Consider the following 57671-nt stretch of genomic DNA (forward strand, 5'->3'; position numbering starts at 1 on the left):
GGTGGACGGTGAAACACCTGGAGGCCGGCACCCTGAGGTGGACCTCGCCGAGCGGGCGCGCATTCGTGACCGAGCCGGCCACGTTCATCCGTGCGGTGGAACCCCAACCACCGCCGAAACCAGCCTCAGCATCTCTGCCGATGCCGGGTCCCGAACCCGCGCCTTTCTGAGTCCCTCGTGGGCGCCAGGCCACACTGGCGCCGAGACGCTGTCTGCGGTTGTCGATAATCGTGAGGAAATCGTCATCACCCGCGCCGGGCACGAGCCGGTTGTGATCGTCTCCCTCGATGAATACGAGTCGCTCAAGGAGACGGCCTATCTGCTGCGAAATCCGGCCAACGCTCGACGTCTTCTCGGATCAATCGAACGGTTGGAGTCCGGACGGGGCACCGTGAACGATCTGATCGAGTGAAATTCGTCTGGGACGAGGATGCCGGGAAAGACTATGAATGGTGGCAGTCCCAGGACCGCAAGATCCTCAAACGGATCAACACCCTCCTTCGTGACGTCGCACGAAACGGAAACGAGGGCATCGGAAAGCCCGAACCGTTGAAACACGGATTCCACGGCCACTGGTTCCGCCGTATTACCGATGAGCACCGTCTCATCTACAAGGTCGAAGGCGACGAAGTCCGCATCGCGGGATGCCGATACCACTACGGAAACTAGGGTCACGAAACAGAGGTCGGCGGTGACTCAGTCCTGCGACTTCTTCTGCTCGGTCGAGGCGAGGTCCGCGTCGGTCACCGGCGCGATCGAGTCGCTCCGGTTCCGGGGCAGGCGGGCCACGTAGGCGCGTTTCAGTTCGGCCCAGCGCACCAGGGAGACCTGGTTGGCCGGTGTCGGTTCGGTATTCTCAGCCACGGGAACCCTTAGTCTCGGTCGCCGTCAGTGCTGCTGCGAGGAGCAGGGCGGCGAGAAGCGAACTCACGCTTCAGGGCTGCCCATCGCAGGAGCGAAACGTAGTGGATTGTCGTACTTGTCGGATCGGCCATCGGGTCTCTCAGTCTCAAGCGTGGTTTGAACGGCACGCCGCTGAGCCTGGTTCAATGATATGAAATGGCGATCGAGATTGACACGGTTGCATCGGGATTTGTCACGGTTGAGCATCGAGATGAGTTACCGACCCACCACCATCAGTGGACGGGATCGCACCCCCTATGATAGCGCCGCCGACTCGCATCCGAGCATCTGCCAGACGCCCGGGCTAGAGTCGTGCGAATGCAACCGCCCCACACCAGCCCCGAATCCGCCGACGTCACCCGCAGCAGCACGGTCACCGGCTTCGTCCGAGTGCGGGGCGCCCGGGAGAACAATCTCCAGGACGTCGACGTCGATGTGCCCCGGGACGCGATCGTCGCCTTCACCGGGGTCTCCGGCTCCGGCAAGTCCTCGCTCGCCTTCGGCACCATTTTCGCGGAGGCGCAGCGCCGGTTCCTGGAATCCGTCGCCCCATACGCCCGCCGCCTGATCCAGCAGGGGCACACCCCGGACGTCGACGAGATCACCGGACTGCCGCCCGCCGTCGCGCTGCAGCAGCGGCGTGGAACCCCGAGCTCCCGGTCGAGCGTCGGCACCGTCACCACGCTCTCGAACTCGCTGCGCATGCTCTATTCCCGGGCCGGCACCTACCCGACGGATGCCGTGCGCCTCGAGTCCGATTCCTTCTCCCCCAACACCGTGGCTGGGGCCTGCCCCCGGTGCCACGGTCTGGGTACGGCGCACACCGCGACCGAGGCACTCCTCGTGCCGGACGTCACCCTGAGCATCCGTGACGGCGCCATCGCCGCCTGGCCGGGCGCCTGGCAGGGCAAGAACCTGCGGGACATCCTCACCGTTCTGGGCTACGACGTGGACACGGTCTGGCGAGACCTGCCGCGCGCGGCGCGCGACTGGATCCTCTTCACCGAGGAACAGCCCGTGGTGGAGGTCGTGCCGCAGCGGGACCGGGTTGCCAAGCCCTACCAGGGCCGGTTCTGGAGCGCCCGCAGCTACATCATGCACACTCTGGCCGATTCGAAGAGCCAGAGCCAGCGCGAGCGCGCGCTGCGCTTCGTCGAATCCGGCCCATGCCCGACCTGCGGCGGCAGCGGTCTCACCCCCGCCGCACTGCTGGTCACCGTCGCCGGGCACTCGATCGCGGCGCTCAACCGGCTGCCGCTGACCGAGCTGGCCGACCTCATCCGCCCGACCGCCGAGTTGCGCGGAGCCGATGCGGCCCGCCCCACGGCCGCGTCCGGCGAGGCCACCGAGGTCGGGGTCACCCTCACCCGCGACCTGCTCGGGCGCATCGAGGTTCTGCTCGAACTGGGACTGGGCTACCTGAGCCTCGGGCGCGCGACCCCCACCCTCTCCCCCGGCGAAATGCAGCGCCTGCGCATCGCGACCCAGCTGCGCTCGGGCCTCTTCGGCGTGATCTACGTTCTCGACGAACCCTCGGCCGGGCTGCATCCCGCCGACGCCGAACCGCTGCTGCTCGTGCTCGAGCAGCTCAAGGCATCGGGTAACTCGGTCTTCGTCGTCGAGCACAACATGGACATCGTGCGCCGCGCCGACTGGGTCGTCGACGTCGGCCCGGTGGCCGGCGCGGACGGCGGCCGGGTGCTCTACAGCGGGCCGATCGCGGGGCTGGCCGAGGTGCCGGCGTCGGTCACCCGGCGGTTCCTGTTCCCGGCCGACGCTGCCGACGCGGCCGCCGACGCGGAAGTTGACACGGCAACCGACGCTGCCGAGGCGGCCGCACCCGCCGACGGACCCGAACCGCTGCGGGTGCCCGAGAACTGGCTGGGACTGCACGGGGTCACCCGGCACAATCTGCAGGGCCTCGACGCCGACTTCCCGCTGGGGGTGCTGACCGCCGTGACCGGGGTCTCCGGGTCCGGCAAGTCCACCCTGGTCAGCCAGGTGCTGGCGGATGCCGTTCGCCACGCCCTCCATCCCGGGGCCGACGAGCCCGGCACGGCCGGGTCGGGCACGGAGGACGAGGACGACGACACCGACACCGACACCGATTCCAGCCCCCGCGCCACCGTCGACCGCATCACGGGTCTTGGCGCCGTCCACCGCCTGGTGCGCGTCGACCAGAAGCCCATCGGCCGCACCCCGCGGTCCAACCTGGCCACCTACACCGGACTCTTCGACGCGGTGCGGGCGGCCTTCGCGGCCACCGAGGATGCGCGAAGCCTCGGCTTCGGCGCCGGCCGGTTCTCGTTCAATGTGGCCGGCGGCCGCTGCGAGACCTGCGCCGGCGAGGGCTCCGTGAGCGTCGGGCTGCTCTTCCTGCCCGGCAGCTACGCACCCTGCCCGGCCTGCCACGGCTCGCGCTACAACCCGGAGACCCTGGCCGTCACCTACCAGGGGAAGACCATCGCCGAGGTGCTCGGGCAGAGCGTCGACGAGGCCGCGGCCTTCCTCAGCGGGATCCCCGCGGCAGCGCGCAGCCTGGCCACCCTGCGGGAGGTCGGCCTCGGCTACCTGCGCCTCGGCCAGCCCGCAACCGAGCTCTCGGGCGGCGAGGCGCAACGCATCAAGCTCGCCACTGAGCTGCAGCGGGCCCGCCGCGGGCACACGCTCTACCTGCTCGACGAGCCCACCACGGGCCTGCACCCGGCGGATGTCCGCCTGCTCCTGACCCAGCTGGGCCGCCTGGTCGACGCCGGTAACACGGTGATCGTCGTCGAGCACAACCTCGACGTGGTGGCCGCCGCGGACTGGGTCATCGATCTTGGCCCGGCCGGCGGCGACGCGGGCGGCCGGATCGTGGCGACCGGGACCCCGGCCACGGTCGCCGCGCATCCGCACAGTCGCACGGCCCCCTACCTGGCTCGCCGCCTGGCCGCCCGGTAGCCCTTCCCGTTCTCGTGGAGTGCCTCGCGGCGCAGGTTATGCAGGGCGGCGCAGGCTGGAACCTGCGCCGCCGTGCATAACCTGCGCCGCCGTGCCGCTCGATGCCCCGGGCCGGCCCCGGGCCCGGGCCAGCCCGGCCGACCCGGCGGGTGCCATAGATTGGGAGTGACATTGCAGCGCAAAGGAGCTCTCATGACCGGTTGGCGGATCCGCGACTTTCACTCGGACGACCTGGACGGCATCCTGCGTCTCTGGGAAGAGATCACAGCCGCCCGCACGGAGCCCGTCTACGGATTGTCCGAGGTGCTGGCGTCCTGCCAGAAGGACGACGCCGTCGTGGCCATGATGGGCGACGAGGTCGTGGGCGCCGCCGTCGGCCGGGCCGCCCACGCGCAGGGCTGGGTCGTCTTCCTCGCCACCGCACAGCGGGAGCAGGGCCGAGGCATCGGCACCGCCCTGCTGGCCGCCCTGGAGAAGAAGATGTCCCGGCACGGGCTGACCAAACTGTCCGCGCTGATGCCGGAAACGGCCACCCGGGTCGACGCGTTCGTGAAGCGCGGCTTCGAGGTCAAGAAGAACCTGCGCTACTTCGAGCGCCACATTCCCGTGCAGCGGGAGGAGCTGCGATCACTCACCGAGCTGGGCGGACGCATCCTGGCCCGCGACCTCTGGGAAGGCGTCGGCGGCATGCGCACCGAGAAGGAACTGCTCGAACGCCGACTGGTGATGCCGCTGGCGAAACCCGACATGGCCGAGCAGTACGGCGTGGTGCCGCCGAAGGCCGTCGTGCTCTTCGGCCCTCCCGGCACGGGCAAGACCACCTTCGCGAAGGCGATCGCCTCCCGGCTGGAGTGGCCCTTCGTCGAGGTCTTCCCCTCCCGGCTCGCCGCCGACCCCAAGGGCCTCGCCGGAGCGCTGCGCGAGACGTTCCTGAAGATCTCCGAACTGGAACACGCGGTCGTCTTCATCGACGAGGTCGAGGAGATCGCCGCCCAGCGCGGCGGCGAACCGCCCTCGGCCCTGCAGGGCGTGACCAACGAGCTGCTGAAGATCATCCCGGCCTTCCGTGAACAGCCCGGCCGCCTGCTGGTCTGCGCCACGAACTTCATCCGCGCCCTCGACTCCGCCTTCCTCCGGCACGGCCGCTTCGATTACGTGATCCCGATCGGGCTTCCGGATGCCGCGGCGCGCCAGGCCATCTGGGAGCGCTACGTTCCCCCGGCCACGGCCGGCACGGTCGACCTTGACCTGCTGGTCGAGGCGAGCGACGGCTTCTCCCCCGCGGACATCGAATACGCGGCCCGGCGCGCCTCGCAGGAGGCCCTCGAACGAGCGCTCTTCGAAGGCGCGGACGAGTCGACTCCCGGCGGCCCCGGCACGGACGACTACCTGCTGGCGATCCAGTCCACCCGCACCACCGTGTCGCCCCAGGTGGCCAGCGAGTTCCTCGAGGACATCGAGCTGCTGGCGCGGCTCTAGCTCGAAGACCCGGCCGGCTCAGGCGCCGGCGGATTCCTCGGTGAACTCGGCCAGGGTGGCCTCGATCGTGGCGTACGACCACCGGTAGGCGGCATCCTCGTCGCGCTCGACTAGGGCCTCGGCCAGCTGGTTGTGCCGGTGGGCCGAGGGCGGCGTGTACTCGGTGATGGTGAACCGCTTCTCTTCCTGCCGGGTCCGGAGGACCGCCGCCACCGTGCCGGCGAAGTGTGCCATCACGCTGTTGCCCGACCCGATCAGGATCAGCGAGTGGAACCGGACGTCGGCCTCGAGAAACCGCGGTCCCTCGCCGGCCAGGTTGGACTCCATCATCGCCGCCGCCGCGGCCTGCACGGCGTCCAGCTGTTCCTGCGTCATCAGGCGGGCGCTGAGGCGGGCCGCGACCGGTTCGATTCCGAGCCGAAGTTCGAGCAGCTCGCGCATCTGGGTGTAGTACTCGGCGCCGCGACCCCGGCCGCGCCATCCGATGATCTGGGGGTTCATCAGGTCCCAGAATTCCCGCGGGAGCACCTGCGTTCCGACCCGCTGCCGGGGCTCGACCATCCCGAGCGACTGGAGCACCCGCAGCGCCTCCCGCAGCACCGAGCGGGAGACGGCGAAGTCGTCGATGATCTGGTCGAGGTTCAGGATGTCGCCGGGCGCATAGGCGGCGTCGACGATCTGCTGGCCCAGGGCGTTCAGCACCCGAGCATGCAGGCCCCGTTCACGCCAGGATGCTGCGCCCGCCCCACGGTTCATCTCAACTTCTCTCTCCGGGACCCGTGCGAGCGGCCCGCCGCCGGATGTCCCCCCGCGATCGTAGCGGCGTTGGTCACGACGACGTAATTCCTGTGCCACACTCAATTATCTGATTAATCAGATATTTGGACGATGGGGTCGCAGAGAAGCCGCCTCGGAATGGATATTCACATGAATTTCGCCCTTGCGGTCCCGGTGGTTCCGATCGAACCGGCCGGCAGCAACCTGCAGCTCATCATCGCGGCCCTCGTGGGCGTCGCCGTGATCATCGTGCTGATCACCTGGCTCAAAGTGCACCCGTTCCTCGCCCTCTCGATCGGCGCCGTGGGCGTGGGCGTCGGAGCCGGGCTCGCTCCGGCCGCCGCCGTGACCAGCTTCAGCACCGGCTTCGGCGCCACCATGGCGGGCGTCGGCATCCTGGTCGGTTTCGGCGCCATGTTCGGCAAGCTGCTCGCCGACTCCGGCGGAGCCGACCGCATCGTCGACTCCCTGGTGACCCGCTCGAGTGCGCGCACCCTGCCGTGGACCATGGCCCTGATCGGCGGCCTGATCGGCCTGCCGATGTTCTTCGAGGTCGGTCTCGTGCTGCTCATCCCGGTGATCATCCTGGTCGCCCGCCGCAGCGGACTCTCCCTGATCCGGATCGCCATCCCCGCCCTCGCCGGCCTGTCGGTCATGCACGGCCTCGTGCCGCCGCACCCCGGGCCCCTCGTGGCCGTGACCACGCTGGGCGCGAACCTCGGACTCACCCTCGCCATCGGCGTGCTGATCGCCATCCCGACCGTCATCATCGCCGGCCCGGTCTTCAGCAAGTTCGCCAGCAAGTGGGTCTCCGTGCCCGTGCCGCAGCTGTTCCTGACCAACGAGGAACAGGGCCTGGGCGAGAACGCCAAGCGCCCGAGCTTCCTGATCACCATCTCGGGCATCCTCCTCCCCGTCGTGCTGATGCTCGCCCGCTCGATCGCCGACGCGGTCAACCCGGGCTCCACCTCGCCGCTGAACGCCACCCTCGACTTCCTCGGCACCCCGATGATCGCGCTCGGCATCGCCGTCATCTACGCGATGATCGTCTTCGGTCGCGGCGGCGGCATGGACCGCTCCGCGGTCGCCAAGTCGCTCTCCGATTCCCTGCCCCCCATCGCCGGCATCCTGCTGATCGTGGGCGCCGGCGGCGGGTTCAAGCAGGTTCTGATCGACACCGGGATCGGTACCGTCATCGCCGACGCCGTGGCCGGCAGCAGCATCTCGGTGCTCCTCCTGGCCTGGTTCGTCGCCGCGCTGATCCGCGTGGCCACCGGTTCGGCGACGGTCGCCACCGTCACCGCCGCCGGCATTCTCGCCCCCGTCGCGGCCAGCCTGGGCGGCACGGATGTCTCCCTGATGGTTCTGGCCATCGGCGCGGGTTCGCTGTTCCTCTCCCACGTCAACGACGCGGGGTTCTGGCTCGTCAAGGAATACCTCGGCACCACCGTCGGGCAGAACCTGAAGACCTGGACCGTGATGGAATGCCTCATCTCCGTCACCGGCCTCGCCGGCGTCCTGCTCCTGAACATCGTGATCTAACGTGTTCGCGAGAGCGCAACCGGTGCTCGTGATCATGGGCATCTCCGGGTCGGGCAAGTCCACCGTGGCCGGGCTCCTCGCCGGCCAGCTCGGCTGGGACCTCGAGGAAGGCGACGACCTGCATCCGCAGGAGAACATCGACAAGATGTCCGCCGGCCACGCCCTGAACGACGAGGACCGCGCGCCCTGGCTCGACACGGTCTCCTCCTGGATCATCGAGCACACCATGGCCGACGTGCCGGGCATCATCACCTGCTCCGCGCTCAAGCGCCGCTACCGCGACGTGCTGCGTGAGCACAACGTGGTCTTCGTGCACCTGGCCGGGTCGACGGAACTGATCGGGCGGCGCCTCGCCACCCGTCACGACCACTACATGCCGGCCTCGCTGCTCGACTCGCAGGTCGCCACGCTCGAGGCGCCCGACGCCGACGAGCGCGCCATCACGATCGACGCCGGCCGCGCCCCGGCCGAGGAGGCCGCGGAGATCGTGCGGCGACTCGGGCTCACCCCCCGGGCCGGGTCCTCGACCCTCGGCGCGGCGGAGCCGGGCAAGTCCTCGGTGCCGCGCGCTGCGGCGCCGGCCCAGGGGTAGCACCCGCAACAACGACGGTCCCCGCGGTCACGGCCGCGGGGACCGTCGCGTGCTCCCGCCGGCGGAGCCTGGTTTCTGACCTTCCGCTCCGAGTGCCCTATCAGCGAGCTATGACCGGCCTGATCGGCACCCCCGGTATGCCAGCATCGACCTCGCGGGGATCGACCCCATGGAGGCGTACTGATGACAACCACCGTTCACGGCACACAGATGCCACTCTCGACAGATCACCGGCACCCGGCCGCCGGGCCGGCACTCCCGGCACACTCCCAGCAGCTGCCGATCCGGAGGATCGTGGTGGGGCTCTCCCTCACCGTGCTCGCGGCCATCCACGTTCTGGACCTGCCCGGCAAATTCGCCGAAACGCCCTATCTCGCCGTGGCCTACATCGGTCTCGTCGTGACCGCGCTCGTCATCGCCGAAAGGCTGTTCGTGGTGGGTTCCCGCCGCGACTTCGCGGCCGCCGCATCACTCTCGGTGCTCGTGATCGCCGGATTCGTCGTCAATCGCACCGTCGGAATGCCCGGGGCGATGGATGACATCGGCAACTGGCTGGAGCCTCTCGGACTCCTCTCCCTCCTGGTCGAAGCCTTCGTCGTGTGGCAGGCCGCAGCGGCCCTGCTCACCCGCACCCGGCACTGAGCCGCGCCGGACGGGCACCGACGGCACCGGGCCGCGGCCTCGAGCGCGTACGCTGAGATTCACCCGCCTGACGTGACCGCGTGAGGCAAAGCGCCCGACGGATGCCGGAACGGAGGCAGGAATGACCCGCACTCTCGACGCGCGCACGACCCGCCCCCGGGCGAGTGCCGTCCGGCCCGTGATCCTGGCGGCGCTCACCCTGGCCGCCATGCTGCTCTGCCTGCTCGCGGTGCACTCCGCCGGCCACGGAGCCGGGCACGACATGCCGGCCGTCGCCTCGTCGTCGTCGATGACGGCCGTGCACAGCGCGGCTGCCCACGTCGCGGCCGCCCAGAGCGCAGTCGCCGACGTCGCTGCCGACGTGGCTGCCGCACCCGTCGGGGCGTCCGGCGGCGCCATGCTCGCGATGACCTGCTCCATCCTGCTCGCACTCGCCGCCGTTGTCGTGCTGGCCCGTCGCCCGTCTCTCTTCCAGCGCCTGCTCGAGGCGGGCGGCTTCGTCGTCGGCTCGTTCCGGGCCATCCCCCTGCACCTGCACCGTCCCAGCCTCACCCTGCTCTCCATCAGCCGCGTGTAGACCGAGACCCCGCCCGCGCACCTTCCCGGCTGCGCGGCTTCGCCGTCCCCTCGGCGTCCGGTTTCTCACTCTTCATCGATGAATGGACGAACAATGCTCAGAACTTCCCGCACCATCCGCTCTTCTCTGCTCGCCACCGTCGCGGTCGCCGCCGCCCTCACCCTGAGCGCCTGCGGCGGTGCGACGACCGCCACCGGGCCCGGCGCCGGCAGCACCCCGGCTGCCTCCTCCGCCGCCTTCAACCCGGCGGACGTCGCATTCGCCCGGATGATGATCCCGCACCACGAACAGGCCGTCACGATGAGCGACGACCTGCTGGCCAAGCACGGCGCCGACCCGCGCGTCGTCGACCTGGCCACGCAGATCAAGGCCGCCCAGGAGCCCGAGATCGACCAGCTGACCGCCTGGCTGACCGCCTGGGGCGCCGACGCCGGCGGCATGTCCGACATGGACCACGGCACCGACGGCATGATGAGCGATGCCGACATGATGACGCTCGGCAACGCCTCCGGCGCCGACGCCGACCGGGTCTTCCTCGAGCTGATGATCGGTCACCACGAGGGTGCGATCGCCATGGCCCAGACCGAGGTGGACGACGGCGAGAACGCCGACGCCCAGGCCCTCGCGAAGGCGATCGTCGCGTCGCAGACCGATGAGGTCGCCGCGATGACCGACCTCCTCGCCGCGCTGTAAGGGCCGGGCACCATGACCGAACGCACCGGCGGCATCCGCCCCCGCGCCATTCGCCACCGCGCCATCCGCCCCCAAGCCATCCGCCAGACGGGCACCGCCGTGGTCACGGCCGGCCTCGCGGTCCTGCTGGCCGGCTGCGCCCCCGGCACGGATGCCCCGGCAACCGCCACCGCTCCCTCCACTGCCGCCGCCGCTTTCGAGCACATCCACGGCCTCGGCGCCGACCCGGCCACCGGGCAGACCTACGCCGGGACGCACGAGGGGGTCTGGGTCATTCCCACCGGGGCCCTCCCGGACAGTTACCTGGCGGGGGCCCCGCGCTCCGGCGCCACCGCGCTGACCCGCACCGAGGGTCCCGTCTTCGACGCCATGGGCTTCACGGTGGCGCCCTCCGGGCTGCTGCTGGCCTCGGGGCATCCGGACCCGGGGCAGAAGTCCGCCCTCACCGGGCCGAACCTCGGGCTGGTATCCAGTGCGGATGCGGCGGCGAACTGGGCATCCGTCTCGCTGGCCGGACAGACCGACTTCCATGACCTCGACGCGGTGCCCCTGGCCAGTGGGGCCCTGCGGATCTTCGGCTATGACGCCGCCGACGGGACCGTCGCGGTCAGCGACGACGACGGCGCCACCTGGGCGGCCGGAGCCACGCTGGCGCTGCGGGACCTGGCCGCCGACCCCGCGAACCCCGACCGGGTGTTCGCGACCACGGCCGACGGCCTGGCCGTGAGCGACGACGCGGGGCGCACGTTCGCCCCGATGACGGATGCGCCGACCCTCGTGCTGATCGACGTGGTCGACGCCGCGGCGGGCGGCGGGCTCGTGGGCGTCGACCCGGACGGCCGGCTCTGGCACCAGGCGGCCGCGGCCGGACCCTGGGCTCGTGACGGGCAGGCCGACGGCACGCCGGAAGCGCTGAGCTTCGTCGGCGGTTCCTCGCCGTGGATCCTCGCCGCGGACCAGCGCGGCGTTGTCGCCAGCGACGACTACGGACGCACATGGACCGTTCTCGTGCCGAGCCGGGCTTAGGCGCGACCGGTGGAGAACATTACCCCCGGGGGCATACTCAGAGTGACGAATCCAGGACTGCGGACGAGAGGACAACGACCATGATGTGGGGTTATGACGGAGGAATGGGGTGGGCCTGGTTCTTCGGTCTGCTCGTCATCATCGGGATCGCGCTGCTGATCGTCCTGGCCGTGCGGCTGTCGGCCGGGCCGGCCGCAGGGCCAAGCGCCGGGCCGCCGGCCGGACCGGCGCGGGAGAACGGGACGCCCGGGCGCAGCCGCGCCCGCCAGATCCTGGACGAGCGTTTCGCGAAGGGCGAGCTGACGGTGGAGCAGTACCGCGAGCAGATCCGGGCGCTGGGCGAAGGCGGCGAATGAAACCGATCAGCCGCCGGACCGCCCTCACTCTGGGTGGCCTGGGGGTGGCCGGCACGGTCATCGGCGGGGCGGGTCTGCTCTGGACCGGGCAGGGCGACTCCGGGCAGGGCGGCCCCGGCCGGCCCGCCGGCCCGGCCGCGGGCGACGCACTTCGCGAGCCCGCCGAGCTCCGCAGCCGGGCGGGACTGCTCGAGCTGCGACTGGATGCCGCCGCCGGACGGACGCAGATCGGCGGCAGGACCGCCACCACCCTCGGCTACAACGGCGGCCTTCCGGGGCCCACCCTGCGCCTGCGCGCCGGCGACCGCCTGCGGGTGAGCCTGCGCAACGGCCTGACCGACCCGACGAACCTGCACGTGCACGGCCTGCACGTCTCCCCCGAGGGGAACGCCGACAACCCGTTCGTCATGATCGACCCGGGCGCCTCCTTCGACTACGACTACCTGCTGCCGCAGGACCACCCGCCCGGCCTCTACTGGTACCACCCGCACCACCACGGCCTCGTCGCCGACCAGGTGTTCGGCGGCCTCTACGGCGCCATCGTGGTCGAGGACCCTGACCCGGTCGACGTCGCCCGCGAGCGGCTGCTGATCATCTCCGACCTCACCCTCGACGGGTCGGGACGGGTCGCCTCGGCCGGCCGGGCCGAACGGATGGCCGGCCGCGAGGGCGAGCTCGTGCTGGTCAACGGCCAGCTGAACCCGACCCTGGGCATCCGCCCGGGCGAACGGGAGCGCTGGCGGATCGTCAACGCCTGCGTCTCCCGCTACCTGCGCCTGCGGCTCGACGGGCAGGCCGTGCAACTGCTCGGCCTCGACTCCGGCCGATTCGAGACGCCCCAGGACGTGGCGGAGGTGCTGCTCGCGCCCGGCAACCGCGCCGACCTGCTGGTCACCGCCGCGGAGGGGACGGCCGTGCTGCGGGCGCTGCCCTACGACCGCGGCAGCATGGGCGGGATGATGGGCGGCACCGCCCGGTCGACGGCGGAGGTCTCCCTGGCCACGGTGACCGTGTCCGGCGAGGCCGCGGCCGCGGCATCCGTCGTTCCCCGGCGTCCGGCGGCCCGCGATCTGCGCGCCGAGCCCGTGACGGCCCGCCGGGAGCTGATCCTCTCGATGGGGATGGGCGGCGGGATGGGCGGCGGGATGAACTTCACCATCAACGGCGAATCCTTCGACGCCGGACGGGTCGACACCACGGTGCAGGGCGGCAGCGTCGAGGAATGGCTCCTCACCAACACCAGCCCGATGGACCACCCGTTCCACCTGCACGTCTGGCCGATGCAGCTCCTCGAGACCAACGGGCGGGCCGCGGACTCCCCCCCGTGGCAGGACGTCGTCAACCTGCCGGCCCGAGGGTCGGCGCGGGTGCGGATCGCGTTCGACGACTTCACCGGCCGCACCGTGTACCACTGCCACATCCTCGACCACGAGGACCTGGGAATGATGGGCGTCGTCGAGGCCCGGGGCCCTCTGCTCGGCGGATAGTCAGGCTGCTCTTCTAGACTGAGCCGGAAAGAAACGAAGGATATGAAGCACTCTGGGTTGTTCCGGCGCACGACGCCGAACCCGAGCACGACCGACAGCCAGGCCGCCCGAGCGGATGATTTCTCCTACCTCGACCCCGGCTCGACCTACCTCGACTCTGCCTGCCAGAGCCTGCGTCCGCAGCCCGTGCTCGATGCGATGACCGAGTACTACACGGCCTACAACGCCTGCGGCGGGCGCGTGAAATACGCCTGGGGCACGCGCGTCGACAACGAGGTGCAGGACGCGCGCCGCGCGGTGCTCGACCTGCTCGGGCTGTCCGCACGCCAGCGAGCGGTCTCCTTCACCCTCAACACGACCTTCGGCCTGAACCTGCTGCTGCAGCAGCTGCCGCAGGACCGGTTCGCCTCCATGGTGACCAGCCACATCGAGCACAACTCGGTGTTCCTGCCCACGATGACGGCCGCCACCCGGCTGGGGGTGCCGCGCCTCGTTCTCGACCGCACCCCCGACGGCGCCCTGGTCTACCAGCCGGCCCAGCTCGAGCGGGCGGTCGTCGTCGTCAACGTCGCCTCCAACATCGACGGGCGCCTGCTGACCAACCTCACCGACCTCGTGCGCGACACCCATGCCCGGGGCGGTATCGTCATCCTCGACGCGGCGCAGGCGATGGCGCACAGCCGCGCCCTGCTCGCCAAGACCGAGGCGGACGCGCTCTGCTTCTCGGCGCACAAGATGTACGGCGCGAGCCTCGGCGTGATCGTGGCCACGCACGAACTGATCGAATCCCTCGACCTCACCTTCGTGGGCGGCGGCATGGTGGCGGATGTCCGGGAAGACTCCTACGACCTGCTGCCGGGCGACCCCGGCGCCCTGCTCGAACCCGGGCTGCAGGCCTGGGGCGAGATCATCGCCCTTCGCCGCGCGATCGGCTGGCTCGGCACCGTTCGCCCGGGCGGGCAGACGCCGGCCGCGCACGTCGCGGCGCTGTCACAGCAGATGTTCGAGGGACTCGCCGAGATCCCCGGACTGACCCTGCTCAACACGGAGCCCAGCCCCGTGATCAGCCTCTACGCACCGAGGCAGGATTCGCACCGGCTCGCCGTGTTCCTGTCCCAGTCGGGCGTCATGGCGCGCAGCGGTTACTTCTGCGCCCATCACTACCTGAAGGAACAGCTCGGCCTGCCGCCGCTGCTGCGCTTCTCGCTCGGACTGCACTCCACCCCGGCCGACATCGACAAGGCCGTCCAGGCCCTCGCGCGCCTGATGAAAGGCCTCTCGTAAGTGTTCTGTGTTGCCGCATTCATCGTTCTCGTCCTCATGGCCGCCGTCTCGGCCAGGTACCGCCGCTACCTCGGCAAGGCGTGGAACTGCACCCTCCGCCGCGTCACCTTCCGCCCCTGCGACACCACCTTCAAGCAGGACATCAAGGACCACCTGCTCGCCCCGCTGGCCGTGCGCCGTCCCGGCCTGGTCGGACCGGCGAGCGTCACGCTCGAGGTGCTCGCGGTCCTGGTGGTCCTGACCACGATCTGGAGTGGGTACACCGTCGTCAAGAGCGGCGTCAACCTCTACGTCTACGGCACCTGCAACAAGCAGGATTCCGCCTCCTGCAGCCTGGGCGCGGAGGCCTGCGCCATCCCCGACCAGACCCCGACCTTCGGTGAGTCCCTGGCCGAGGGCGACGTGATCGGGGCGTTCGGCAACGACTTCGCCAGCCTCGGCAAGACGTTCTCGGCCATTCCCGCCCGCATGCAGAACTGGGACGCGAAAGACTACCTGCCCGCCAACGCCAGTTACCTGAACCCGTTCGACGAGAAGAAGGAAACGGCGCTCGAGGTCATCGACCCCGGCTGCACCTACTGCCTGCAGCTCTTCCAGAACATCGAGAAGGCCGGCTTCGACCAGAAGCAGAACCTCACCTACATCGCCTACCCGATCGCATCCGAGGACGGCTACAAGTTCAAGAACTCGCTGCTCGTCACGCAGTACCTTGAGGCCCTGCGCCTGAACCCGCTCGACGGCGCGAAGACACCGGTCGACTGGGAGATCCTCAGCCGGATCTACACGGAGAAGAACGAGGCGGGCGTGTCCTGGCAGAGCGTGATCAACGGCGCAGACCCCGCCGTGGCCACCGCACTGCTCCAGGACTGGTCAGCCGAGTTCGGCCTGAGCCCGGCGCAGGTCGCCGAGGTGGCATCCGTCGCCGCCTCCGACGAGGTGGCCGGCATCATCGCCGCGAACACGGAGCTGGTCGAAGAGAGCATCCACACCGTGAAGATTCCGTCGATCATCTTCGACGGGCGCCGCCACGACGGACTCGTCTCGCTGGACGACCTGGACTAGACGCGGGGCGGGCGGCCGAAGCGGCCGAAGCGGCCGAAGCGGCCGGACCGGGTGGCTGCTACGGCTTCCAGACCATCAGCACGACGATGAGCACGAGGAGCAGCGACGCGATGCCGGAGCCCATGGCCACGCGGGAGTAGCCGGCGATCTTGGTGCCGGTGGCGGGCATGGCGTTCGTACTCAGTGCCTCTGTACTCAGTGCCTCGGCGGCGGAGCGCATCGCCGGGACCACCAGGAACAGGTTGATCGCGAGGGCGATCACGTACAGCACGATCGACAGCCAGACCCAGGTGGAGCCGAAGGAGAAGCCCTCGTCCGCGTCCGCCATGCCCAACGCGCCGAAGCCGAAGAACGCCACCAGCACGGACAGCAGGCTGAACAGGTAGACCGATTTCGCCAGCGCGGCGACCTGTCCGGCTTCCCCGGCGCGCATGGAGCGCATCGCCGTCATGGGCAGGATGGCCATCGGGCCGACGATGAAGACGGCGGAGACAATGTGCAGGGTGTTGAACAGAAGTTCCATGGCTTCAGAGTAGGCCCGGGGCGGCGGCGGCGGTGAACCGACACGTCTGAGGCGTTGACGGCGGCCCGCACCCCTCAGAGCCGTCGTTGGGCGGCCGTCACCTCGGGGTGGTCCTCGGGGAGGGCGTGCCGGGCTCCGGCGTGCAGCAGGGCGACGTTCTTCTTCTCCCAGTCGAGCACGGCCTGCCGTTGCGGGTCGAGCGCCCGGCCCTCGGCGCAGGCGGACGCGCTTCGGCCGCAGGCACAGACCGTCGGCTTCGCCGGGTCGGCGTGGTGCAGCTGTCCGACCCGCCAGAGCACGGCCATCGCCCAGTCGATCTGGCGCTGCGCCAGCACGGTCTTGCGCTCGGCGCGCCGCACCAGGTCGCTCTCGAGGAGGGCGCGCACCCCGTCGCTCTTCGTCCGGTCGAACTGGCCGGCCACGACGCCGCGCAGCTCCGCCACCTGGGCGGCGAGGCCGTCGATCACCGCCTGCTGCTCAGCGTCCACCACCGCCGACTTCTCCGCGAACTTGCGGTGGTTCTCCTGCTGGTCCGCATACTGGCCGACCCAGAGCTTGATGTGTTCGGCGTCGCGGCGTTCAGCCTTCTCCGGCCCGAGGTGGTGCAGGCACGACGCACACACCACCTGGTCGGTCGGCGAGGTGAACGTGAACGGCTGCAGAGACTGGCAGCAGAAACACTGGGCCCGGATGGCCACATGCAACGGATACGGATGGGTCACGGAACTCCCTGCTTAGCCCTGTGCCGAGCGTACTGCTAATGCTGCCGTGGCCGCCCGCCGGCTGCGCCCTTCGCGCAGCAGCCCGCGGCGCAGGCATCGGGCCACGGCCCGAGGGCGGTCAGCGCGGCGCGCGGCGAGGCCGGCCCAGGTGCCAGGCGCTCCAGCAGCAGGTCGACGAGTCCCGAGACGAAGGCCGGGTGAACGCCCGGAGTCGGCACCCGCAGGAATTCGATTCCCACTCGGTGTGCGGTCGCGGCCGCCTCGGTGTCGAGGTCCCACACCACCTCCATGTGATCGGAGATGAAGCCCAGCGGCACGACGACCACGGCCCGGGTTCCGGCCGCGGCAAGGCGCTCGATCGCGTCATTGACGTCGGGTTCGAGCCAGGGCATGTCTGGCGGGCCCGACCGGGACTGGAAGGCCAGCGACCAGGCGGGTGCGGGCGGCCATTGAGCATCGGGGTCAGCGACGGGCAGTGCAGCCATGACCACCGCCGCGACCGCCAGATGCTGGGCCTCGTAGGCGCCGCCGGGGCCGAGATCGCGATCCGGGAGGCCGCTGCGCACGGCATCCGCGATCGGAATGGAGTGGGTCGTGAAAAGAACGTGGGTGTCGGCGACGCAGATGCCCCGCCGGGTGAACCGGGCCAGGGCCTCCCGCACGCCCTCGATGAAGGGAGCGACGAAGCCGGGGTGGTCGAAGTAGGGGCGCACGGCGTCGAGCTGCACGCCGCCGATACCGGTGGGCAACGCCTCGGCGAGGTCCTCGCGATACTGGCGGCAGCTCGAGTAGGAGCTGTACGCGCTGGTGGTGAGGGCGAGCAGCCGGGTGTGCCCGTCGAGAACGGCGGCGGCGACCTCGCCGGGCAGGTACGGCTCCCAGTTGCGATTGCCCCAGTACACCGGGAGGTTGACGCCGCGTGCGGCGAGTTCGGCCTCGAGCGCCGCCCGGAGGGCACGGTTCTGGGCGTTCACCGGGCTCACGCCGCCGACGGCGCGGTAGTGCGTCGCCACGGTCTCGAGGCGGGCCTCCGAGATGCCCCGGCCCCGGGTGACATTTCGGAGGAAAGGGATGACGTCGTCCTGGCCCTCCGGGCCGCCGAATCCGACGAGCAGGATGGCGTCGTACCGGTACGGGAGCGGTTCGGCGCTCATCCCGCCGCTAGGCGCCGGCACCGACGGCCGCCGGGGCCGCCGCGCCAGGTTGGAAAGGACACGCGGGGTCTTCGCCGAGAGGGTCGCCGCTGTCCGCGAACGCGCGGGCCCGGGATCCTCCGCACAGGTCGGCGTACTCGCACCGGCCGCAGCGCCCGCTGAACTCGGTGGCCCGGATCTGCTTGAGCAGCGCGTTGTCCCGGTAGATCTCGGCCAGGGGTGTCGTGCACACGTTTCCGAGGCCGAGGGGCAGGAAACCGGCGGGGTAGACCTCGCCGTCGTAGGCGACGAATACGATGCCCTTGCCGTCGCGGGTCGACGCGGTCTGGGCGCGCGGCAGGCCGGCGGGCGGTCCCATCAGGGTTTCGAGCCTGGCGGACAGCGCGCGGTACCGCTCGCTTGCCGGCGCCGGGTCGCCGGCGCGGCGCCGGGCGACGACGCGACGGAAGAAGGGAGCCTCGACCGTGCGCACGATGAAGCCGTGCTGGGAGGCATCGAAGAGGAAATGGCAGATGTCCTCGTGCTCGGCCGGGGTGACGGCTTCGGTCGAGACGCCTCGGCCGACCTGCACCAGGAAGAAGACCTCCCAGATGGCCGCGCCCGCCTTCTTGATCAGGGCCGCGACATCCGCGAGCTCGCCCACGTTGGCGCGCATGACGGTCGTGTTCACCTGAACGGTGAGTCCGGCCGCTGCGAGGGCACGGATGGCGCGCACGGTGTCGTCGAAGTGGCCCGGAATCCCGCGCACACCCTCATGGGTCGCCGCGACGGCGCCGTCGAGGCTGATCGACACCGCCTTGACCCCGCTCGCCACGATCCGGTCGATCATCAGGGGGGTGAGGGTGGGGGTGACGGACGGGGAGAGCGCCGTGGGCAGTCCCAACCCGGTGGCGTAGTCGACGAGCTCGAACAGGTCGGGCCGCATCAGGCAATCGCCGCCGGTGAGCACCAGAATCGGATACGGTCGGCCGAAGCCCGCCACCTGGTCGATCAGGTCCCGGCCCTGCGCGGTGGTGAGTTCGCCCGGAAGGGCCTGCATGTCGGCGCTGGCCCGGCAGTGCTTGCAGGCGAGCGCGCAGGCGCGGGTCGTCTCCCAGAAGACCAGCATCGGGCGCTTCGCGTAGTCCGGCCCCTTGCCACGACGCGCGGCCGGCACGGCCGGCAGCACGGCGGTCTCCCCGAGCGGGATGCTCAGCCCGCTCATGCGGACGCCTCGCTCCGGGCACGCGCATCGGACAGGACCTGCGCGATGCTGTCGGCGGTGCGCTCTGCGTCCGCCACGCAGCTGGCCAGCCCGACCCCGCGGTAGGCGGAGCCGGTCAGGCGGATCCCGGGCAGCCGGCCGAGTGCCTCCTCGGCGGCCGCGAGCCGAGCCTGGTGGCCGACGACGTACTGCGGCATTCCCTGCGGCCACCGTTCGATGTGCTGTTCGGTCGGGCGCCCGGTCAGGCCCATCGCCTCCACCAGCTCGGCGTGCACCTGGCTGACCAGGGTATCGTCATCGAAGCCCACCCAACGCTGGTCACGGCGCCGGCCCACCATGCAGCGGATGAGGACGGTGTTCTCATCGGCAAGGTGCGGCCACTTGACACTGGACCAGGTGCAGCCGACGATGAGGCGACCCTCTTCTGGCGGCACCAGGAAACCGGTGCCGTCGAGGTCGTGAGCCACCGCGGAGTGCGGGTAGGCCAGACAGATCGTGGCCACGTCGACGTAGGGAATGCCGCCGAGTGCGGCCGCCAGATCCGGCGCCTCGGCGGCGATCATGCCGGCGGCCACGAATGCGGGGATGGCGAGCACGACCGCATCGGCCGGGAAGACGGTCCCATCCTCCAACGCGACCAGGTAGCCGGTGCCGTTCTCGTCCCGTGTCACGGATACCGCGGCACTGCCCAGACGCACGTCATCGCCCGCCACGCGGTCGGCCAGCGCGTCGATCAGGCGGGCCAGCCCGCCGACCAGGGTTACGAGGGCAGCGCCGCCGGTTCCGGCCGGCTTCGGCGCGTTCCGCCGGCGGCGGCGCAGGCCGAGATAGAGACTGCGGTTGGCCCGGCCCAGTGCCTCGATATCCGGTGCGGTGCTGCGAGCACTGAGCTCGTCGGCCCGGCCGGCGTGGACGCCGCCCAGGAGCGGGTCCACGAGCCGGTCGAAAACCTGCCCGCCCATCCGGGGCCGCACCAATTCGGCGATTGTGGGGTCCTCCGGCAGCGCCGCCCGGGTCGGGAGCACGACGTCAAGGGCCGCGCGCGCCAGGCCGAGGGGCGAGAGCAGTCGCGATTTCATCAGCGGCAGCAGCCGGTCGGGGATACCGAACAGGGTGCCGGCCGGGAGGCGGCGCAGCGCGCCGCGCGACCAGATCCGGGCGCCGGACCCGGCCGGGGCCACGACAAGATCACTGAGACCGAGGTCCTCGATCAGTGCCGCCGCCACGGGCGCCCGCACCATCAGGGCGTCGGGTCCGACGTCGACCAGGTGCCCGCCGAATTGCTCGGTCGCGATCTTGCCGCCGAGCCTGGGCCCGGCCTCGACCAGACTGAGTTGCACGTCCGCGCCGAGCCGGCGATGCAGGTAGTGCGCTGTCGCCAATCCGCTGATTCCGCCGCCGACAATGACGATCCGTGGTTGAGAGAGCACTTGTATATTCCTCCAGCTGCCGGTACGTCCAGCGCAGCCGGCAACCGATGGCAATCCTTGTTGCCTCGATCCTACGACCGTCGTGCGGCCCCGTTCCAACCGGGGCACCGGCCGTGGGCGTCGAGTATCAGGCGAATCGCCGCCCGGACCGGGGCCTGATCAGATGACGGATTGCCTGGACGGCCGCCTAATATTCTCGTTTTGGCATACGCTTTTCGGTGGGTAGGGAGACCGCGGCGCGGGCTCGCTCCACCGCCTCGACGGAGCGGGCGACGTCCTCCGCATCCGTCGACCAGTTGCTCACCGATACCCGCAGCACGTCTCTGTCGTGCCAGCGGGAGCCCGACATCCAGGTGACTCCCTCGGCGAGCAGCGCCTCGGTCACCCGGCGGGTGCTCTCGTCGTCACCGAAACTCACGCACACCTGGGTGAACACCACGTCGTTCAGCACCTCGGCGCCCGGGATGCGCCCCAACCCGTCGGCGATGGCCCCGGCCTGGTCGGCCAGGCGCTCCACCAGCGCCACGGTACCGGACCGGCCCAGCGATTTCAGGGCCGCCCAGACCGGCACGCCGCGGGCCCGACGCGAGAGCTCGGGCACCTTCTCGTGCGGATCGCCCGGGCCGCGCTCATCCGCGACCAGATAACTCGTGTGCACCCCGAACGTGGTCCTCAGATCGGCGGGGCGGGCCACGATGGCCATGCCGCAGTCGTAGGGCACGTTGAGGGTCTTGTGCGCGTCGGTGGCCCAGGAATCGGCGGTGTCGAGTCCGGCCAGCTGCTCCCGATAGCGCGGGCTGGCCGCGGCCCAGAGGCCGAACGCGCCGTCCACGTGCACCCAGGCTCCGTGCTGCCGGGCGAGGGCGGCGAGTTCGCCGACCGGGTCGAAGGCGCCGGAGTGCAGGTTGCCGGCCTGCAGGCAGACGATCACGGGCCCCGTGACCCCGGTGAGCGCGGCGGCCAGGGCGTCAGGACGCATCCGGCCCTGGTCGTCGGCCGGCACCACGATGGGCGCGCTGAGGCCCAGGTAGCGCAGGGCTTGGTCGATCACCGCGTGCCGTTCCTCGCCCACGAAGACCTTCACGCGCGGCGATCCGGGCAGCCCGTTGACGGCGACATCCCAGCCGGCCCGGCCGAGCACGTGGTCCCGCCCAGCGGCCAGACCCGTGAAGTTGGCCATCGTGGCGCCCGTGGTGAAGCCCACGTCGGCCCCGGCGGGGAGCCCGAGCAGGTCGAGGATCCAGCCGCCCGCGGCCTCCTCGGCGGCCGCAGTGGCCGGCGTCGCGAACCGCATGCCCGCGTACTGGTCCCAGGCGCTGACGAGCCAGTCCGCGGCCAGGGCGGCCGGCAGCGTGCCGCCGATCACCCAGCCGAAGAACCGGCCGGACGGCATCGCCATCAGCCCGGGTTCGGCCAGGGCGGCCAGCTCGTCGACGACCTGGGCCGGGTCGGTCGGCTGATCCGGCAGGGGCGCAGCGAAGCCGGCGACGAGCGCGTCGGCATCCAGCCGGGGGCCGACGGGCCGGGTGGGAACGGAGGCGAGCCAATCCATCGCGTGCACCCGAGCCCGCTCCAGCGCTGCGCGGTAGTCCTCCGGGCGAGCAGTCATGGCGCGATTTTATCGCCGCGCACCGAGCGCGGAAAGGGTGCTGGTCTCCGGCCGCAGGTCGAGGCGGCGCAGCAGCTGCGCGTTCACGGCGACCACCACCGTCGACGCGGACATCAGCAGCGCCCCGACCTCCATCGGCAGCACGAAACCCACCGGGGCCAGCACCCCGGCGGCCAACGGCACGGCCAGCAGGTTGTAGCCGGCCGCCCACCACAGGTTCTGGCGCATCTTGCGGTAGCTCGCGCGGGACAACTCGATCACCGAGAGCACCGACCGGGGGTCGTCGCTGGCGAGGATCACGCCGGCCGAGGCGATGGCGACATCCGTGCCGGCTCCGATCGCGATGCCGACATCGGCCTGGGCCAGCGCCGGCGCGTCGTTGACGCCGTCCCCGACCATCGCGACCGTGCGGCCCTCCCCCTGCAGTTCGGCCACCTTCGCGGCCTTGTTCTCGGGCCGTACCCCCGCGAACACGCGGTCGATGCCCAGTTCGGTTGCGACCGACCGGGCCACCGGTTCGGCGTCGCCGGTGATCATCACCACCTCGATCCCCTCCGCGTGCAACGCGTCCACGGCCTGCCGGGATTCCGCCCGCACCTCGTCGGCGAGCCCGATCGCGCCGACCACGTCACCGTCCCGGAGCACGTGCAGGACGATGGCGCCCTCCCCGGCCCATGCTTCCGTCTCCGGCAGCGGAGCCCGGTGGTGCCGCCGCAGCAGTCCGGGGCCGCCGACGCTCACCTGCCGCCCGTCGACGAACCCGGTCACCCCGACGGCCGCGGACGCCTGGAACCCGGTGGCCCGCGGCACTTCGAGCGCACGGGACCGGGCCGCGGCCACGATGGCGCGGGCAAGCGGATGCTCGCTGTCGGCTTCCACGGCGGCGGCGAGCGCGAGCGCATCCGTCGGCGACGCGTCGGCGGGGGCAGCGAGGCGAGTGAGAGTCGGCTCGCCCCGGGTCAGCGTGCCGGTCTTGTCGAACAGGACGGCGTCGACCAGGCGCATGCTCTCCAGGGCCAGCCGGTCCTTGACCAGCACGCCGCCCCTCGCGGCCCGCTCGGTCGCGATCGACACCACCAGCGGAATCGCAAGCCCGAGCGCGTGCGGGCAGGCGATCACCAGCACCGTCAGGCTGCGCACGATCGCGGTCTCGGGGGTGCCCACCAGGGTCCAGACGGCCGCGGTCAGCAGGCCGGTGCCCAGCGCGAACCAGAACAGCCACCCGGCGGCCCGGTCGGCGATCCGCTGCGCGCGCGAGGACGAGCCCTGGGCCTCCGCGACCAGGCGCCGGATGCCGGCCAGCGCCGTGTCCTCGCCCACCGCGGTGACCCGCACCCGCAGGGCCGAGTCGGTGGCGACGGTGCCGGCGACGACCTGCCCGCCCGGCCCGCGGCGAACGGGCCGCGACTCGCCCGTGATCATCGACTCGTCGACGTCGGCCGTGCCCTCCGTGACCTCGCCGTCGGCGGGCACGCGCCCGCCCGGCCGCACGATCACGAGGTCGCCCACGGAAAGCTCGGTCGGGGAGACCACGACCACTTCGTCGCCGACCACCCGCTCCGCCTGGTCGGGCAGCAGGGCGGCCAGGGACTCGAGGGCGGTGGAGGTCTGCGCGAGCGAACGCATCTCGATCCAGTGGCCGAGCAGCATGATCGTGATCAGCAGCGCCAGTTCCCACCAGAAGTCGAGTTCGGGGGCCAGGATACCGAGGCTCGCCCCCCACGATGCGGCGAACGCCACCGTGATCGCGAGCGCGATCAGCAGCATCATGCCCGGCGTGCGCGCCCGCAGCTCCGAGACGGCTCCGGTGAGGAACGGCCGGCCGCCCCAGACGTACATCACCGTGCCCAGCACCGGTGAGATCCATTCGATCCCCTGCAGGCCGGGCAGGCGGTAGCCCACGAGCATGGCGAACATGGGGCTGAACCAGACGACCGGAACGGTGAAGACCAGCATCACCCGGAACAGGCGGCGGAACCGGGCCACGTGGTCGCCGTGCCCCGCGTGCCCCGCGTGCCCGGCGTGCCCGGAGTGCCCGGAGTGCCCGGGCGGGCCGGGGGCGGCATGGTCCATCTCAGCGTGGTCGTGCTCCATGCCGCCACGTTATGCCCCTTGGGGATGTCCTGCCAGAGCGCTGCCGCGGCCCGTCCTCAGCGTCCGGTGTTCGCCTCCGGACGCAGCCGGATCAGCCGCTGCGGCCCATCCTCGTCCAGTTCGGCCACGTCGCCGCGCGAGGAGAGGAAGTCGGTGAAGGAACGGAAGCCTAGCGGCTTCTCGTTGAATGAGGGGTCCATCCGGCGCATTTGGTTCTTCACCGATCCGGTGTTCAGCCACTCGTCGGCGTCGCCTTTCGCGTGACCGATCTGCAGGGCCCGCACGAGGAGCTTCGTCGCGATGGTCTGCGGGTCGGTGTCATCGGCCGGTTCGGGCTCGTCGTATTGCGAATCGTCGGTGTGCGAGAACATCGGGATCGTCGTCAACTGGCGCACCGGGATCGGGGTCGTCTGGGGCCCGGCCACCTCGGGTTCCGGCGCCGCCCTGCCCGACGGGGGCTTCTCCGCCGTCACCGGCGCGGTCACAGCGGCGGCCGCCGCGGTGGCGGTCACCTTCGCGATTCCCGGCAGGGAGTCATAGTCCTCGAATTCGTCACAGGCGGCCGCGAGCGAGGTGCTCGTCGACCCGGCGACTCCGATGCCGACGACGAAGCGGCCGAGCCTCTTCGACTTCTGGGCGAGGGCGATGTAATCGGAGTCCCCCGCGACGATGATGATGTGGGTGAGGTCGGGCAGCCGGAACAGGTCTTCGACCACGTCGACGGCGAGACGGATGTCCGCACCGTTCTTCGTTCCCCGCGTGGTCGTCGTGAACAGCTGGGTGAGGTCGACGGCTCGGGACATGAGCTGGCGTTGGTAGCTCGCGTTGACGGGCACCGACCAGTCGGCGTACGCCCGGTTGACGACCAGGGTTCCGAATGACGCGGCGAAGTCGATGATCGCGTTGAAGTCGACCGTCGCGGCGTTCAGCCGCGTGGTGACCAGGGGGTCGGAGGCAGCGCTCGATCTGTCGAAATTGCGGATGCCATCGCGCTGGAAGGCATTGCGGCCGTGCAGTTGCTGGTATCGAGAGATGACGATGTTGTCAAAGTCGATGTAGAGGCCGACGCGTGAATCGCTCGGTTCAGTCATGTGATGGGTTCCTTAGCTACCGGCGCACGAATCGGTCCGGGCCCGGCACTTCAGTCTGCTGCGACCGACGCGAGAACAGCAACTCTCCGTCCTGTGACTTCGCCGACGGATGCTCAGAAAGCGCGCACCGTGAGGTGGTTGTGCACCTCCGACACGTGCGGCGACCGCCAGGCGGCCTTGCCGGCCTGTTTCTTCTCCGCCCAGGACCGCACCGAGCCGGTGAGCGTCACCTCGCTGCCCTGGATGCCGACCGCGATGTTGTCGGCGTCGAGCTGGGCGCTGCGCAGGATGGCCTTGTGGATCAGTTCCTCCGTGTCGGTAGCCGACGGGCGCCTCGTCAGGCCGATCCGGCTGTCGACGAGGTGCACCCCCGAGATGCGCTCCACGGCTGCGCGGGCGGCTTCTCGTTGGTAGTTCCAGTCGACCGTGCCGGACAGCGTCACGATGTGGTCCCGCGCCTCGGCCTTCACCGCGTCCCGGGGGATGCCGGCCGTCCAGGAGAGCGCGTTCTGCACGGCACGGGCGATCTCGGTGTCGGTGTGCTCGGCGACCGCCGAGGAGCGCACCGTGAGGTCGTCGGCGACGGCGGTCACGCCGCGCACGCGCAGCGCCGCCTCGGTCGCGGCGATCCGCTCCGCGTGGTTGCTGACCTCTCCGGCCAGGGTCACGACCCCGTCGTTGACGGAGACGCCGATATGGGCCGGGTCGAGACCCGGCATCCAGTTCAGTTCGTCGCTGACCTCGGCCTGCACCTCGAGGTCGTTCGGTTCGTCCTCTGTTGTCGTCATGCGCCCAGCATGGGCCTGCGCGGCCCGGCCGTCTAGGGCCGGGGTGCCGAATCCGGCGAACGGGGCCGGCGGGTGGAGAATGCGACTATGACCAACGTCGATCCAGTCCCGGTTTTCTTCCTCTCGGACAGCACGGGCATCACAGCGGAAACGCTGGGGAACACCCTGCTGACCCAGTTCCCGGAGATCGACTTCGACCGCACCACCATCCCCTTCATCATGGACGTGGCCCAGGCACAGTCCGTGGTCGCCACCATCGACGGCGTGGCCGCGCACGGCGGCCACAAGCCGATCGTGTTCTCCACGGTCGTGACCAGCTCCATCCGTCATACCCTGGCCGAGTGCACCGGCACCCTGGTGGATCTGCTCGGCACCTATCTGGGCCAGCTGGAGCAGGCCCTGGCCACCCGGGCCAGCAACGAGCCGGGGCGGGCGCACGGACTCGGCAACGCCGCCCGCTACCAGTCACGTATGACCGCGGTGGAATATGCCATGGAACATGACGACGGCCAGAGCCTCCGCGCCCTGGAGAAGGCCCAGATCATCCTGGTGGCGCCCTCGCGGTGCGGCAAGACGCCCACCACGATGTACCTGGCCCTGCAGCACGGGATCTTCGCCGCGAACTTCCCTCTGGTCGACGAGGACTTCGAGCGCGAGGGTCTGCCCAAGCCCCTGCGCCCCTTCGTGGACAAGTGCTTCGGCCTCACCACCAACCCGTTGCGGCTCAGCCAGGTGCGCACACAGCGGCGGGAGGGGTCACCCTACGCGTCCCTGCGCCAGTGCGGGTTCGAACTGCGCAGCGCGGAGCGACTGTATGCCTCCCACGGCATTCCGTTCCTCAACTCGGCGAGCATGTCGGTGGAGGAGATGTCCGCCACAATCCTGCAGCAGATGAAACTCAAGCGCTGAGGCACCTGACACTATGGAAGCAGGGACTCGCCCACGACGACGAGCCACCTCACCTCGCGGCCGCACCCCTGGCCGCACACCTGCAAGGGAGCAGAAACATGACGACGGACATCCTCTGGTTTTCAGAAATCGGACTCACCGACCTGGATCGCGTGGGAGGCAAGAACGCCTCCCTGGGTGAGATGGTGCAGAACCTGACGTCCGCCGGGGTCAAGGTGCCAGACGGCTTCGCCACCACGGCCGACTCGTACCGCCGGTTCCTGGCCGATTCCGGCCTCGACCGGAGGATCATCGAGCGCCTGCGGGGCCTCGACATCGACGACGTCACCGAGCTGGCCGCCGCCGGCCAGGAGATTCGCACCCTGATGCGCGACACCCCCTTCCTGCCCGAGTTCGAGGCTCAGATCCGGGCCGCCTACGCGACCCTGGTCGGCAAGCACGAGGGCTCGGAGGAGCTGTCCTGGGCGGTTCGCTCCAGCGCCACGGCCGAAGACCTCCCCGATGCGTCCTTCGCCGGCCAGCAGGAGACGTTCCTGAATGTGCGCGGGATCGAGAACATCCTGCCGGCGATCAAGGATGTCTTCGCCTCGCTCTACAACGACCGTGCCATCGCCTACCGGGTGCACCACAACTTCGAGCACGCCGAGGTGGCCCTCTCCGCCGGGATCCAGCGCATGGTGCGCGCGGACATCGGATCCTCCGGTGTCATGTTCACCATGGACACCGAATCCGGGTTCCGGGACGCGGTCTTCATCACCTCCTCCTACGGACTCGGCGAGGCCGTCGTGCAGGGCGCCGTGAACCCGGACGAGTTCTACGTCTACAAGCCGGCCCTGCTGGCCGGACGGCCCTCCATCCTCAAGCGCACCCTCGGCGAGAAGGCGCTGCAGATGACGTTCACGCAGAACCGTGAAATCGGCCGCACCATCGACTTCGTGCCGGTGGAGGCCCGCCAGCGCAACCTGTTCAGCATCACCGACGCCGACGTGGAGGAGCTCGCCCGCCACGCGCTGGCGATCGAGGCGCACTACGGGCGACCGATGGACATCGAGTGGGGCAAAGACGGCCTCGACGGCGGCATCTACATCCTCCAGGCGCGCCCGGAGACGGTGCAGTCGCGGGCGTCCGCGGTCTCGATGAGCCGGTTCAAGATGCATGAGACCGGCAAGGTGCTCGTCGAGGGCCGCGCCATCGGCCAGCGGATCGGCGCCGGGCCGGTGCGCATCCTCTCGTCCATCGACCAGATGGCGAGTTTCACGACCGGGGATGTGCTCGTCGCGGACATGACCGACCCGGACTGGGAACCGATCATGAAGCGCGCCAGCGCCATCGTGACCAACCGCGGTGGCCGCACCTGCCACGCGGCGATCATCGCCCGCGAACTCGGCATCCCCGCGGTCGTCGGCACCGGTACGGCCACCGACGTCCTGTCCGACGGCCTCGAGGTGACGGTGTCCTGCGCCGAGGGCGAGAGCGGCCTGATCTACGAGGGCATCCTCGACTTCGGCATCGAGGAGACCGCGCTCACCCTGCTGCCGCCGGCGCCGGTCAAGGTGATGATGAACGTCGGCACGCCCGAGCAGGCGTTCACGTTCGCCCAGCTGCCCAACCACGGCGTCGGCCTGGCCCGGCTCGAGTTCATCATCAACCGCCAGATCGGGATCCACCCAAAGGCGCTGCTGAACCTCGCGGACCAGCCGGCCGACGTCGCCGCAGAGATCAACACCCGCATCGCCGCCTACGGCAGCCCGCGGGAGTTCTACATCAAGCGGCTGGCCGAGGGTGTCGCCACCATCGCGGCCGCGTTCGCGCCGGAAACCGTGATCGTGCGGATGAGCGACTTCAAGTCGAACGAGTACGCCAACCTGATCGGCGGCCCGGCCTACGAACCGCACGAGGAGAACCCGATGCTGGGCTTCCGCGGGGCGTCACGCTACCTGGAGCCGTCCTTCCGGGACTGCTTCGACCTCGAGTGCGAGGCGCTCTCGTTCGTGCGCAACGAGATGGGACTCACCAACGTCAAGCTGATGATCCCCTTCGTGCGCACCCTGGACGAGGCGCGCGGAGTGATCGACCTGCTGGCCGAGAACGGGTTCCGCCGGGGTGAGAACGGCCTCGAGATCATCATGATGTGCGAGCTGCCGGCCAATGCGCTGCTGGCCGACGAGTTCCTCGACCACTTCGACGGGTTCTCCATCGGCTCCAACGACATGACGCAGCTGACCCTCGGCCTGGACCGGGACTCCGCGATCGTGGCCGGCGGTTTCGACGAGCGTGACCCCGCCGTCAAGAAGCTGCTGAGCATGGCGATCGCGGCCTGCAAGGCCCGCGGCAAGTACGTAGGAATCTGCGGCCAGGGTCCGAGCGACCACCCCGACTTCGCCGAGTGGCTGGTCGAGGAGGGCATCGACTCCGTGTCCCTGAACCCGGACACCGTGGTCGACACCTGGCTGCGCCTGGCCGCCGCCGCGGCGGTCGAGGTCCCGGCGGTCTGACGCGAGGCGGGCCGACGCGGGGCGGTCCGGCTCGGCGCGGGCGTCAGAGGGGGCGGATCAGGTCAGGGCCGCCGTTCGGCACGCCCGCCTGGAGCTCGACCCGGTTCACCGATGTGGACACCGGGTAGCAGTCCAATTGGCCCGCGATGGCGGCCGAGTCGCTCTCGAGCATCCCCAGCAGCTCCTTCGCGCCGAGGCCGTCGCCCAGCCACGCGTCGTAGGAGCCTGCCCACAGGGCCGCCGGCATCCGGGCGAGGCTCGAGGCCCGGCGCGACGCGCGCGTCGCGGGTGATGATCGACATCGACAGCCGCCACCGGCGCGGATCCTTCTCGGCCAGGGACGGATCCGGCCAGGCGCACACGATTCCCGCCATCGCCAGCGGATGCTGCGGCTCCCGGATGAAGTACGGCTGCTTGCCCGATTCCTGTTGCTCCCACTCGTAGTAGCCGGTGGCGAAGACGATGCAGCGTGACTTCAGGAACGGATTCTTGAACAGGCCGAGCCGGTCGACAGACTCGATCCGCGCGTTGAAGACCGGCTTCCCGCCGCCGAAGGTCGGCGATCCGGGCGCGACCATGCCCCAGCGCACGTCCGCGACCTCTCGATCACCGTGACGTTCACGCATCACCGGCACCTCGTTCGTCGGCGCGATGTTGTAGTGCGGCTGTCGCTCTGCGAGCGTGGCCGGCTGCGCGCCGGGCTGCTTCGGGTCGAGCTGCTGCTCCGCAACCAGGAAGTCCAGCAGCTGGTACACCGTGCCATCCATCGCGAATCGACCGCACACCGCCGACCTCCGTCCTTTCGTCCCCTCCAGTAAACCCCTCCGCGCGAGCCTCTGCCGGAGTCCACGGGTCAGAAGCGACCGGGCCTCATCCGGTGCACCAGTCCGGCATGAAGCCGGACACGCTGCGCGTGCTGGTGCCGGTGGCCAGGTCGACGAATGTGGTGCTCATGCCGGAGAACGCGGGCACCTGCCGGTAGGCGTCGGCCCGTCCGCTGCCCGCAATCGTTTCGACCGCGAGGTACTGGCCGTTCGGGGAGGCGCAGACGTCGCGCACACGGGAGGACTCCGACGCGGGCGTGAAGACCACGTTCGAACCGTCATCGTCGGTGACGGCGATCAGGGAGATGAGGTCGTTGATTCCCGTGCTCTCCTGCAGGTACAGCCGCGCGTACCGCCCCTGCTCGTTCAGCAGGATGAGTTTGCCGGGGTACGCGGCCTCGTCGAGCGGGCTGGGCGCCAGCTCGAAGGGCGTCACCTCGCCGTCGGCGAGGTCGAGGGTCGAGCCCCGCTCGGGATCGGCCAGGATCAGCGCCCGGGAGCCGGGAACGAAGCCGCGCATCTCGGCGTGCACGCCCAGGGGCTCCAGCGCGCCGTCACCGAGCACGTCGACCAGGAACAGGCTGTGGCCGGAGTCGTGCACGACCAGCGAGGCGGTGTCCGGCACGAACGCCAGGTCCATCGCCTCCACCGCCGGCCCGTCGGCGCCGGCGACCTCCTCCGGGAGTCCGGACTCCGCGGTCAGGTCGTAGATGAAGGGCGTCTTCTGATGACGGCGCCCTTCTGCGGCCGGGCCGCTGGTGAAGGTGTAGGCGATGAGGTGCCTGGAGGGCGACGCCTGCAGGTTCTCGACCGTGCCAGCCGAGGGCAGGGGCAGCCGCACCGTCTCCCCGATCGTCTCGCCGCCCGCGAACGAGACCACCTCGATCGCGGCCGCGGCCGCGTCGTCCAGGGTGACGGCGGCGAGATGGGAGTCCAGCGCGACATACTGCTGGATGCGCGGGGCGCTGAACACGACCTCACCGTCGCCGCGGCCGCGCAGGGTGGTGCGCCGAACGGTGTCCGGCAGCTTCGCCCCGTCCTCCCCCACCCGGTCGTCGCGCTGCAGGGCGTAGAGGCCGGGATCGGGGGTCGTGAACCGGTAGTCCAGCGTGGCAGCGGCGTTCCGGGCCGACCCCGCGACATCCGTGACCGTGACGGTGTACTCGGTGTTGTAGCGAAGGATGCCGGTGAACCGCACCGTGAGTTCGGCGCCCGACACCGAGGTCGAGACCGCCGTCTTCGGGGTCACGGACACCTGGCCGGCCTCGATCTCGGCGAGCGGCTGGTTCGCCGTGAGGCTCAGCCGGGATCCGGCGTGCACGATGGACCGGTCGAGGTCGATCTCGGCGGAGGCGAGCCGGGGCGCCTGGGCGAAGTTCACCGCCGCACCGGCTGCCGCGAGGCCCGCCACCAGCACCACCAGCACCACGACGACGAGACCGAACGAGCGGGTGAAGCGCCGGTTCGCGCGCCGGTCGGAGCGGATCATTTGAGTAATCGTAGCGGGCCGATCGACGCCATCCTCGCCGGATAAGCCGGGCACTCAGGCCGGGGGCTTAGGATCGATGATGTATTCAGGCGCATGCTGCCCGCCAGCCGGCCGCATCGTCGTCAATTGCGTTCCCCCGCCATTGGCGCCCATGATGACGATCCACCCCGATCGAGATCGTGACCTACTGACCGATTCGATCACCCCCCCCCNCCCCCCCCCCCCCCCCCCCCCCCACTTTGGCACCTACCCAGCAAGGCTCCCCATGACATCCACGCAATATTCTCTGTCGTGCGCCGAAACGCGCGACCGCCTCCTGACCCTGCGCGGCGTTCTGTTCGACCTCGACGGAGTGCTCACGCCCACCGCCGACGTTCACATGGCCGCGTGGTCGCGACTGTTCACCCCGTTCCTCGAGGAGCAGGGCGTGAGCCCCGCCTACAGCGACGCCGACTACTTCCGCTACATCGACGGCAAGCCCCGCTATGACGGCGTGCGCTCCCTGCTTTCCTCCCGCGGGATCACCCTGCCCGACGGGGATCCGACGGATGCCCCCGAACTGAACACCGTCTGCGGCCTCGGCAACCGCAAGAACGAGGCGTTCAGCGAGACGCTCGCCGAAGACGGAGTCACCCCGTACCCCGGATCGATCGAGTTCCTCGACTACGTCGTGTCCGCCGGCCTCGCCGTGGCCGTCGTCACCAGCTCCCGGAACGGGGAGAAGACCCTCGCCGCCGCCGGCATCCGGGGCCGCTTCGAGATCCTCGTCGACGGTCTGCTGTCCGCCGAACGCGGCCTCGCCGGCAAGCCGGCCCCGGACACCTACGAACTGGGCGCCAAGCTGCTCGGGCTCACCGCCGCCGAGTGCGTCGTGGTCGAGGATGCGCACTCCGGCATCCAGGCCGGCCGGGCCGGCAACTTCGGCCTGGTGCTCGGCGTCGACCGCGGCGTCGGGGCGCAGACCCTCCTGGAGGCCGGCGCCGACGTCGTCGTACCCGACCTCCACGACCTCCTGCCCGACGCTTCCCCCGTGCACTCGAACACGTCCCACCCCACGGAGGCCGGCGAATGAACCTGAACCCCGATCCCCTGGACCGCAACCGGTTCCCCGTCGACGAATGGGCCCTGGTGGAGAAGAATTTCTCCGGGTCCGACATGGGCCGCACCGAGACCCTCTTCGCCGTCGGCAACGGCTACCTCGGCCTGCGCGGCAACGTGGATGAGGGCCGCGACGCCCACGCCCACGGCACCTTCATCAACGGGTTCCACGAAACCTGGCCCATCCGCCACGCGGAGGAGGCGTTCGGCTTCGCCCGCGTCGGCCAGACCATCGTGAACGCACCGGATGCCAAGATCATCCGCATCTACGTCGACGACGAGCCGCTCGTGCTCACCAACGCCGACCTGCTCAGCTACGAGCGCCGCCTGGACTTCGCCGACGGCGTGCTCTCCCGCGAGCTGGAGTGGCGCACGCCCTCCGGCAAGCGCGTGTCGATCCGGTCCCGGCGCCTGGTCTCGTTCACGGAGCGCCACCTCGCGATCCTCGAATACGAGGTCACGATGCTCGACGCCGACGCATCCGTCGTCATCTCCAGCCAGATCCTGAACCGTCAGGACGGTGCCAGCGAGTACGACGCGTCGAAGCTGATCTCCGACAAGAAGTTCGACCCGCGCAAGGCGGAGTCCTTCACCGACCGGGTGCTCATGCCCCGGTTCAAGCGCGCGTCCGACGGCCGCTACGTCCTCGGCTTCCGCTGCACGAACTCGGGCATGACGATCGCCTGCGCCGCCGACCACGTGATCGAGACCGTGAACGAGTACGACGTGGACTCCCACATCGACGACGACCTCGCCAAGCACGTCTACCGGGTCAAGGCCAAGCAGGGCAAGACCATCCGCATCACCAAGACGCTCAGCTACCACACCTCCACCGGCGTGCCCACGCACGAGCTCGCCGACCGGTGCGACCGCACCCTCGACCGGGCCCGCGAAGAGGGCACCGCCGTGTTCCTCACCCAGCAGCGCGAGTGGCTCGCCGATTTCTGGGCGCGCACGGATGTCGTCGTGCACGGTCAGCCCGCGCTGCAGCAGGCCACCCGCTGGAACCTGTTCCAGCTGGCCCAGGCATCGATGCGCGCAGACGGCCAGGGCGTGTCCGCCAAGGGCGTCTCCGGCTCCGGCTACGGCGGGCACTACTTCTGGGACACCGAGGTCTATGTCGTGCCGTTCCTGACGTACACGTCGCCGAACGCCGCCCGCAGCGCGCTCCGGTTCCGCCACTCGATGCTTGACCACGCCCGGGCCCGCGCCACGGAGCTGAACCAGCTCGGCGCCTTGTTCCCGTGGCGCACGATCAACGGCCTCGAGTCCTCCGCGTACTACGCGGCCGGCACCGCGCAGTACCACATCGACGCCGACATCTCCTATGCGCTCAGCCAGTACGTGGCGGCCACCGGCGACGAGGACTTCCTCGCCCGCGAAGCCATCGACATCCTGGTGGAGACCGCGCGCATGTGGGCCGACCTCGGCTTCTGGCGCGGCAACGGCAAGGATGTCTTCCACATCCACGGCGTCACCGGGCCCGACGAGTACACGACCGTCGTCAACGACAACCTGTACACGAATATCATGGCGCGCTCGAACCTGCGCACCGCGGTGACGGCGGTGCGGCGGCTGCGCTACATCGATGTGGAGTCGTACAACTCCATGGTCGCCAGGCTCGGCCTGGACCTGGCCGAGGTCGCGGAATGGGCGTTCGCCGCCGAGGCGATGCACATCCCGTTCGACGAGACCCTCGGCATCCACCCGCAGGACGCCCAGTTCCTGGAGAAGGAACGCTGGGACCTCTCGAAGACCCCGGCGGCTCACCGGCCGCTGCTGCTGCACTATCACCCGCTGGTGATCTACCGCTTCCAGGTGCTCAAGCAGGCGGATGTCGTGCTCGCCCTGCTGCTGCAGGGTGACCAGTTCACGGCCGAGCAGAAACGCGCCGACTTCGACTACTACGACCCGATCACCACCGGCGACTCGACCCTCTCCGACGTCGTGCAGTCGATCATCGCAGCCGAGGTCGGCTACCACGAGCTCGCCCTGAAGTACTTCACCTCCGGGCTGTTCGTGGACCTGGCGGACCTGCACCACAACGCCGCGGACGGCGTGCACGTGGCCTCCGCCGGCGGAGTGTGGAGCGCGCTGGTCTACGGCTTCGGCGGGATGCGCGACCACAACGGCCGCATCACCCTCGACCCGCGGCTGCCCGTGGACTGGGAGGGGCTCAGCTTCCGGATCACGCTCAAGGGCACCCGGGTGCGCATCGACGTGCGCCAGACCGAGGTCGAGATCACCGTCGAAGACGGCGACGAGGCCAAGCTGGCCGTACGCGGCGTTCCCGTGCACGTTCGGGAGGGCCAGCCGGTCACGGTTCCGCTCGCGCACCAGGGCTCACGCGACCCGGGCCAGCCGGCAGCGGCGGCGATCGAGGGTGGCCGCCGTTCCGACGGCACCGTCATCACGTCCTCGATCCCGACGATCGCCCACGAGGCCGATTTCTTCGACGCGATCGACTAGCTCCCGGTCACCGCGGTTCGCCACGACGAGGAACGGCCCCCGACGCACGTTGTCCGGGGCCGTTCTTCGTCCCCGGTTCTTCGTCCCCGCCCTGCCGCCCCAGGTCCCTCCACCCCCGGTCCCTCCGCCCCCGGTCCCTCCGCCCCGGGTCCCAACCAATTCGACGGAGATTTTGCTCTAAACGGCCAGTTTCAAGCGATACGGGTCAGTTTTCGTCAAAATCTCCGTCGAATTCGTTAGTGGGGCCCGACGGGTCAGGCGCGGCAGTTACGCTACAGGGCCGCCCGGATGGCGTCAGAGTAGGCCAGATAGCCGGCGGGGGTGGGGTGGAAGGCATCCGGGCCGGCCATTTGGATCCAGGGGTCCGTGCTCCCGATCCCGTGGCCGGAGAAGGCCTGGGCGACATCGACGTACTCGATGTCCGCGCCCGCGGCCTGGGCCTGGGCGACAGCGCCCTGAATGTTTTGGTTCAGCAGCAATGTTGCACCGTTGAGTTGGTTGATCAGCGGGTCTGTCGTGGATGGTTCGAACAGGTACGGGTAGCCGGTGACGATCGTGTGGGCCTTGGGTGCCGCCGCGTCGATCTGGGCGTAGGTGTCTGCCAGCGAAGCGGCGAGCGCACCCAGGAGGCTGCCGGCAGTGGTGATGGCATTCGAGCAGGTCATTGCGTCCGCCGAGACGCAGACGGCCGCGATCCCGGCGACGTTCAGGTCATTGCCGCCCACGGTCAGTGTCACCAGGGTGGTTCCCCGGTTCAGGGCGGAGAGCTGCGTGGCAGTGACGTCGGTGGTCTTCGCCGAGCTGCAGCTCACGTTGCGCAGCAGGTTGATGCCCTTGACCGCGTCCAGCAGCGCCGGGTAGCCGTTCGGGCTCTGCAGGCAGCCGTCCAGGTAGCCGCCGCCGCCTTGCCCGGCCGCGTAGGAGTCGCCGAGGGCGACGTATTTGCTGACCGGGGCCGTGGGCGCGGCAGTGGCCGGGAGGTCGCCGGCAGCACCCACGCCCGAAGCGGCGAGGACGACGGTGATCACGCTGGATAGGAGTCGGGTTCGTGGTTTCATGACCTGAACCTACTCGCAACGTGCACGGTCCGCAGGACTATCTTTGGCGCGGCCTCAGCGATTCCACTAGGGCGGCCCGCCGCTCGGCCATCGCGGTTTCCTGAGCCGCCCGACGCATCCGTTGCCTCTCCCGTTTAGCTCGGTAGAGTTCCCATCGGCCGCGGTCGATCGCACCGCGGATGTCCATGAGGATGCATTGCCGCCCCTCCCTGGGTACCAGCCCGCTGCGCATCACCGCCGTGGCCAGAATCTCGGCCAGGTCGAGCTGCACGCGCTGTTCCAGGTGATTCGGACGCAACCACGGCGAGGTGAGAAACAGGGGAAGCACGAAGAGCAGGTCCTCCGCGTGCATCGTCCTGGTGAAGGCCCCGTCCGGCTCGAACTGCCGCTCCGCGGCGAGCAACACCCGATCCGGCTCGACCAGGATCCTCTCGCCGTCGGTCTCCAGACATTCGCGCAGGAGTGACTCGACCAGGTCGATCCGTCGTCGTTTGACTCCCGTAGCGCGCTCACGCTCCGCGTGGATGACGTGACCGAGGATGTCGTCGATGGTGGGGACCGAGGGTGTCATGCGCCCAGTGTCACCAGAGCCTCTGACACTGCCCCCGCCGCATCCGGCCGCCGCCTGCCCGGCGTGCTCGCCCGGCGTGCAGAGTTCACCAATTCGACGGAGATTCTGCCCAAATCACTTCGTTTTGGCCGAAATACCGCTTTTTAGAGCAAGTTCTCCGTCGAATTGGTTCGGGCGCTCGGGGACTCTCGGGCAGCGGGGAGCTCTCAGGCAGTGGGTGGGACGTAGCGGTAGTACTCGATGCCCTGGTCGTAGAAGTCGGGCCCGTTGGACGTGCCGAGGTGGTCGACGACGAACACGTCGCTGGGTTCAGCGGCGACGAACTCACCCAGGCGTCCCTCGTGCAGGGCGATGTACTGCGCCTCGGTGAGGTCGATCGGGTCGTCCAGCGCGCTCTCGAAGTTGATCCGGGCCGCCGCATCCTGCCAGCCCGGCACGACCCGCATCGGCAGCGCCTCCGCGGCGTCACCGCTGCCGTAGCCCAGGGCCAGCCACTCCTGGCCGGAGAGCTCGAGGCCGTCGGCCAGGGCCTGCTGCAGGCCGGATGCGAGCCACGCCGGCAGAGCCGCCGTGTACAGGTTGCCCAGGTCGCGCATGGCTTCGGAGCCGAGGCCGAGCTTGTCGCGCACCAGGGTGCCCCAGAGTTCGGTGCTGCGCAGGTGCTGGCGCAGGCGGCGCGACAGCGGGAAGACGTCGCCGGTGATTTCGCCGATCTCCGCCCCGTTGCCGTGGAACGGGGAGGGGGCACACAGTTCGGCGAGCAGGAGCTCCGCGTCGATGCCGGCGTCGGCGCAGTGGGCGCGCAGCTGGTCCCGGCCCGATTCCTCGTCGGCCGCCAGCGCGAACAGGTAGGCCATCACCCAGCCGGTCGCGGGCATCTGGTGGTACGGGCGGTGCATGAACACGCGTTCGACCACGTCGAAGTAGTCGAGGGCACGCCCCGGGCGCTTGCGCAGCACGGCCGCCATGGCGTGATGGGTGGCATCGATGTAGCAGCTGGTCGAGTAGCGGCCGTTAAACACGGGAAGGTCCTGCATCTGCCCGTCGTCGCGGGGCGGCTGGCCCCGAAAACGTGCGAACGGCTTGCGGAAGTCCGCCACGCGGTAGTCGGAGTCGCTGCCGGACCCGGCCAGATTCACTTCCAGCAGGCGGGGAGCGGACTCCAGGAGCATGGCAACCGCGCCGGCGCCCTGGGTGGGCTCGCCGCTGCCGCCGCGGGCGTACTCTGCGATGTCGGCGGAGACGACGATCGCCTGGCGGTCCGCGCCATCCGTCGCCAGGTAGCGCAGCGCGGCCTTGACGCCGTAGACGCCGGCCAGGCACGCCTGCTTGAACTCGGGCACCTCGCAGTCCCGGGCCAGCTGCGGCAGGCCGTGGGCGCTGAGGGCATCGTTGACCATGCCCTTGACGATGACGGCCCCGGCCGAGTTGTCACTGCTGGATTCGGTGCCCAGCGCCAGGAAACCGACCTGGGTCGGGTCGATGTCGTAGTCCCGGATCAGTCGCCACACGGCGTTGGCGGCGAGCGTGTACACGCTTTGACCGGGGCCGCGCATGCGGAAACTGCGGCCGACGACGTTCTGCACCTTGTTCCAGGGTTGATCGTTCCACTCGCACCAGTCCTCCAACTGCACACGGTACGGCGGGACAAACAGAGAGAATCCACTAATTCCAGGCGTCAAGAGGTTCCACTTCGCGGCTCGCGTGCTCGTTCACCCACACCGGGCATAAAACGCACCCTTACATTATGAAGGGAGCGGTTTGAGATGTGCTGTGCGAATAGCGGCTGAACATCGATCTGCGGCCCCGGTCAGGCACGCTAAAATCGAGGGAATTCGATCGGAGCACCACTGTGGATCAACTCATCAATGGTGGCGCCACCGCCGCGGCCCGTGCGCACAGCAATATCGCGCTGGTCAAGTACTGGGGCAAGCGCGACGCCACCTTGAACACCCCCGCCGTCGGCTCGATCTCGGTCACCCTCGACGCCCTCTATACCGACACCCGGGTGACCTTCCGCAGCGATCTCACCGACGACGAGCTCTGGCTCGACGGATGCCGCAGCGACGCCACCCGCGTCCGTCGCGTGCTCGATCTGGTGCGCGGGTATGCCGCCAGCGCCGGTCACCCCGCCGGCGGACAGCACGCCGTCGTCTCCTCAACGAACAACTTCCCGACGGGAGCAGGCCTGGCCTCGTCGGCATCCGGGTTCGCCGCCCTCGTCGTGGCCGCCACGGGCGCCGCCGGCCTCGCCCTGCCCGCCCGGGAGCTGTCCATCCTCGCGCGCCACGGCTCCGGTTCGGCGGCCAGGTCGATCTTCGGCGGTTTCGCCGAGATGCACGCCGGCACCGCGTCCGACGGGTCGGACTCGTACGCCGAGGAGCTGCAGGGCCGGTCCGCCTGGCCGCTCGCGGTGGCCGTGGCCATCACCGAGCGCGGCGAGAAGTCGATCAACTCCACGATCGGCATGGTCGAGAGCGCGGCCACCTCGCCCTTCTATCCGGCCTGGCTCGACTCGGCCGACGGCGACCTCGCCGAGATGCGGGCCGCGATCGCCGCGCGCGACTTCACCCGGCTCGGGGAACTCACCGAGTACAACTGCCTCAAGCTGCACGCGCTGATGCTGTCGACCCGCCCCGCGCTGATCTACTGGAACGCCGCTACGGTGGCGGCCATGCATGCCGTGCGCGAACTGCGCTCCGGCGGCGTGCCCGCCTACTTCACCATCGACGCCGGGCCGCAGGTCAAGGTGCTCTGCCTGCCCGGTGACGCCGAAGTGGTGCGGCAGGCGCTGGCGGCCGTCCCCGGGGTGCACGAGGTACGGATGAGCACGCTCGGCCCGGGCGCGTACCGGCTGGAGTGAGCTCGTGACGATCCGAACATCCGCGCCCGGCAAGCTTTTCCTGCTCGGCGAGTACGCCGTGCTCGAGGGTGCGCCGGCCCTGTTGACGGCCGTCGACCGACGCGTCCTGGTGTCGATCGACGACATCGACGACCTCAACGACCCGGCATCCGGCGCCTGGCAGCTGACCGCCGCCGGCCTCGGCATCGGCATCGAGAACCTAACCCTGAACACGGATGGCGCCCTGCCCGCGGGCCTCGATCCGCGGCTGCGCGCCCGGCTCACCCTGTTCGACGCCGTGCGCGAAACCGTCCTGGCCCGGGCGCCCCGGCCGGTCCGCCCGCTGCGGATCTCGATCGACAGCACCGCGTTCTCCCGGGGCGGCCACAAGCTCGGCCTGGGGTCGAGCGCCGCCGTGGCCGTCGCGCTGACCGCCGCCCTGGCCCGGTCCGCCGGGCTCGACCTCGGAAGCGAGGAGCTCTTCCGGCTCGCCCACGCGGCGCACCGGAGCGCGCAGAACGGCACCGGCAGCGGCGGCGACGTCGCCGCGAGCGTCTACGGCGGACTGATCGGCTACACCCCGGGCGCCGACCCCGTGCGGCTGCGCTGGCCGGCGGGACTGAGCCTGATGGCCGTCGTCACCGGCGAGGGGTCCCTGACCACCCGGCTGGTCGGCCGCGTCGCCGAGTACGCCGCCACGGATGCCGCGGGGTACGCAGCAGACCTGTCCCGTCTGGCGGGCCTGGCCGCACGAGCGGAGACGGCCCTGGCCGATCCCGCCGGTTTCCTCGGCCTGGCCGCCGACTATTTCGCGGCACTCGCCCTGCTCGACGCCCACGCCGGGGCGGGCATCGTGACGGAGCGCCACCTCGAGCTGCAGGCCTTCGCGCACCGGGAGGGCGGCGTCTTCAAGACCTCGGGAGCCGGCGGCGGTGACGTCGGCCTGGCATTCAGCCTCAGCGGCGAACCCACCGAACGTCTCTCCGCGGCACTCGAAGCCGCCGGTGCCACGGTCGTCCCTCTCGGTTTCTCCGCCCCCGGTCTGCAGGAAGGTTCCCTCGAATGAGCGACTCGCGCATCCCTAAGTTCTATCGTTTATCCGTCCCCGAACGCCTGCAGGTGCTCCACGACCGCGGTGTCCTCAGCGACGCCGATCACGCCGCGCTCCGAGACGGCGACTCCTCCCTCGACGTGGAGACCGCCGACCGTCTGATCGAGAACGTGATCGGAGTGTTCTCCCTGCCGATGGGACTCGGCTTGAACTTCCGCGTCAACGAGCGCGACTACCTGGTGCCGATGGTGGTCGAGGAACCGTCCATCGTCGCCGCGGTGAGTTCCACGGCCCTGCTGGTGCGCCAGGCCGGCGGGTTCACCAGCGTCGCGGACGAGTCGCTGCTGATCGGTCAGATCCAGGTCGTCGACGTCGACGATCCCGAGGGCGCCCGCCTGGCCGTACTCGCCCGCAGCCGGGAGATCATCGCCCTGGCCGACAGCGGGCATCCGAACATGGCGGCCCGCGGCGGCGGCGCGCGCGGCGTCGAGGTGTTCCTGCGCGGGGAGACCGCGCAGAACGGCGAGCTGCTGGTCGTGCATCTCAGCGTGGACACCCGGGATGCGATGGGCGCGAACCTCGTCAACTCGATGTGCGAGGCGCTCGCGCCGTTGATCGAGGAGATCACCGGCGGGCGCGTCTTCCTGCGCATTCTCTCCAACCTCACGGATCGCGCCCTGGTGCGTGCGCGGGCCGTGATTCCGCACGCGCTGCTGGCGACCGGGGAATTCATCGGCGAGCAGGTGCGCGACGGCATCGTTCTGGCGAATGAATTCGCCGCGATGGACCCGTACCGGGCGACCACGCACAACAAGGGCATCATGAACGGGGTCGACGCCGTCGCCCTCGCCACGGGCAACGACTGGCGGGCGATCGAGGCTGCCGCGCACGCGTATGCCGCGCGGGGCATGCGCTACGCGCCGCTGACCGACTGGAGCGTCAACGAGCACGGCGAGCTGGTCGGCGAGCTGACCATGCCCCTGAAGGTGGGAACGGTCGGCGGCCAGGTCGAGTCGAACCCCGCGGTGCGGCTCGCGCGCACCATCCTCGGCGTGTCCTCCGCCCGGGAACTGGCCGAGGTGATGGCGGCCGTCGGCCTGGCGCAGAACCTGGCTGCGCTCAAGGCGCTGTCCACCAGAGGCATCCAGCACGGCCACATGCGGCTGCACGCGCGGGCCGTGGCGGCCGCGGCCGGCGCCCAGGGAGCCAGGTTCGACGAGGTGGTCGAGAAACTCATCGCCGACGGCGAGATCAAGGTCTGGAAGGCCCGGCAGATCATGCAGGCCCTCGACGGCGCCGCGGCTTCCGCCGTGGCCGAGAATGCCGCCGCGACCGAGGGCACCTCCGAAGCCGAGACTCCCGCCGCCGTGACGGCGCCGCGCCCCGCGGCATCCGTCCTCGTCGCGGCGCAGCCTCCGGTCGCCCCCGGCGCCCCGGGACCCGATGCCCACGTCGGGTACGGCAAGATCATCCTGCTGGGCGAACATTCCGTGGTCTACGGCCACCATGCCATCGCGGCGCCGATCGGCCTGTCCGTGCGGGCCGAGGCCACCCGGACGACGTCGTCGGCTGAGCCGGTGATCGCTGACTGGAGCGTGGACGGGTCCTTACGCGAACCGATCCGGGAGGATATCTCGCACCGGGTCGCTGCCCTGATCACCGGGCGCCTCGGCGTGCCCGCCGCGGGCCTCCGCGTCGAGGTCTTCTCCGACCTGCCGCGGGCGAGCGGCCTGGGAGCGTCCGCCGCCTTCGCCGTGGCCGTCATCCGCGCGGTGGCCAGCCGCTTCGACCTGCGGCTCAGCGACGCCGAGGTGTCGAACCTGGCCTTCGAGTGCGAGCGGATCGTGCACGGCACCCCGTCGGGCATCGACAACACCGTCGCCACCTTCGGCCGCCCGGTCCTGTTCCGAAAGACGGATGCCGCCGGCGGGCACGAGATCCACGATATCGTCACGCCCTATCCGATCCCGGTCGCGATCGGGCTGTCCGGGGTGCACGCCCTCACCTCGCAGACCGTCAGCCTGGTGCGCACCGCCTGGCAGAAGAACCCGGCACGCTACGACTCGATCTTCGCCCAGATCGACGCATTGGTCCTGGCCGGGGTGGACGCGCTGCGGCATGGAGACATCGCCGAACTGGGCGAGTTGATGAACATCAACCAGGGTCTATTGAACGCCCTGCAGGTGTCGAGCCCGGAGATCGAGCAGCTCGTGGCCATCGCCCGCCGCGCCGGAGCCCTCGGGGCGAAACTGACCGGCGGCGGGGGTGGCGGCGCCATGATCGCCATCGCCGAACCCGGCGGCACGGAACCGATCATTGCCGCCATGCGCCGCGCCGGGTTCGCCACTTACCTGACGGAGCTCCGTTGACGGCGAGCGACGCGCCGCAATCCGAACCTTAATTCGATTTTTCGGATTCATCTCCTCGCCCTTCGGTGTTCACTCCACCGGCCTGTAAATGCCACTTTTCACAGCGTGGGTGCGGAGTTATCCACAAGTGGAATCCCAGTCAGGACAACACACAGACGGCTGTTTTCACATTTTCTACACAGAGTTGTCCACAGGCCTGTGGAGAGAATCATCTTCTACTCTTTGGGTGCTCGATCTGTCTGACGGGCGCAGCCGGTCCCTTCATCCGAACAGGCACCGCGTAAGCCCGTCGTACCCCCGACTCAGCCGCCTTCTTCTTCCTCTTCCTCCTCGTCTCCTTCCTTTTCTTCGCCGAGCCGTGAGTATCGCCCCCTTTTCGCGCCGGCGGAGGGGCGGTACTCACGGCTCGGCGAAGTTGCGGGCGCCGCGTTATCGCCGCCGCACGCCACCCTGGTGGTCCCACGGGCAACACCAGTCTCAAGTGCCACGGGCGGCGCGGGACGAGCCCGGGCCATCCGCGGCCACGACTCCTCACCTGGAAGCAGGGCGCCGGCAACGGCCTCGACCTGATCACCCGCGTCACCGGCGCCCCGGCCGCGACGTCGGCACCGGCCGTCGCACACCACCTGATTGAGCGCCACGGACTCCAGAAACGACGAAAGGCCCCCGATTGCTCGGGGGCCTTTCTTGTCCGACCGGGGTCTTTCAACCCTGTGTGGGTTGATTGCAGAACTCCATCGGTTGTTGCAAACCCAGCGAAACACCGGCGAGTATCCCGACAAGGGAACGTCAGAATTCGGCAATCCTCTAGCCAAGTCCGCGAAATCCTCTGGCATTCGACTGAAACGGAGGCTCGGCTACGCGGCTTCGCCGCTCAGTAATCAACGTCGTGAGCTTCTAGCGCAATGCATGGCCCGGAGCCGGTTCAATCAGCTGAGCATTTGTGAACACGGTGACCCTCAAGCCCTGCGATACCCGGCGAAGATTGGGAGGTCGGTCGGGGGCCTCGCCGCCTTGAATGGTTCTGCATTGAACGCAAACTAGAATTCGGGAATGAGCGAGTCCGGCGACATCCTGGGGGAATGGTGGGCGCCGTCGACTCCGGCAATACGAGTTCCAGGATTGCTGTCAATGCAATCGAGGCCACCTTTGTTGCGTCTCCTGGGCGAGTTGGATCCAGCAACCAATGCCGGCGGTGGATGGCAGATGGAAGCGTCATACTCGTTTCCTCTAATTCACGGGATCAATGGTGCCGATGGGCAAGCCGTGACTGTCTTTCAGACTGGGGGCACAGTTGTACCTGCCGTGTCGATGTCCTACTTCAAGCCGCATCAGACCCTCACGGTTCGCGGGGCTATCGTTTTGGGCGCTCATCTGGACGACGAAGTCAGCTCGCAGATAATTGAGACCTCAGCGCAACTATCCGGACTCGACCACTGGATAGGTGTTGGAACTTACGCGACCGACCATCTAGACGGGACAGCCGAGGACGAAGATGGATACCGCTGGCCGGTCGTCACGCAAAAGGCGGGTTTCGGCCCAGTTGAGGTCGACCGCTGTTTGTCGATACGAACGGTGGCGACGTACCACCGGGAGTCAATGCACGACGCCCGCGGCACGGTCTACGAAATCAGGGACAATGCGGTCGCCATATTCGCGTATCGGGAACCGCAACCTCTCGCCACGACCCTCGAGGACATCCGCATTTTGATGGATCTGGTGACCTTCTTCTCTGGCGCTCCGTCCTGGCTGCAGAGCCGGGAAATCATGCTGTCAGTGCGACCAGCCGAACGACTTACGGTGCTCGACGTAGGCCACAGGATTACCGAGCTGCCGACCCTTGGGGAGCTGAAGGACCGCAGCCTGCTCTACTCCAGCGAGATGAAAATCGAAGACGTAGTTCAACGCTGGTTCGCCTTCAACCGTGACGTTGGCCGGTCCGCGATTCACGTGCTGCACGCAAGCCATTACAAAGACGGTCAGTACACCGAGACGGAATTCCTCAACGCGATGACAGCCCTGGAGGCCTTGTACTCGGCTCTTTCGCCAACGCACCAAACGATGCTCCCCACCAAGATCAAAAAATTCGCACCTAAGGCCTCCGCGCAGCCGGGCTCCAAACCCACGGTGCCCAAGTTCCGGGATCCATTTCTCGGAGAACAGCTGGACGCACTCCTTTCTTGGGTGGGCGTCGACCAGTTCAGCAGGGTGGTTCCAGCTGAAAAACAGCAAGCGTGGGTTGCCCTGGCGGTAAAAGCACGCAACGACCTTGTCCATGAAGGACACTTCAAGACCAGGCTCAGCACGAGCGGCTTGGGGGCACTGACACGGGGAGTTCGTTGGCTCCTCAACCTCGCCCTGATGAAGCATCTGGGCATTGGCGACGCTTCTCTCCGCGGCTCCGTGTGGCGTTCGCGGGATGGGCAGGCTGCGACCTTCACTACGGCCCGTTACCTCGCCGACGCCCTCGACTAAGAAACAAGGGCACCACCATTCAGCTCTCCGGGTGTGACCTGAGGTGTGGAGTCAGCTTGCGACCGCCGATGCAATTGCGTGGGGAGGTCATGGTTGGCCAAGCTCGCCACCTCAACGCGTCTGGTCGTTGAACCCGGAGCACAATTCTCGAAGGCCGCCCGAAGCCAAATCGCATCGGGCGTTCAAATTGTCTTTCATCAATCAGATATTGTCTGACCCTGGCTGTAGAGTGTCCTCATGCTTCACTTTGCAATCCTAAAATCACTCATTCGTGTCGCACTGGCCGACAACTCCGGCCCAGCCCGCCATCAAGTCGAGCGGTTGATTGAGGCTCTACGTGCAGATGGCGAAACCAAAGAAGCTGCCGCTCTGGTCCGAATGCTCAACCAGGGTGCCCGGTCCCACGAACTGGCCCCCAGCCGCATTTCCAGGAGCGCATCCGCTGCTGGCGGAAGTCAAGAGCGCCTAACTCCCTCCGTCCCACTCCCCGTCGACAAGGAGACGTCTGCGCCGTTGGCCACGGTTATTTTCCCTGGCGACATCGTCCCGCAGCTGCCGTTATTCCCAGAAGCACTGAAGGAAAACATTGAGGCGCTCGTGCTCGAGTGGGAGAACAGCGAGCGGATCGCAGCGGCCGGCATGCGACCATCTCTGTCGTGCTTGGTCTACGGGGCCCCGGGAACGGGAAAGACAACTCTCGCTTTTTGGTTCGCAGCTCGCCTCGGCATCCCCGTTGTCTTGGCTCGCCTCGATGGGCTCATCAGTTCATATCTCGGCACAACCGCCCGGAATTTAGGCGCTCTCTTCGCGTTCGCGAACCGCTATGAATGCGTGCTCGTTCTCGATGAATTCGACGCCATCGCGAAAGTTCGAGACGACCCCAACGAGGTCGGAGAGATCAAGCGAGTCGTCAACGCGTTGCTGCAGAACATGGATGCTCGCGAAGGTCGGGGAATCACCATTGGTCTGACCAATCACGAGTCTCTCCTCGACACGGCTATCTGGCGCCGCTTCGAAGTCCAACTCGCCGTTCCCCTCCCCGGATTCGAACAAAGGGTTGAGATTGCGAGACGCTCCCTGGACGCCGACGCCGAATCCACGGACGCAGATGCGAAGCTGCTGGCGTGGGTCTGCGAGGGCCTCTCCGGCGCCGAATTGCAGACCATGGCACTGAAATTCCGTAAGCGACGCTTACTGCTGGACGATATTGAGGTTTCCCCCGTCACCACCGTCGCTCAACTCTCACGGTCAACGTCAGTCCACATCGACCCAGAACGGGCGGACCGCCTCTTTCTCGACGAAGTCACACTGACTAAGTACTTCGCGACTTCAGAAATCAAGTTCACCCACGGCGAGCTGGCATCCCTATTCGGCCGCAGCACTAAGACCATAGGGCGTCGAATTAGTGAAGAGGGTTCCCGACATGACGAATGAGCCTGTGCAGGTTGTACTCAACCCCGAGGCACTGCGTGCCGCGCGCGACCGCAAAACAATGAACGGGAATGGAAAGGATTTCTTTGCGGGGCGTGACGATGCGTTTCGCTCACACAAGGAGGAACTCGCGGCATCGGCAATCGGAGTCCTGCGCGCCATCACGAGCGAGGAGCACCTGGCTGAATTCAGTGGACTCTGCTACGTGAAAGTCGTCATGGCTACCGTCGCAATCGCCAAATCACATCGGCCTCAGAAGAAGTTGTTCCGACCGACTTGGACCCCACACGTCGGAACAGCCGGAATGGGAGAGCCCATCTACGCCTGCACCCCACATTCCTTGAAGAAGGTCATCCAAGAGATTGCCGCAGCAGAAATCACTGTCCCGCTCAAGCTAGACAAGCGAACCGGGAAGATGGTGCCCAACCCCTCGCGGAACCGGTGCGAAGTCTCGGCCATCGAGAGCATCAACCTTTGGACCGCAACTGACAAGCGTGACTTCAGCGCGGCCGAGGGTGCCGCCTGGCTCGCCAGAGCCGGCACCGGCGGAAACTACTTGGTCGAGCTCTTTCCCGTGACCACTGCCGAGCAAAATCCACAGCTTCAACTTGCCGAGGAATCATCATCCATTTCGTTGAGAACCGCACTATCCGCCCTCAACGTCGATGCGCAGGCCATGAAACCAATCTCAGGGGTGCTGGCGTCGGGGGTCTCGCTGAGGGTGACGGACGCCAGTAAGCCAAGTAGCCCGACGCTGGAACTCTCGGGGGCTGGTAAGGATGGCAGCCTGGCAGACACGTCACGCTCGATATCAAGCCGTGACGCGACAGCGCATCAACGGGTGCTCCAGTCCCTTGAGCGCAACCCTCTTGTCCGTTCTATCGCCCTGCCGGCAGAAGTCCGAACCGAGGAGTTCGACTCTGTCCCGATGCTTCAGCCTGCCCCATCCGAGATCTTCGAACGTGAAATGTCCAGGACGCTTGCACAGGTCGGAGTGATTGACGGGGGAGTCTCCGGTCCCATTGAAGAATGGGTCGAAGCCCGATGGGGCCAGCTTTCGACATCCGACCGCGACGCCAGCCACGGCACATTCATTTCGGGACTTCTAGTCGCCGCCGGCCAGCTGAACGCATATCTGCACAACCAGCTTGCCGGTTGCCTCATCTATGACATCGACGTTCTCCCTGCAGACCCGGGAGGCACCGGTGTTGCATTCGCGGCCTACTACCCCAATGGACTCTCGGATTTCATGGACGAAGTCGAATCGGCTGTGCGGGAATTCAGGGAGAGCCGCGGAGTACGAGTCTTCAACTTCAGCATGAACTTCACAACGCCCGGAAACAGCTCTCGCTACGGATATGCCGCGACGCGATTGGATGAACTTGCGGCTCGCTATGACGTGATATTTGTCATCTCAGTCGGAAACGTCCACCCGTCACAGCAACGCAGTGAATGGCATCCAGACCCAAGCGCAGCTCTCGCCGGCCTCGCGAACGACACCTTGAGCCTTCTGAGCGAGCCTGGCGAGAGTCTCTGTAACGCCTCGGTCAGCGCGCTGAATCCCCCGGGGCTGCAGGGACAGGTGCCTTTCGCTCTGGCCAAATACAGCCGCCGCGGTCCCGGACTGCGAGGGGCAACCAAACCCGACTTCGCGCACATCGGCGGCTCCGGCACGCCGTTGCCCGGAATTGGCAGCGGGCTTTTCTCAGTTGATGAACACGGTCGACTCGTCGCCGGGTCGGGGACAAGTTACGCAGCGCCGTTGGTCGCTCGCCGCCTGGCAGACCTCGACGCACTCATAGAGGGCGACGTGTCTCGGGAAGCCCTCCTCGCACTCCTTGTGCATCACGCCCACACCCCGGACGTGATGAGTCAACCGTCGATTCAGCCTGTTGCCCAGAACCTCATCGGGTTCGGCGTACCGTCAACGGCCGAGGACATGCTCCAACGGGACGACTCGGAAATATCCTTGGTCTTCGAAAGTTCGGTCCAACCGGGCGAGCAGGCGACCATGGTCTTCGCCTGGCCGGAGTCGTTGGTCGCCAACGGCAAATGCTATGGCTACGCGAGGCTGACGCTGGTCGCGCGCCCCGTCCTTGCCTATGAACATGGCGACGAGCGCATCCGCGTCAATATCGGTGCACGCCTCATGCAGGAGAACAAGGACGGTGGCTTCGAAAACCGAGTTCACCCGGTGAACCTTCCGCCGCGCACGGCTGGCGGCCCAAGCACAGAACGCGAGCTGCTCAAGGAAGCTATGAAGTGGCAAATTGTGAAGTGCTTTGACGTCAGACTGGCGGGACGCGGACCGAGTTCGACGTGGAAGTTTGTCGTCGACTACCTCACCCGCGCGGACGAAGCGATGCCGATGTCAGGCGTCAAGTTCGCGGCTGTCTTGACCATTGCCGATCCCAAGGGGGTGGCCCCCGTCTTTCAGCAGGTCCGCCAAGGGCTCAGCCAATTGGGAATTCGTACCGCTGACATCCGCACAAGCGTGAGGGCGCGGACGAGGACATAAACGTTTGGTTGAAGACATCGGCAGCTGCCTCACCGTGTTGAGCCGGTCAGCATCGGTGCCAAATTTGACTGGCTCAGCGTTTGCTTGTTTCCCTGATCCGCCTGGCTTCCACGTGCGAATGGCACTCGGTCGGCAACAGCCTCCAGAACACAATCTCCGGAATTTCATCCAGCATCTCGGCCGTTGCGCCTTCTTTGTCCGTGCTTTCGACGATGAGTACTCCGACGGGCCGAGTACTTGCCCCCTCTGGGCGGTCAATCCGCATACAAACGTAGGAGAGGCTCTGCATTCTCAGGGCCGCGACAACGGCCTCTGGCATGTTGAACTGTTTTGCGACGGCTTTGTTCCAGGCGGGTCGGCGCGTCGGAAGATCTGCGCGGTGGGACTGCATATCGCCCCAAGTCGCCGCAACGAGTCCCTCCGATGCGGCATAGATTGCTCGCCCCGGAATACGATAGTTGCCGTTTGCCGAATATCGCCCTGCCAAGGTGAACGTTCCGTCGTCATGACGGGCAAACACCGAAGCCCTGTGTTCTGGCCCGCTTAGACCAAGTTCGTGCAGGAGCTGCCCCAACACGAACGTCATCCGCTCACCGTCCGGGGAGTCATGGGCATTCAGCTGTTTCCGAAGATTTGCAATCGTCGCCAACAGGCTGTTTCTCGTCGGTCGCAAGAATATTGTCCACAGCGCCCCGCCCAGAGCAAGGGCGATTCCGATTGATACGGGAATCCAGCGATGATCTTTGCCCACGAGTGGGTAGACAGCCAGAACCACAGCTCCCGCTGCCTGCGTCAATGCAGGAAGAGATTGCCGGAATGCGCGATAGACCTTCAACGCTCGCCGCTCTCCGGGCGCAGCTACGCCTATCGTCACGCTAGAACGAGTTGAGTTCCGGAACGCTCGAGGTGTCGTGCCTCCGGGACGCTTGGGCGACGGCTCTCAGTGTTGGTATCAATGCCAGCCTGCTGGATTGCCTTGTCCACGGTACCTCGACCTATCGCGGACGCCTCTTTCCAAGAGGAAGCGGCGATGTCCATGCTGATCTCGACGACGTGGCCCTCAGTCTGCCGCACATGAACGTCTGAAAGCTCGCGAACACTCCTCGTGACCTGGCCCAAAGCGTCCTCAAGAATCGCGCTGAGCATCATCATGTCGTCTTCGTCGGTGCCCTGAAGTCTTCCCACTAGTCGAAATCTTTTGGATTCTTGGACGATCACTTCGCGATCACCTCTTCTATTTTCACTAGGACTATTCGCATCTTAATGCTAACGAGCCAAGAAAGCTCTCAATCGGCGCGTCTAGTTGCGACCGGAGCTTCAGCTCTATTTTGAGCAGCAGGAGAGAAGCTGGCGTCCACGGGCACCAGCAAGCCGGTCAAGTCCAAGGCCGGCAGCACGCTTGGCAAGGGCTAGAGAAACAGAAACGCGGCGGATCCAAAGGGGTCCGCCGCGTTTTCGCCTTAGGCGCAGTCGACGTGCGTGGTCATCCCAGCACCGGACTCGACAACCGACAACTCCATGAAGCAAACCAGGCACACTTCTTCGGCCGGCTTTTCGCAGCCGCATGCGGAACAGTCAGGGCATCGCGGTTCACCGCACTTCGGGCACGTGACGATGTCGACCGTCCACGAGAAGACAGCTCCGCAGGAACCGGAATTGCATTCCCGTTCGTCGGGCTGCCAGGTCTGTTCGCCGAACTTGTACAACGGTGTGACGACGGCGAAGGCGTAGATGCCGGTCCGGTCAAGGGCTAGGTCGATGTTCAGGTCGTCCCGGGTCTGGCCGCTTGAATAGCGCAGGCCGGCTTGGGCGATTCCGTTTGCCTGCCCGCCTCTCGCTGAAGCCGCTTCGAAGAGCCTGGCGAAGTCCTCTTGAACTGATCCGAAGGGAACCACATACAGGCTGTCGCTGTTTGACCGGGCAAAAAGGACAGCCCCTGATGCATCGGTGTAGACCACCAAGCACTCGGTTCCAGCGGGGGCTACTTCTATGGCTTTCATGCAACAGGCGCTTCGGGATCCTGACGAATCGCGGTGCAATTCGGCCAGGAACTTCGCCGTTAGGACTGTGCCGATTTTGGCCGACACCGCGTCGTCCGGAAAGAGGACTGCTGATGCGAACGCATCACAAACTCTCTCTTGGAGAATGTTGGCCTCAAAGTCGGTCAGCTCAGCGAGCACACCCAGCGCCCAATCCTCGTCGTGCTGCTGGAGGTGGTGCGCGAATTCGTGGAGAACGGTGAAGTTGTCTCGCCCATCTGTGGAGGAGCGATGGAGGGTAATCGTCGGCGGGTTGTGGTGGTAGTAGCCAGCGAGTTGGCACGCGGAGGGGGTCTCGGAGGCGTAGCGAACCGTGACGTGTGAACAGTCTCTTAGGGCGTCATGTGGGGCCCGGCTCAGATCTGCCAGGGTGATGTCGTCATGCTCCTGAAGCCGCTCAATCAGGTATCGCGCGGCGATGTGCAGGTTCTCAGGGGCCCTCCACGCCAGCAGAGGCGCAAGTTCAGGGAGTAGCACGGGAAGATTCCACGAGGCGTGCCAAGGTGTCAGCGACGAGAGTGCGCTTCCTCGCGCTGAAAGAGTCGGTCCTTGCGGCCAGGGCGAAGTCCGCCCGGACGGCGTTTCGAGCCGCCCCCTCCGTGATGGCCAGGTTGACGGCCAGCTCGACGACTCCAGATTTGAATTGTGGGCTCGATAAGAACCTGGTCTCTTCGTCGTCCGGGGCGAGTAGCAACTCGGCCGGGGAGAGCTCGTAGGCGGCAGCCAGTCGGCTTTGCGCGCGTTCGGTCAGGGGCTCCTGCCCCCGCCAGGTGCGAAGTGCTGATGGGACGTCTAGCCCACTCGCGTGCGCAAAGGCGCGGGCGTTGACGCCGAGGCCCTCGAGGACGGAGCGATTCAGTATCGATTCGCCAACCGTTAAGGCCGGCCACTCGATGAAACAGAGCGCCTGGAAGGTGTGAAGCGTCGCAGACAGCGAAGCCTCAATGTCCTCAGTCAGGGGATGGCTCCCAGCGACAAGACCGTCGTGCCGCCCTATCCGCAGCCCTGCCGTGTCGTCGGCGCTGACGGCGTGGCCTAAGTTCCGGTGAAAGAGGAATTTACCGAGGCCAGTTTCCGCTTCGTGAAGAAGAGTGAGTTCCGTGCCGAGGATGTCGGCTGGAAGCACGAGTTCGCCCCCGGTCGCGTACTCGGTGCCCATGAGTACGGGCATTCCGAGGACATAGTCCGGAAAGACGGCTGTCACCAGGACAAGCCCGTGAGCTACCGCGTTCCAAGACAGGAGCCAAATCTCGCCAACCGCAGGCATTGCGGTGGCCTCCCGCGTCCATGCCGCCCTCGCCTCGTCGCGGAGGCCGGCCGCTGGTTCAATCAAGCTCAAGTCGTTCATGGCAAATTGTCCAATTCGTGAAATCCAAAGTCTTTGAGACTATTCGTCTACGCGCGCGATGTCGAACTGACTCGGCCCGCGAGCATCGTGGGATGCCTGAGCCTTTCTATGCGCGGTGTGCTGCAGGCTGCAGCTGGACACTGAGGCGGTAGAGGCAGGCACACGTTCAGCTGACACGCATTCAGGGGTACAGCGTCTTGTCCCAGAACGCGAGAAGCTCACGCCGTGCGCCATCTCCCAGGGGTCCATAGAAATCACATATACGGGGTTTCTCGAAATCTCCGTATCGGAGGCTGTGTTTAAAGCGAGTGGTGAAAACGCCTAGTCGGTCCAACTTGCAGGACAGGTCTATCCCGCTCCGAAGCGTCACCCCTTCCACGTGCTTCTCGGTTGTTGACCGTGGCAGAGTCTTCACGTACTCAGGGCCCAACTCGACTACTCCACATCTTCGCGGAGCATCGTGGGCATCACCGCCGATGAGCGCGTGGGTGGCCACGCCGTAAATGTCCCCCAGGTCTGGCACAGCTTTGAGCATGCTGAAAGCCTATTGGGCGATGTGTTTCACTCCAGTTGTCACCGCACCCCCACTGAGCGGGGTACGGACGGAACGGCCGCCTGCTGTAGTTCTTGGGCCGAGTCCCCTGCTGGCCTGCGGGTGCCGTATACCTGCCGTCGCTACGGAGGCCAGAGATCCTCACTTCGGCGCCCATAGACGAAGCCGTCCGACCGGGCCCAGCTTTGCCACTACCGTTTGCGGAGCGTCGACACTTCCAGGAGGACGAGGACCTGTGGCGCGCCTGACCGCGCCGGCACCAGCAGACACAGCCCCTCGGCCGGCAAACCGTGGGAATGGCCGAAGACGCCTGTGACTACGTGCACCAGAAATGCCGCATTGCTGCTGTCATCGCGTCTTGTGGGCCAAACGCCACAGACGTGCGTGACGAGAGCTCCGCGCAAGCGCAATCTCTGACTTCTGCACACCGACTGTGGCCCGACTAGATGATTTGCAGCAATTGCGTTGCCGGTTGCCCGCGTCCCAGGCCGTCAGGCCATCTGCGGAATGGCCAGCCGTGTCGAACACAAACAACATTGGTTGTCGCTCAACTTGCAGTTGATGTATGTTGAGAAGAACGACAAGGTCTGCAAAGATTTTGCTCGACAACAAAATAACGTCGTCGGCCCACATGGGCTGGATAAACCACAGATGGGTCCACGCGCGCTGGAAACGAATCCGGCGCTTAGTCAGCCCATCGAATCGAAGCGTTAGATGTACAACTGACGATTTGGATTCACACAACCCACGGGGGTTCCTGGAAGCAATACTGACAGGAGCGTGGTTACTATCACTTTTCGTAGACGGCCAAACAATACTTCGAGATAGCCCCCTGCATCAGCACGGGGCTATCTGAATGAAGGGGTTTAGCCGATGAACGACCAGCACCAGACCGAACCCGCGGAGCCGGCCCTTGAGCTCGCTGCGCTAATCGTGGCTGAAGCAGCCGCGCGAGACTTCCATCCGACAGCTGCCGAACTCAAGATTCAAATGCTCAACCGCATGCCGTCGTTCTCGGAGAAGGAACTCGGTTTCAGGAAGTTCATCGACTTCCTCAACGACGCACAGGCTCGAGGACTTCTCTTCGTCTTTGCGGACAACAACGGGCATCCAAGGGTGTCTCACGATCCCGTTCTCGCCCAGGCACCAGTAGCAAGCCCCCGGCCCCCGGACGAGCCGCCTGCCCGAATGCGCCAGGATCTCTGGAGCGCCATCGTGCACTGGGAAGACATGAGCGACCGGTTCTGGGACCGGAAAGAACGGCGCGCTGTCTACGTTCCGGTCGACGGCGAGGGTGCCCCGCTCTGGAATTCAGAGCCGAGTAGATTCGCCCGGATCGCGCCCGTCACGAGGGAAGAGCACCTTGTTTGGATGAACAAATTCGCAGAGAGCTTGGACGGTCCCAAACGTGATGCTCTGCTCCAAGCGTCAGGACCGGACGCACCGCGTGGCGCACTCAAGAATGCTCTGCGTCGACACGAGCTCAGTGCGCTGTGGGGAGCCGAGCTCCAAAGCCGCGTGACCGCGCACGCCGAAGTTTGGGCGAAGGCGCAGGGCGTGCGGCTCGACCAGATTGTTGAAAAGACGCCACACCCAGCCCACCCGGCTGGTCTGCCGTCTGGAGCCAAGAGTGCTCTTCAGTCGCTCTCCCCATCCGGATCCAGCCACTCACCGACCGAACCCATCGGAGAGACGGCTCTGCTGCGTCGCAGGCTCAAGGGCGTCATCGACAAGATGAGCCTTGCTGAACTCGCGGCCATTCAGGTGCCGGCCATCTACCTTTTGTCTGAATAGCCTGTTCAATGGGGAAAACGAATCACGAATTGCAGCGCACTGCCGCGCCATACCTCGGTACCCGTGACGTCGTTCAGGCCCAAGTCGATACCGCCGGCGAGTTCAGGCAGGGCGGAGAAATTCGTACGCCCATCCGGTGTTCGCTCGAGACATCGAGTGATTTCAGCTTCGTTGCCACCCTGGAGTGTTCCCTCGCCGAACAGCTCGTGGTTCTTGGCCTCCCCGGAGGCCTTGCGTCTGCGGTGATCTGGGAAGTGCTGGCAGAACCGAGTGTGGCGATGGCCAGGATGGATCACGGCGTCCACAGCTTTCGACAAGCAGTTGTAATCGCACGGGACGGTAGCGCGGCGCCGCTTGAGATCCGCGCCGTCGTCGACGCTGTCATTTCACCTCGCGAGCAACGCCCTGGGCAGCAGCGAACGCCTCCGGTAGTGGAATCCGCCAGTGTGTCAATAGAACTTTTCGACTTGAGCGAGGATAAGGAAACCGCCCGTCTCCTCCGGGAGCTGATGGACTGGTGCTCCGAGTTCCCTGCACCGCTCAGTGACAAGCGCAGTCGGCCCGACCAAATGGCGTTCATCGGAGACCCTCGGCGAGTTGGCGTAGAAGCAGTCCCTGATTCTTGGCGGCTTCATCTCTCTGTCCTCGCGGGGATGTTCTCTCTGACCGCCGCGGTGAAAGACGGGCCGAGTTTTGACGGCGCGCTGCCTTCCAAAACCACATTAGTGGTCAAGCTGGACCCCTACGCGGGAAAGACACTGGCCATACCCAGCGGCACTGAGACTCTCCTGGTAGACGCCAGGGGAAGGACGTTCGCATCACTTGTCGACGACATCTCTCTGCACCTCGTGAAGAGAGAGGCGGCGTCGATGGACGCGGAGACCGCAGCAGTGGCACGCGACCTGCGGCCAGGCGAACGCGTCTACCACCGGAAGATAGGCAGTTCTCAGAGCTTCGACCGCTTCAATGTTGGTTCACCGAAGCCGTGCTCCCATGGCGAAGCGGGGTTCATCCCGTGGCGTGGACCAAAAGCCACCAAGGGGCTTGAGCGTCGATACACGAACTTCAAACCCAGCATGCATAGGCATTGCAACAAGTACCCGACCTGTGGCATGTATGCCGTGTTCGCGTAGCCGATTGCGGCCGTGCGGAGTCAGGTTCAACGGGGCGAGTCTTGGACGAATCGGTGACTTGAAGCGGCGGCGCGCACTCGTTGCCGCCTTCTCGAAGCCAACAGAATCAGCCAGGTGTCAGTTGACAATCTGTCGCATCAACTGGTGAGTGAGCTTCATCGCCGCCCTGCGAGTTCGGTGATTCTGTTCTCGGAAATTAGAAGCGTGACTTCACTCAGCTCGTCGATATCCTCACGATTGTGGCTTGTGAAAATTATGGTTACGCCGTCTTCCTGCCGCTGACGCAACAACTCTTTTATGTTCCCAACGCTTGCCAGGTCAAGCCCGTTGAAGGGTTCGTCCAGAAGCAGCACGTCGGGACTCTCCATGAGCGCCTGCGCGATGCCGAGTTTCTGTTTCATCCCCAACGAGTAGTTTCGTGCCTTCTGAGGCGAGTCCGGGTCGAGTCCGACTAAGGCAAGAATCTCCCGAACCTCAGACTCGCCTATCGTGTTTCGGATTGCCGCAAGGTCGACGAGGTTCTGCTTCCCCGTCAGCCCGGGGAGAAATGCTGGGCCGTCAATCATGATTCCGAACCTGTCGGGGAAGGCCCGCTTGGGGGCCATGAACTTCGGGTCAATCCACACTGACCCGGCATCCGGCAGCAGAAATCCGCAGATCATCTTGAAGAGGACCGACTTGCCGGACCCGTTGGGGCCCACCAGGCCGTACGTGCGGCCCTGCTCAAACTCCGCAGACAACTCGTCGAAGAGGACGTTGCCCTTGAATTTCTTGGACACGCTTCGTAGGGATATGACAGACATGTGTGGCCCTTCTAGATGACGATATGACGCTTGCGAATGCGGAGGCCCAAGGCGACCGCGATGGACACCCCAGCAAGGAGGAGTGAAGCGGTTGCTGGCAGGACTGCCTCCCACCCGCCGGAAGCCAGAGACATAGCCGATTGCTGGACCGGGAGCCACCGGCCAACCGCGATGTTGGGAGGGCTGAGAACCACAACGAGTCCGATGGAGATCAGTGCGGCCAAGCGCGTTCCGAATGCGACCTCTGCTGCATAGACCAGCAGGAGATAGAAGCTGAGTTGCCCGAGTCCATTGATGAAGAATTGGTAGGTCCAGATCCCAAGCCCTTGAGGAGGAAGTGATACATCGCGCCCACCGAGCACAAAGTACGCGGCCGTCGCAACAAGCAGCACGAAGAGCAGATAGACCAAAGCGCGTCGGAACT

At 67.5% G+C, this 57671-nt stretch carries 49 protein-coding genes (1 of these 49 running past the window's edge); 27 read left to right on the forward strand and 22 right to left on the reverse strand.

Annotation, left to right across the window (positions count from 1 at the left end; genetic code table 11):
- Together E3O49_RS19110 and E3O49_RS06540 are read left to right on the forward strand one after the other, a co-directional pair.
- Nucleotides 1-412: type II toxin-antitoxin system Phd/YefM family antitoxin (locus E3O49_RS19110; protein WP_370262047.1), on the forward strand; the 412-nt coding region annotated here is incomplete at its 5' end.
- Nucleotides 409-669 (forward strand): Txe/YoeB family addiction module toxin, encoded by a 261-nt coding sequence (locus tag E3O49_RS06540; protein WP_134404399.1) that lies wholly within the window; start codon nucleotides 409-411, stop codon nucleotides 667-669. The genes E3O49_RS19110 and E3O49_RS06540, both read left to right, overlap by 4 nt.
- A gap of 27 nt (nucleotides 670-696) precedes the next feature.
- Here the strand turns inward: E3O49_RS06540 and E3O49_RS16515 are convergent, their stop codons facing one another.
- Nucleotides 697-864 carry a hypothetical protein gene (locus tag E3O49_RS16515; protein ID WP_160141038.1) on the reverse strand — a complete coding sequence of 56 codons (168 nt, stop codon included), beginning with the start codon at nucleotides 862-864 and terminating at the stop codon, nucleotides 697-699.
- A gap of 357 nt (nucleotides 865-1221) precedes the next feature.
- Here E3O49_RS16515 and E3O49_RS06545 point away from each other — a divergent pair, with 357 nt between their 5' ends.
- Together E3O49_RS06545 and E3O49_RS06550 are read left to right on the forward strand one after the other, a co-directional pair.
- Entirely contained in the window at nucleotides 1222-3846 is a 2625-nt protein-coding gene (locus tag E3O49_RS06545) for an excinuclease ABC subunit UvrA (RefSeq protein WP_134434469.1), read from the forward strand.
- 192 nt (nucleotides 3847-4038) lie between these two features.
- Nucleotides 4039-5325, forward strand: a complete 1287-nt coding sequence (locus E3O49_RS06550; RefSeq protein ID WP_134364993.1) for an ATP-binding protein — start codon at nucleotides 4039-4041, stop codon at nucleotides 5323-5325.
- A gap of 18 nt (nucleotides 5326-5343) precedes the next feature.
- On the opposite strand, the gene E3O49_RS06555 is transcribed toward E3O49_RS06550, so the two are convergent.
- The gene (locus E3O49_RS06555; protein WP_134364994.1) at nucleotides 5344-6081 is read right to left on the reverse strand and encodes a FadR/GntR family transcriptional regulator; all 738 of its coding nucleotides are present in this window, start codon (nucleotides 6079-6081) and stop codon (nucleotides 5344-5346) included.
- Between the two features lie 171 nt (nucleotides 6082-6252).
- On the opposite strand from E3O49_RS06555, the gene E3O49_RS06560 reads away from it, so the two are divergent.
- The 10 genes from E3O49_RS06560 (at nucleotide 6253) to E3O49_RS06605 (ending at nucleotide 15363) form a co-directional block, all read left to right on the forward strand.
- The gene (locus E3O49_RS06560; protein ID WP_134451179.1) at nucleotides 6253-7644 is read left to right on the forward strand and encodes a GntP family permease; all 1392 of its coding nucleotides are present in this window, start codon (nucleotides 6253-6255) and stop codon (nucleotides 7642-7644) included.
- 34 nt (nucleotides 7645-7678) lie between these two features.
- Nucleotides 7679-8236: a gluconokinase gene (locus E3O49_RS06565; RefSeq protein ID WP_134365002.1), complete on the forward strand. Its 558-nt coding sequence runs from the start codon at nucleotides 7679-7681 to the stop codon at nucleotides 8234-8236.
- 183 nt (nucleotides 8237-8419) lie between these two features.
- Nucleotides 8420-8878 (forward strand): hypothetical protein, encoded by a 459-nt coding sequence (locus E3O49_RS06570; protein WP_134364996.1) that lies wholly within the window; start codon nucleotides 8420-8422, stop codon nucleotides 8876-8878.
- 121 nt (nucleotides 8879-8999) lie between these two features.
- The gene (locus tag E3O49_RS06575) at nucleotides 9000-9455 is read left to right on the forward strand and encodes a hypothetical protein (protein ID WP_134364997.1); all 456 of its coding nucleotides are present in this window, start codon (nucleotides 9000-9002) and stop codon (nucleotides 9453-9455) included.
- Between the two features lie 93 nt (nucleotides 9456-9548).
- Nucleotides 9549-10148 (forward strand): DUF305 domain-containing protein, encoded by a 600-nt coding sequence (locus E3O49_RS06580; protein ID WP_134364998.1) that lies wholly within the window; start codon nucleotides 9549-9551, stop codon nucleotides 10146-10148.
- A 12-nt stretch (nucleotides 10149-10160) separates the two neighbouring features.
- Nucleotides 10161-11174 (forward strand): F510_1955 family glycosylhydrolase, encoded by a 1014-nt coding sequence (locus E3O49_RS06585; protein ID WP_134402799.1) that lies wholly within the window; start codon nucleotides 10161-10163, stop codon nucleotides 11172-11174.
- 80 nt (nucleotides 11175-11254) lie between these two features.
- Nucleotides 11255-11530, forward strand: coding sequence for an SHOCT domain-containing protein (locus E3O49_RS06590; RefSeq protein WP_134434472.1), 276 nt, complete (start codon nucleotides 11255-11257; stop codon nucleotides 11528-11530).
- Nucleotides 11527-13017 carry a multicopper oxidase family protein gene (locus E3O49_RS06595; RefSeq protein WP_134404413.1) on the forward strand — a complete coding sequence of 497 codons (1491 nt, stop codon included), beginning with the start codon at nucleotides 11527-11529 and terminating at the stop codon, nucleotides 13015-13017. The genes E3O49_RS06590 and E3O49_RS06595 overlap by 4 nt, the downstream gene beginning before the upstream one ends.
- Before the next feature lie 42 nt (nucleotides 13018-13059).
- A complete protein-coding gene (locus tag E3O49_RS06600) occupies nucleotides 13060-14301 on the forward strand; it encodes an aminotransferase class V-fold PLP-dependent enzyme (RefSeq protein WP_134365199.1) in 1242 nt (413 codons plus the stop codon).
- Nucleotides 14302-15363 carry a DsbA family protein gene (locus E3O49_RS06605; RefSeq protein WP_134365198.1) on the forward strand — a complete coding sequence of 354 codons (1062 nt, stop codon included), beginning with the start codon at nucleotides 14302-14304 and terminating at the stop codon, nucleotides 15361-15363.
- Nucleotides 15364-15421: 58 nt separating this feature from the next.
- Here E3O49_RS06605 and E3O49_RS06610 read toward each other — a convergent pair whose 3' ends face one another.
- From E3O49_RS06610 to E3O49_RS06650, 9 genes are all read right to left on the reverse strand, one after another.
- Nucleotides 15422-15886: a DUF2269 family protein gene (locus E3O49_RS06610; protein ID WP_134365197.1), complete on the reverse strand. Its 465-nt coding sequence runs from the start codon at nucleotides 15884-15886 to the stop codon at nucleotides 15422-15424.
- A 74-nt stretch (nucleotides 15887-15960) separates the two neighbouring features.
- The gene (locus tag E3O49_RS06615; protein ID WP_134365196.1) at nucleotides 15961-16608 is read right to left on the reverse strand and encodes a hypothetical protein; all 648 of its coding nucleotides are present in this window, start codon (nucleotides 16606-16608) and stop codon (nucleotides 15961-15963) included.
- Between the two features lie 35 nt (nucleotides 16609-16643).
- Complete coding sequence (locus E3O49_RS06620; protein ID WP_134451181.1) at nucleotides 16644-17762, reverse strand: ferrochelatase; 1119 nt, start codon at nucleotides 17760-17762, stop codon at nucleotides 16644-16646.
- 7 nt (nucleotides 17763-17769) lie between these two features.
- Nucleotides 17770-18966, reverse strand: coding sequence for a TIGR04053 family radical SAM/SPASM domain-containing protein (locus tag E3O49_RS06625; RefSeq protein ID WP_134365194.1), 1197 nt, complete (start codon nucleotides 18964-18966; stop codon nucleotides 17770-17772).
- Entirely contained in the window at nucleotides 18963-20396 is a 1434-nt protein-coding gene (hemG, locus tag E3O49_RS06630; protein ID WP_160141039.1) for a protoporphyrinogen oxidase, read from the reverse strand. Before hemG ends, E3O49_RS06625 begins: the two co-directional genes overlap by 4 nt.
- Before the next feature lie 187 nt (nucleotides 20397-20583).
- Entirely contained in the window at nucleotides 20584-22005 is a 1422-nt protein-coding gene (locus E3O49_RS06635; RefSeq protein WP_134451183.1) for a pyridoxal phosphate-dependent decarboxylase family protein, read from the reverse strand.
- A gap of 9 nt (nucleotides 22006-22014) precedes the next feature.
- Entirely contained in the window at nucleotides 22015-24099 is a 2085-nt protein-coding gene (locus E3O49_RS06640) for a heavy metal translocating P-type ATPase (RefSeq protein ID WP_134451184.1), read from the reverse strand.
- A 56-nt stretch (nucleotides 24100-24155) separates the two neighbouring features.
- Nucleotides 24156-25190, reverse strand: a complete 1035-nt coding sequence (locus tag E3O49_RS06645) for an NYN domain-containing protein (protein WP_134365190.1) — start codon at nucleotides 25188-25190, stop codon at nucleotides 24156-24158.
- Between the two features lie 113 nt (nucleotides 25191-25303).
- A complete protein-coding gene (locus E3O49_RS06650; RefSeq protein WP_134451186.1) occupies nucleotides 25304-25978 on the reverse strand; it encodes a BON domain-containing protein in 675 nt (224 codons plus the stop codon).
- An 87-nt stretch (nucleotides 25979-26065) separates the two neighbouring features.
- Between E3O49_RS06650 and E3O49_RS06655 the strand changes: the two genes are divergently transcribed.
- Nucleotides 26066-26887 carry a pyruvate, water dikinase regulatory protein gene (locus tag E3O49_RS06655; RefSeq protein ID WP_134365188.1) on the forward strand — a complete coding sequence of 274 codons (822 nt, stop codon included), beginning with the start codon at nucleotides 26066-26068 and terminating at the stop codon, nucleotides 26885-26887.
- 98 nt (nucleotides 26888-26985) lie between these two features.
- The gene (gene ppsA / locus E3O49_RS06660; RefSeq protein ID WP_134365187.1) at nucleotides 26986-29382 is read left to right on the forward strand and encodes a phosphoenolpyruvate synthase; all 2397 of its coding nucleotides are present in this window, start codon (nucleotides 26986-26988) and stop codon (nucleotides 29380-29382) included.
- Nucleotides 29383-29444: 62 nt separating this feature from the next.
- Here the strand turns inward: ppsA and E3O49_RS06665 are convergent, their stop codons facing one another.
- Together E3O49_RS06665 and E3O49_RS06670 are read right to left on the reverse strand one after the other, a co-directional pair.
- Nucleotides 29445-30167, reverse strand: a complete 723-nt coding sequence (locus tag E3O49_RS06665) for an SOS response-associated peptidase (RefSeq protein WP_134404416.1) — start codon at nucleotides 30165-30167, stop codon at nucleotides 29445-29447.
- Nucleotides 30168-30252: 85 nt separating this feature from the next.
- Nucleotides 30253-31695, reverse strand: coding sequence for an Ig-like domain-containing domain (locus E3O49_RS06670; protein WP_134402793.1), 1443 nt, complete (start codon nucleotides 31693-31695; stop codon nucleotides 30253-30255).
- Between the two features lie 265 nt (nucleotides 31696-31960).
- Here E3O49_RS06670 and E3O49_RS06675 point away from each other — a divergent pair, with 265 nt between their 5' ends.
- Nucleotides 31961-32767 carry an HAD family hydrolase gene (locus E3O49_RS06675; RefSeq protein WP_134365184.1) on the forward strand — a complete coding sequence of 269 codons (807 nt, stop codon included), beginning with the start codon at nucleotides 31961-31963 and terminating at the stop codon, nucleotides 32765-32767.
- On the forward strand, nucleotides 32764-35262 hold the full coding sequence (locus tag E3O49_RS06680; RefSeq protein ID WP_134365183.1) for a glycoside hydrolase family 65 protein: 2499 nt from the start codon (nucleotides 32764-32766) through the stop codon (nucleotides 35260-35262). The genes E3O49_RS06675 and E3O49_RS06680 overlap by 4 nt, the downstream gene beginning before the upstream one ends.
- Before the next feature lie 272 nt (nucleotides 35263-35534).
- Here the strand turns inward: E3O49_RS06680 and E3O49_RS06685 are convergent, their stop codons facing one another.
- The 3 genes from E3O49_RS06685 to E3O49_RS06695 form a co-directional block, all read right to left on the reverse strand.
- Nucleotides 35535-36320, reverse strand: a complete 786-nt coding sequence (locus E3O49_RS06685) for an SGNH/GDSL hydrolase family protein (RefSeq protein ID WP_134365182.1) — start codon at nucleotides 36318-36320, stop codon at nucleotides 35535-35537.
- A gap of 37 nt (nucleotides 36321-36357) precedes the next feature.
- Nucleotides 36358-36891: a hypothetical protein gene (locus E3O49_RS06690; protein ID WP_134404419.1), complete on the reverse strand. Its 534-nt coding sequence runs from the start codon at nucleotides 36889-36891 to the stop codon at nucleotides 36358-36360.
- A 206-nt stretch (nucleotides 36892-37097) separates the two neighbouring features.
- Complete coding sequence (locus E3O49_RS06695) at nucleotides 37098-38573, reverse strand: hydroxymethylglutaryl-CoA synthase (RefSeq protein WP_134365180.1); 1476 nt, start codon at nucleotides 38571-38573, stop codon at nucleotides 37098-37100.
- A 170-nt stretch (nucleotides 38574-38743) separates the two neighbouring features.
- On the opposite strand from E3O49_RS06695, the gene mvaD reads away from it, so the two are divergent.
- The 6 genes from mvaD to E3O49_RS06725 all read left to right on the forward strand — a co-directional run bounded on the left by mvaD (nucleotide 38744) and on the right by E3O49_RS06725 (nucleotide 49577).
- Entirely contained in the window at nucleotides 38744-39754 is a 1011-nt protein-coding gene (mvaD, locus tag E3O49_RS06700) for a diphosphomevalonate decarboxylase (protein WP_198416874.1), read from the forward strand.
- Between the two features lie 4 nt (nucleotides 39755-39758).
- Complete coding sequence (locus tag E3O49_RS16520; protein WP_134434675.1) at nucleotides 39759-40799, forward strand: mevalonate kinase family protein; 1041 nt, start codon at nucleotides 39759-39761, stop codon at nucleotides 40797-40799.
- Nucleotides 40796-43153 (forward strand): hydroxymethylglutaryl-CoA reductase, degradative, encoded by a 2358-nt coding sequence (locus tag E3O49_RS06710; protein ID WP_134365178.1) that lies wholly within the window; start codon nucleotides 40796-40798, stop codon nucleotides 43151-43153. The genes E3O49_RS16520 and E3O49_RS06710 overlap by 4 nt, the downstream gene beginning before the upstream one ends.
- A gap of 1053 nt (nucleotides 43154-44206) precedes the next feature.
- Entirely contained in the window at nucleotides 44207-45628 is a 1422-nt protein-coding gene (locus E3O49_RS06715; protein WP_134451188.1) for an ApeA N-terminal domain 1-containing protein, read from the forward strand.
- A gap of 237 nt (nucleotides 45629-45865) precedes the next feature.
- Nucleotides 45866-47062: an AAA family ATPase gene (locus tag E3O49_RS06720; protein WP_134451190.1), complete on the forward strand. Its 1197-nt coding sequence runs from the start codon at nucleotides 45866-45868 to the stop codon at nucleotides 47060-47062.
- Complete coding sequence (locus tag E3O49_RS06725) at nucleotides 47052-49577, forward strand: S8 family serine peptidase (RefSeq protein ID WP_134451192.1); 2526 nt, start codon at nucleotides 47052-47054, stop codon at nucleotides 49575-49577. The genes E3O49_RS06720 and E3O49_RS06725 overlap by 11 nt, the downstream gene beginning before the upstream one ends.
- Before the next feature lie 73 nt (nucleotides 49578-49650).
- On the opposite strand, the gene E3O49_RS06730 is transcribed toward E3O49_RS06725, so the two are convergent.
- The 4 genes from E3O49_RS06730 to E3O49_RS16525 form a co-directional block, all read right to left on the reverse strand.
- The gene (locus tag E3O49_RS06730; protein ID WP_134451194.1) at nucleotides 49651-50412 is read right to left on the reverse strand and encodes a hypothetical protein; all 762 of its coding nucleotides are present in this window, start codon (nucleotides 50410-50412) and stop codon (nucleotides 49651-49653) included.
- A gap of 35 nt (nucleotides 50413-50447) precedes the next feature.
- The gene (locus E3O49_RS06735; RefSeq protein ID WP_134451196.1) at nucleotides 50448-50762 is read right to left on the reverse strand and encodes a hypothetical protein; all 315 of its coding nucleotides are present in this window, start codon (nucleotides 50760-50762) and stop codon (nucleotides 50448-50450) included.
- A gap of 275 nt (nucleotides 50763-51037) precedes the next feature.
- Nucleotides 51038-52093: an ImmA/IrrE family metallo-endopeptidase gene (locus tag E3O49_RS06740; RefSeq protein ID WP_160141040.1), complete on the reverse strand. Its 1056-nt coding sequence runs from the start codon at nucleotides 52091-52093 to the stop codon at nucleotides 51038-51040.
- Complete coding sequence (locus E3O49_RS16525; protein ID WP_160141041.1) at nucleotides 52080-52964, reverse strand: hypothetical protein; 885 nt, start codon at nucleotides 52962-52964, stop codon at nucleotides 52080-52082. The genes E3O49_RS06740 and E3O49_RS16525 overlap by 14 nt, the downstream gene beginning before the upstream one ends.
- A gap of 1060 nt (nucleotides 52965-54024) precedes the next feature.
- Between E3O49_RS16525 and E3O49_RS06745 the strand changes: the two genes are divergently transcribed.
- From E3O49_RS06745 to E3O49_RS06755, 3 genes are all read left to right on the forward strand, one after another.
- On the forward strand, nucleotides 54025-54231 hold the full coding sequence (locus E3O49_RS06745; protein ID WP_134451200.1) for a hypothetical protein: 207 nt from the start codon (nucleotides 54025-54027) through the stop codon (nucleotides 54229-54231).
- A 159-nt stretch (nucleotides 54232-54390) separates the two neighbouring features.
- The gene (locus E3O49_RS06750; protein ID WP_134451201.1) at nucleotides 54391-55311 is read left to right on the forward strand and encodes a hypothetical protein; all 921 of its coding nucleotides are present in this window, start codon (nucleotides 54391-54393) and stop codon (nucleotides 55309-55311) included.
- Nucleotides 55312-55340: 29 nt separating this feature from the next.
- A complete protein-coding gene (locus E3O49_RS06755) occupies nucleotides 55341-56444 on the forward strand; it encodes a hypothetical protein (protein WP_134451203.1) in 1104 nt (367 codons plus the stop codon).
- A 155-nt stretch (nucleotides 56445-56599) separates the two neighbouring features.
- Here E3O49_RS06755 and E3O49_RS06760 read toward each other — a convergent pair whose 3' ends face one another.
- Both E3O49_RS06760 and E3O49_RS06765 read right to left on the reverse strand, forming a co-directional pair.
- Nucleotides 56600-57223 (reverse strand): ABC transporter ATP-binding protein, encoded by a 624-nt coding sequence (locus tag E3O49_RS06760; protein ID WP_244285260.1) that lies wholly within the window; start codon nucleotides 57221-57223, stop codon nucleotides 56600-56602.
- A gap of 35 nt (nucleotides 57224-57258) precedes the next feature.
- Nucleotides 57259-57671, reverse strand: partial view of a hypothetical protein gene (locus E3O49_RS06765; protein ID WP_134451207.1) — the end only. 1054 nt of this gene lie beyond the right edge of the window; only the last 413 of its 1467 coding nucleotides appear in the window; the start codon falls outside the window, past its right edge — the gene reads right to left on this strand; the stop codon is at nucleotides 57259-57261.

Origin of the sequence: Cryobacterium shii (assembly GCF_004402595.1) — a bacterium.
Taxonomy (GTDB): domain Bacteria; phylum Actinomycetota; class Actinomycetes; order Actinomycetales; family Microbacteriaceae; genus Cryobacterium; species Cryobacterium shii.

Excerpts from the sequence above, each read along its gene's own strand:
- E3O49_RS06545 (WP_134434469.1), top strand. The coding sequence starts at position 1,222 with ATGCAACCGCCCCACACCAGCCCCGAATCCGCCGACGTCACCCGCAGC.
- E3O49_RS06550 (WP_134364993.1), top strand. The coding sequence starts at position 4,039 with ATGACCGGTTGGCGGATCCGCGACTTTCACTCGGACGACCTGGACGGC.
- E3O49_RS06555 (WP_134364994.1), bottom strand. The coding sequence starts at position 6,081 with ATGAACCGTGGGGCGGGCGCAGCATCCTGGCGTGAACGGGGCCTGCAT.
- E3O49_RS06560 (WP_134451179.1), top strand. The coding sequence starts at position 6,253 with ATGAATTTCGCCCTTGCGGTCCCGGTGGTTCCGATCGAACCGGCCGGC.
- E3O49_RS06565 (WP_134365002.1), top strand. The coding sequence starts at position 7,679 with ATGGGCATCTCCGGGTCGGGCAAGTCCACCGTGGCCGGGCTCCTCGCC.
- E3O49_RS06570 (WP_134364996.1), top strand. The coding sequence starts at position 8,420 with ATGACAACCACCGTTCACGGCACACAGATGCCACTCTCGACAGATCAC.
- E3O49_RS06575 (WP_134364997.1), top strand. The coding sequence starts at position 9,000 with ATGACCCGCACTCTCGACGCGCGCACGACCCGCCCCCGGGCGAGTGCC.
- E3O49_RS06580 (WP_134364998.1), top strand. The coding sequence starts at position 9,549 with ATGCTCAGAACTTCCCGCACCATCCGCTCTTCTCTGCTCGCCACCGTC.
- E3O49_RS06585 (WP_134402799.1), top strand. The coding sequence starts at position 10,161 with ATGACCGAACGCACCGGCGGCATCCGCCCCCGCGCCATTCGCCACCGC.
- E3O49_RS06590 (WP_134434472.1), top strand. The coding sequence starts at position 11,255 with ATGATGTGGGGTTATGACGGAGGAATGGGGTGGGCCTGGTTCTTCGGT.
- E3O49_RS06595 (WP_134404413.1), top strand. The coding sequence starts at position 11,527 with ATGAAACCGATCAGCCGCCGGACCGCCCTCACTCTGGGTGGCCTGGGG.
- E3O49_RS06600 (WP_134365199.1), top strand. The coding sequence starts at position 13,060 with ATGAAGCACTCTGGGTTGTTCCGGCGCACGACGCCGAACCCGAGCACG.
- E3O49_RS06610 (WP_134365197.1), bottom strand. The coding sequence starts at position 15,886 with ATGGAACTTCTGTTCAACACCCTGCACATTGTCTCCGCCGTCTTCATC.
- E3O49_RS06620 (WP_134451181.1), bottom strand. The coding sequence starts at position 17,762 with ATGAGCGCCGAACCGCTCCCGTACCGGTACGACGCCATCCTGCTCGTC.
- E3O49_RS06625 (WP_134365194.1), bottom strand. The coding sequence starts at position 18,966 with ATGAGCGGGCTGAGCATCCCGCTCGGGGAGACCGCCGTGCTGCCGGCC.
- E3O49_RS06635 (WP_134451183.1), bottom strand. The coding sequence starts at position 22,005 with ATGACTGCTCGCCCGGAGGACTACCGCGCAGCGCTGGAGCGGGCTCGG.
- E3O49_RS06640 (WP_134451184.1), bottom strand. The coding sequence starts at position 24,099 with ATGGAGCACGACCACGCTGAGATGGACCATGCCGCCCCCGGCCCGCCC.
- E3O49_RS06645 (WP_134365190.1), bottom strand. The coding sequence starts at position 25,190 with ATGACTGAACCGAGCGATTCACGCGTCGGCCTCTACATCGACTTTGAC.
- E3O49_RS06650 (WP_134451186.1), bottom strand. The coding sequence starts at position 25,978 with ATGACGACAACAGAGGACGAACCGAACGACCTCGAGGTGCAGGCCGAG.
- E3O49_RS06655 (WP_134365188.1), top strand. The coding sequence starts at position 26,066 with ATGACCAACGTCGATCCAGTCCCGGTTTTCTTCCTCTCGGACAGCACG.
- ppsA (WP_134365187.1), top strand. The coding sequence starts at position 26,986 with ATGACGACGGACATCCTCTGGTTTTCAGAAATCGGACTCACCGACCTG.
- E3O49_RS06670 (WP_134402793.1), bottom strand. The coding sequence starts at position 31,695 with ATGATCCGCTCCGACCGGCGCGCGAACCGGCGCTTCACCCGCTCGTTC.
- E3O49_RS06675 (WP_134365184.1), top strand. The coding sequence starts at position 31,961 with ATGACATCCACGCAATATTCTCTGTCGTGCGCCGAAACGCGCGACCGC.
- E3O49_RS06680 (WP_134365183.1), top strand. The coding sequence starts at position 32,764 with ATGAACCTGAACCCCGATCCCCTGGACCGCAACCGGTTCCCCGTCGAC.
- E3O49_RS06685 (WP_134365182.1), bottom strand. The coding sequence starts at position 36,320 with ATGAAACCACGAACCCGACTCCTATCCAGCGTGATCACCGTCGTCCTC.
- E3O49_RS06690 (WP_134404419.1), bottom strand. The coding sequence starts at position 36,891 with ATGACACCCTCGGTCCCCACCATCGACGACATCCTCGGTCACGTCATC.
- E3O49_RS06710 (WP_134365178.1), top strand. The coding sequence starts at position 40,796 with ATGAGCGACTCGCGCATCCCTAAGTTCTATCGTTTATCCGTCCCCGAA.
- E3O49_RS06715 (WP_134451188.1), top strand. The coding sequence starts at position 44,207 with ATGAGCGAGTCCGGCGACATCCTGGGGGAATGGTGGGCGCCGTCGACT.
- E3O49_RS06720 (WP_134451190.1), top strand. The coding sequence starts at position 45,866 with ATGCTTCACTTTGCAATCCTAAAATCACTCATTCGTGTCGCACTGGCC.
- E3O49_RS06725 (WP_134451192.1), top strand. The coding sequence starts at position 47,052 with ATGACGAATGAGCCTGTGCAGGTTGTACTCAACCCCGAGGCACTGCGT.
- E3O49_RS16525 (WP_160141041.1), bottom strand. The coding sequence starts at position 52,964 with ATGAACGACTTGAGCTTGATTGAACCAGCGGCCGGCCTCCGCGACGAG.
- E3O49_RS06745 (WP_134451200.1), top strand. The coding sequence starts at position 54,025 with ATGGCCAGCCGTGTCGAACACAAACAACATTGGTTGTCGCTCAACTTG.
- E3O49_RS06750 (WP_134451201.1), top strand. The coding sequence starts at position 54,391 with ATGAACGACCAGCACCAGACCGAACCCGCGGAGCCGGCCCTTGAGCTC.